Raw genomic sequence first — 57,671 nt, 5'->3', positions numbered from 1 at the left:
TCAGATAAGCCTTCAAGTAAGGCCTTAAAATACAGCATGGTGCCACCCACCAAAATTGGTGTTTTACCACGCGCATGAATATCATCAATCAGACGGCAAGCATCTTCGACAAAGTTTGCTGCAGAATAGACTTCGAGCGGGCTAATAATATCAATCAGATGATGCGGATAGCGCTCTAATTCCTCTTTAGAAGGTTTCGCTGTACCAATGTCCATTTCCCGATAAACTAGCGCAGAATCGACAGAAATCAGCTCAAAATGACCTTGCTCGTATAGTTCACATGCCAAAGCAGTTTTACCGCTTGCAGTTGGTCCCATTAAATTGATGACCGGCAGTTGATTGGACATGTAAGGCTACTCTCCTCGAGCGAAAAGTTTATCAAGTTGAGACAATGGAAATGCTCGCCAGGTTGGACGACCATGATTACATTGGCTCGCAAATTCAGTTTGTTCCATCTGGCGCAGCAAAGCGTTCATTTCTGACAGACTCAACATGCGATGCGCACGTACCGCACCATGACAGGCCATGCCCGCAAGAATCTGATCCCGTTTCTGCATTAACCCTTGCCCCTGATCATTCGGATCCAGATCATTCAGTAATTCAGGGATCAAGGCATCAAAATCAGCTTTATGCAAAATGGCCGGTACACCCCGTACAATGACCTGTTCATCACCATACTGGTCAATTTCCAGACCTAAACGAGCAAGTTGATCTTTAAGCTCGTCAACACGCATGGCTTGCATACGACTAATGCTCACCACTTTAGGAATCAGCAATTGCTGGGATATCCAGAATTCCGGTTTATCCCAAGCCATTTTCATCTGTTGCAGCAGAATACGCTCATGCGCCGCATGCATATCTACGATGATTAAGCCTTCGGTATTTTGCGCTAGTATATAAATACCATGCAGCTGGGCGATCGCAATCCCCAAAGGATGCTCATCCACTTTACTGTGTAAATGTGACTGCAATGCATCCGATGCTGAAGTATTGGTTTCCGGTTCAGTTTCTCTTAAAGGCGCGAGATAACTTTTCAAGGCATTATTCAGCTGCTGTGAACCCGAATATGACTTATTATAATCCTGCGCATAATGCACAGTTTGTGGACCTGATGACTCGAAATCCGTTAACACATCAGAAGCTTCTTCTTCATGCTGACGATACGGAGATGTGACTGGAATAACCGGTTGAGTGGCTACGGACTGATGCAGGCTAAACTGCTCTTGATAGCGCGGCTGAGGTGTTATCGCAACAGCTTCAGACTCAGGTTTCATCGCCTCAGCCAGATCAGCGCTCGCAGTCTGGAATTGTGCTAGGGTTTCCTTGGCATAATGTCGTACAAATTCATGTACTTCACGCTGGTTCAGAAAACGAATTTCATGTTTGGTTGGATGCACATTGACATCGATGCTTTCTGGATCGATTTCCAGAAACAGTAAATAAGCGGCATGCTGATGGCCATGCAGGATACCATCATAAGCCATACGCAAAGCGTGCGAAATAGTCTTATCTTTAACGATCCGGCCATTCACATAGACATACTGCAAATCGGCTTGAGCCCGTGCATCCGAAGGATGTCCGAGCCAGCCTGATAAACGCATATTGATACTGTCTGCATCAATCCAGTAAGCATTTTCAGTAAACTGACGGCCAAGTAATTGTTGCACACGTTGAAAACGCAAAGCTCCACTATCTGCAACCGGCAAATTCAGCTTGATCGTTTGGTTATGTTCCAATACAAAGCGAATATCAAAATGCGTTAAAGCCATACGGCGAACAATTTCTTCGATATGTCCAAATTCAGTGCCGGGCTTTTTCAGGAATTTGCGCCGCGCCGGGACATTGAAGAATAAATCCTGCACCCGGATCTGAGTTCCTTTGGATGCTGCGACCGGTTGAATATCCTGATGATCAAAAGCCGTACCGTTCACTTCGACCTGATAGCCAATGCCATCTTCATTCTGGCTACTGGTTAAAGTCAGGCGTGACACTGCAGCAATCGAGGCCAACGCCTCACCACGAAAGCCCAAACTGGTAATCGCATGCAGCTCTTCAGCCGTTTGAATCTTACTGGTCGCGTGACGCATCACGGCTAGTGGCAAATCCTCATAATGAATGCCTCGGCCATTATCAATGATTTCAATCAGCGTACTGCCGCCCTGTTCCACCCGGATGATCAGCTCGGTCGCACCTGCATCAATCGAGTTTTCCAGCAACTCCTTGACCACAGATGCAGGACGTTCAATCACCTCACCTGCGGCAATCTGGTTCGCCAGCGCAGGATCAAGTGCACGGATACGGCGTATGCTTAAATCATCAACCATTTGGGAATTCACGCTCCAAAGCTTGCTGTAATGCCAGATTAGAAGAAATCAGACTTGCAGTACGGGTCAGCTCATCTTCTGATTTTAAAATTTCAATAATTAAATCGGCTTGCGGGATTTCATCACCCCCCTTAGAAGGCCATTCAAATAGAAATAGCGCATTGGGAGTTTCTAAATAATCCCGGATTCCCATCAATTCAAGTTCATAAGGGTCATTGAGACGATATAAATCAAAATGAAAGATATCCTGACCATTCACCTGATACGGTTCCACCAGCGTATAAGTCGGACTTTTTACTGAGCCTTTATGACCGAGTTGTTGTAAGTAATAACGCGTCAGCGTGGTTTTCCCCGCACCCAAGTCACCAATCAGATATATAACGCCCGAAGAAAAATTATTTGCCAGAACTTTGGCCAGATTTTGGGTGTCATCTTCATGTTTTAAAGTGAAATTAAATGAATAGGGCATATTACTCACGACATGATGAAAAAGAATAATTATGATAGCATCGCAACGCTTTAAAAGCCTATTCACCTCTGTGAGAAACTGTATTTTTTCACAGCATCCGTTCCAAACAAGAGATAGATCCACGTTGTGATGACTTCGACTGTTGAATTTAGCCCACCCATGCTGAATGGGGTTACGGCAAGTAAAGTATTCCTGCAAGCGACAGCTGATTCACCCAAGACAGTCTATGCCTATCTGTGCGCGCAATTTCCCCATATTGAGTCGAGCGAATGGCAATCCCGTTTCGATAATGGTCTGGTTTATGATGCTCAGGGCAAAGCCTTAACCATCGAAAGTTCTTTTCAAGCGAATACTCATTGTTTTTATTATCGTTTTTTGGCACACGAAGTGCATGTTCCTTTTCAGCATCATATTCTGTTTGAAAATGAGCATCTGCTGGTGGTGGATAAACCGCATTTTCTAACCATGAGTCCTACTGGACAATATGTACAGGAAACCTTGCTGGTACGCCTAAAACAGCAAACTGGAAATGAACATCTTACTCCGATTCATCGATTGGATCGTGAAACGGCAGGTGTGGTGCTGATTTCAAAATGTGTGCAATCGCGTGGCGTTTATCAGCAAATGTTTGCGACTCGGCAGGTACAGAAAACCTATCATGCGATTGCGGCTTATCGTGATGATTTAAGTTTTCCGCTCATCACAAAGTTGAAAATGGAGAAAGGCCAGCCCTTTTATACCATGCAGGTGGTAGAAGGAGAACCTAATAGCGAAACCGAAATTCAATTGCTGCAACATGATCAGCAATGGGGCAAATATGAGCTAAAACCACATACAGGAAAGCAGCATCAGTTAAGGGTACACTTAAGTCATTTGGGGATTCCGATCCAGAATGATCCTTTTTATCCGCAGGTTTCCCATAAGGCGGATGATGATTTTTCTGCACCGTTACAGCTACTGGCCAAACACATTCAGTTTACGGATCCAGTTACCCAAAAGCAGATGCAATTTAGCTCTAAACTTGAATTGACACTGTAAATCTCTTGTCATTACAGATTATTTTCTAAAAACGGCAACTTGAGGATTGAAATCCCGAAGTTATCGATTAGAATAAGGCGAAAAGTTAAGTAATTTAAAGCTTTGAAAATATTATGAGAAAAACTGAAGTTTATCAAATTCGCCTGGATTCCCAAGAAAAGAAACAGGCATTTGCAGTATTTAAACAATTGGGGATTACGCCGGCTCAGGCAGTTCGTCTTTTTTTTAAACAGGTGGTTCTAACCAAATCAATCCCCTTCTCGATTGAAAATCAGAATATCAACCTGGAACAGTTGATCAAGTTACGCAAGCAGAAACAGAGTGAACTAAAGTCAGAACAAACTTCAAGTCCAAGTACTACAGCGATTCCAGCAGATCATCAGGAAATGAATCTGGATGATGATCATTTTGATTTATTTGAAGAACTGAATGCTATTTTAGGTGAAAGCGACAAAATTTAACATTGTTGCATTTACGAACAATTCTTAAGTTTCTCTCCTTTCAAACTTCGCTATGCTTGATGTTAATGATAAATAATAAAATTAACATGGAGTAAGCCGATGATCGTGCGACGTGCCCAGTCAGAAGATCTACCTAACCTGGCCGTTTTATTTGATGAGTACCGTCAATTTTATGGTACTTCTTCCAATCTGGATTTATCTTACGAATTTTTGAAACAGCGTTTTGAAGATGGTCAAACTGTCATTTTTATCAACACCAAGGATGATATTTTTACCGGATTTATTCTGCTGTATTTAAGATTTTCCTCAGTCGCATGTTCTACCTATTATGTGCTGGACGATGTCTATATTAGCCCGCCTTATCGCCGGCATGGTGCAGCCAAGCAACTGATTGATACTGCTATTTTATTTGCCCGACATGAAAATGCGCTTCGAATCAGCCTGGAAACGCAAAAAACCAATTATCAGTCACATAAACTTTATGAGTCACTTGGATTTATTCAGGACAATGAATTCGTGACTTTCCATTGTTTCCTGAAATAGATCCCAGACTTTATTCGGTACGGAATTTTGCCTGTGCCAGTTGTTCTGCGTCCAGATAGGTCCATTCCCCTATTGCCAGTTCATTCAAGGCCAACGCACCAATCTGGGCACGATGCAGCTGTTCCACTTTATTGCCAACAGCTGCCAGCATACGTTTCACCTGATGATAAACCCCTTGATGAATCGTCATTTGCAGACGATTGTCATCCAGACGAACAATATCTGTAGCAGCAAAGGTGCCTTTTTCATTTCTCAATTCCACACCCTGTTCAAGCTGTTGAATCTGTTCATCTGTCACGGGATCGGCAGTAGTCATCTGATAAACTTTCGCCACATGTTTTTTGGGATGCGTCAATGCTTGTAGAAACTGACCATCATCGGTCAGCAATAACAGTCCAGTTGTATCTTGATCGAGACGACCTACACATTGAATTCCACGGTTTAACAAGGTGTCATCAAACAGATCAAATACACTGAAATGATGGGTAGCCTGATGTGAACACTCATAATCTTGAGGCTTATTGAGCGCAATATATACTTTTTCCCGATAGCGATATTCATGACCATAGACGCTAAAGGTCAGATCTTGCAGATTCAGCTTATGCTTGGGGTTATCGATGAGTTCGCCCTGAATCGAAACAGCACCATTTTTAATCAGTTGCTGACAATGTTTTCGTGAGCCGAAACCTTGTGATTGCAACATTTTTTCCAATAGCATCTGTCTGAACCTGTTTATACGAACGATAGGCGCATTCTATACTGAAAACTAGCCAGATTCATTTCTTGTAGAGCATTCTCCCTTTAAATGGCTAAAAAGCCTATAATCCTGTGACTTTTCATTTTTTTATCTCCTCATGTCCCAACTTGATTTGAATCTGCTTGTTCTTCTAGTTCTACTGGCTTGCGGTATTTTTAGTCATAATACTGCTGTGACTATTGCTGCGGCCGTGTTGATCGTATTAAAAATCACGCCTCTCAATGAACTCTTACCTTATGTACAGCAACATGGCCTAAATATCGGGATCATTATTTTAACCATTGGCGTATTGGCTCCGATTGCTAGCGGGAAAATTCCCGGTGAAAGTATTCTTAAATCTTTCCTAAGCTGGAAATCTTTACTAGCAATTGCAATCGGTCTATTTGTTGCCTGGCTTGGTGGACGTGGGGTGAAACTGATGTCGAGTCAGCCTGATGTCGTTGCAGGTCTATTAATTGGTACAGTCGCAGGTGTCGCGGTACTTCGTGGTGTCCCTGTCGGGCCATTAATTGCAGCCGGGATTTTATCGTTATTGATTGGAACGCAATAAGCCTTTAACCATGATTGTGCAATATTCTTAAAAATTAATATTCTAAAATTATGAACTGCAAAGTATTAAATCACATGATCAGCGACATGGATGTCGCTCGTTGGATTGAGGTACAGGATGTACCTTCAATCCAACAAAAGATTTTTGTTACTTTTGATCTTTCAAAAGTAAAAGCTCACGTTAAATACTAAAATTTAAAAACCCAAATTTTATTCCACAAACAGCAAAGCCAAACGCACCTGATCATAACCCATACGCGGACTGGTCAGTTCCACGATCGGACGTAATTTAATACTGCCATCATCATTAAAATGATCTGAGTTTTGACGTTTGGTTAGACGTTTATAAATCTTGCGGACTTGCTCAACGACTTCTTCACCCGGATGAGCCACTGAGATATCCAGCCCTTGCTCCTTATGCAAACGCCCCAGATGGTTAATGATAGTGGCAGGTGTCAAGCCACGTTCAGTGGCAATATCGGAAATCTCATAACCTTCTTCAAACAATTCACGGGTTTCATCCAAGGTTGCAGTCGCGTAGTTTTGCTTACCACCATTTTTGGCAATTTTCTTCTCATTGCGCTGGATCTCGACTTCGTTCAAAGTGCCACCACAATGACGGATAAAGGCCTTATGCTGTACAGTCAAATCTACATTTTCAAAATTCGCTTCTGCTTCATCTGACAGTTCCTGAAAACGGCGATCAGCCTTAATGGCAAGACCATCCAGTTCCAGAGCCTGTTCATTAAAGCCTTTCAAGCGTAGACCATTTAAACTTTTTAAACGCGAAAGTGCTACATAACCTTGACCTTTTTCAAAAGTATGGCTTAGATCAATTTCAGCAGCTTCTAGTGTCATGCCTTGAGACTTATGAATGGTAATCGCCCAAGCCAGACGTAGTGGAATCTGCTGGAAACTGGCAATGGTTTTGCCTGCTTCATTATCCACTGACCAGGTTTCAGGTTCTACAATCAGGGTAGTTCCGTCTGTCAGTTTGACCTTTGGCAAAACGCCATGCTCATCATCATCTTCAAAGCCGATCACTTCACCCAGACTGCCGTTGATATAGCCCATATCAAAGTTATTTTTCACGAACATGACCTTGGCATGTTTTTTCAGGGTTAAGGCTTCGGGTGCACGGACTGAAGACTTTAAGGTTTCTATCAGTTTTTCATTGCCATCACATTGCGCATCAAACTGGCGTGGATCCTGATCAATTTCATTCAGATGCTTAAAGTTAATGCTGTCGACATCCATATTGTGGGTATAGAGACGTGTATAGGTATCGCCAATATTCTGCTGACGTGTGGCCTGTAGTGCTGAACGATGTTCAGGTGAAATGGCCTGCGCACGAATGGCATTCAGAATATCATTCAGGTAGTCATTACCCTGACGATGCTGCTCGGTCAGATAACAAACCCGAAACTTGGCTTCAACCCAGGCATCCGACATAAAGCAGAATTTATCGCGGTTACGTTCATCATTTTTTCCAACGGGCGGCAACTGGAAAAAGTCCCCTGCGACAATGACCTGAATCCCACCGAAAGCTTCATCACTTTCCTTGAAATATTTCAGTACCTGATTGACCAGATTGAGCTGCTTGGCATGCAGCATAGAAATTTCATCAATGATCAGGACTTGAGCATTTTCCAAGTGTTCTTTCAGGTATTTGCGCTCTTTCATCCGCTTCAGGTCTTCTTCAGACAAAAAGTCTTTGATCCCAATTCCTGCCCAGGTATGTATGGTCATGCCATTCATATGCGTTGCTGCAATACCAGTCGATGCAGTAATCGCGACCGACACCTTACGGGCTTTCAGATAATTGATATATTGATTGAGCGTATAAGTTTTCCCTGCACCCGCAGAACCGGTTAAAAAGACATTTTCCCCTGCTTTTAAGAGCTTAAGTGCAGTTTCCTGTTTCATAAAAGAGATACCGTAAAAGAACGGCTATAGCCTAACGATTTTTGCCGGAAAAGTTAAGCTTCACGGATAGAAAAGCACTGAATCCGGTCAAGCCTGCAGGTTTAACCAGTTAATAAAATGCTGGGCAATATTGATATATTCAACTTCCGCTTTTTGATTATTTGGATACTCAAGCTGGTCAAAGATGACTTGGTCATTCTGCAACTGACAGCCTAAAATCAGAGGTAATTTGATTGCAGGATGTGACATGCGAAAAGCCACATATTCACCTTCGACTATACGCTGTGCATAACTTGCAGCCAGACAGTTCCGGAATATTCTGGCCTCTTCAATAATCCGCTCTAGTGTTTTCAACTCCTCAAAACGCCAATTAAAATACAGTAGAAAATGTGCCTGTGTCAGCGGCCTCCAGCTGGCTAAAGCAAAGTCTTTTTTGAGCTTGGCAATAATTTCCTGCTTCTGAATCTGCTCATGCCAGGCAACTGCCTGCATAAATAAACTGGTCCAGCTTAAATTCTTAGGCACTTCTGTTTGAGTAGAAAAATACTCCGGCAGATAATCGCGGATATAACCGTCAAAACAGGATTCCCGCACATGCCGGGCGTGTAAATAAAAACGCTTCCTGAACTCTACAAATGGAATCTGGTTACGTTGTAGCACGTTATAAAAAATTACGGTCTTGCTGAGTTTGAGGCCGAATATAAGCCAACACATCCTCAGGCAAATCACAGGTAATCTTATACAGATGCTGCATATAAGCTTGCATCACTCGGCTTAAGTTGGCATAGACCCTTTTAGTTATCTGATCATCCATTGCCACTACATCCCGCAATAATCCGATCCATTCATCCAGATATAAAATCGATGGACTAATCGCAATACGATGATCCTCAATAGCCTGACGCGTCCCTTTGAGAACAACTGTTCGATTCAGCTCATGCTCAAACCAGCAATGCTGAAGAGCATATTGATGAACATCATCAATAAACAGACGTGCTGCGATATATTGAAAATATTGCAAGGTAGCTAAAACAATCTGCGGATGAACATGATGCGTATCGATAAAGCTTAAAGCTGTTGCCGCCACCCGCACACTGCTATGTTGAATATTGCTGCTCAGCCAATCCAAAATTTCCGCAGGCTGTTTAAATAACCAGTTCACTACCCGATGACAGTCAAATAAAGGAAGTTTGGCGACTTTTTTCTGCCATAAATAAGGATTATTTTCCAGAAAATTGCGTTTGGATAGCAGATCACTCCGATGCCAGCTATCACGATTCATCAGCCGTACAAAGCCCAGTAGATGACTTTGCTCTTCGGCATGCCGATACAGCAAACGGATATCGTCAATATGGTCATTCAGCTCATGCAAATTGAACCGGTTTTCAAAGGATAAGGAGATAATCCGGAAAGTCGCTGGGTGCAGAAACTCGGGCGCACTGAAACAGAATGCATCCAGACTGTCCATCACTGACTGAATCGATAGAAACTCATCTGACTGCAAATGTTGCAAGGAAAAGATTTGCTGTAGCTGTTTTAAGACATGCGCAGGAATCTCATGCCCACTTTGAAGACAATTACTGATACAAGGCTGAGTATAAACTTCAGCCTTAATCATAAAGGAGTCGATGATTTCAGCCTGCACAGGCGACATCTGCTTTAAGCAATTAGCAACTCGTTCAGGCGCATTAACCCATATATAGACTTGATCAATAATAAGTTGACGGAGCTGTTTGGCTTTATCACGTAAAAACAGGGAATGCTGGGGCTTTAAATCGCCAGTCAGAAAGTAAATATCCTGAAAAAAAAACTCTTCCAAAGCCTCTGCTTTAGCCAACCTGGAATCAATCTGCATTTCTGCTAAGGCATGGGGACTTTCCAGATTTAAATCTTGAGGTGTATATAGCTGTATATTTAATAAGCCATTAAGCAGATCAATTCGATGCTCATCCTGATGAATCCTGAACAAATTCTGGGCATTCACATGACCAATAAGCGCCATTTGATCCAGATACAGCTGATTTAACTCAGGAAAAATACTGAGGCATTGTTCAGCGAGCTGTCTGAATGGCAGTAACAAACACTCCTGTTCCATATTTCCCCCTTCGTTTTAACCCTATTGAGTTACAGACCTACTGAATTTCAATCCTTTAAAATCGCTTTTTCCTTTCTATTACAGAAATTGAAGCATGGTGATTTTTTAGACGATTCGATCTCAATGTAAAGCAAAGCAGGAATGATGAAAAGACCTAGACTTCATCTTGCCGACGTCTGTCAGCCAACAGTTCTAGCCCCTGATAGATCTTGTGTTGTAAATACTCACGAAAATCAATCAGATCATTCTCGTGCTGCACATGATGAATTGGCTGCCGCGGCATAAACTGAAAATAAAAAGGCAAGCGTTTGGGAAACAGATTTTTAGGTAAGGAAGGAATCACGTCACCATGACGTAATAATTTATTGAGTTGGGGAATTTTTAATAATTTTTGAAAATACTTATGTTGAATGATCTTATTGGCATCAAATCCAATCTCATAGATTTCATCACCGCCGAGTGCAGCAAAAGGGACTATATCGTATTGAAACTCTTGAGCCAGCTTAAGGAAGCCATAACGCTCTTTCCAAATCAGCTGATACTGCTCACCTTCCCGTTTCAGCACTTCACGGCCACCCCCCGGAAAGACCAGAATCGAGTAGCCTTGCTGCATGGCCGAGCGGACATAGTCCTGTATGCCATCAATAGCACCAAATTTCTTCACTGCTTCACGCCATAGCGGCACATAAAAATGGCTATGATCAGCAATACTGACCACAGCCACTTGATGTTGGTTGTACAGGTAATCAATCAACATTGGCGCATCAAAGATGCCATACATAGAATGATTACCGACATACATTGCAGGTCGACTGGCATCAATATTTTCAGCCCCTAAAAAAGTAGGCGTGAAATACAGTTTGGATAAGGCACTTAAGCGCCTGATCCATGCTGCGTCATGCTTGACCTGCAAAATATACTCCCGGCTTACGCCACGCGTTTTTGTACCAGGATTGAACCCACTGAATAGCCTGCACCAAATGAACACAGTACGCCATATTCGCCGTCTTCAACTTCATTTGCAGTACGATGTAAGGCAATGATGACACCTGCTGAAGAAGTATTGGCAAACTCATTCAGAATGATGGGTACCAGACCTGGTTTGGCATTTTCTTTACCCACTACCAGTTTTAGAATCAGTTCATTCATGCTGGCATTGGCTTGGTGCAACCAGAAGCGTTTTACATCTGTAGGTGCAATATGATTTTTCTCAAGTTGAGCAGTAATCATTTTTGCAACCAGTGGACACACTTCTTTAAATACTTTACGACCATCCTGACGGAAACGTTTGTCGTCGATATCCGCATTTTCAGACGTATTCAGGAAGCCGAAGTTATTACGGATATTGTTTGAGAACTGGGTAAATAATGATGTATCCAGAATCTCGAAACCGGTTTTAGTTTCAGTATCTTCAATGATCGATGCAGTTGCGACATCACCAAAAATAAAGTGACAGTCACGTGAACGGAAATCGGTATGTGCAGAGGTAATTTCGACATTTACCAGCAATACACGACGTGCACCTGCTTTGATGGCATCGGCAGCCTGTTTTAAACCAAAAGTTGCTGCTGAACATGCGACGTTCATGTCATACGCATAACCTTGAATACCCAGAGCAGTCTGGATTTCAATCGCAACCGCAGGATAAGCACGTTGCAGATTTGAACATGACAGGATCACAACATCGATATCTTCAGCAGTGACACCAGCATTTTCCATCGCCTGTTTTGCTGCGATCACGCCCCATTCTGCCTGAAGGGAAATTTCATCATCTGAACGTTCACGTAGATTTGGACGTAAACGTTTTGGATCGAGGATGCCAGTTTTTTCTGACACATAACGGCGTTGTACGCCTGACGCTTTTTCAATAAATTCTGCGCTAGAACCACGACGCGCATCTAATTCGCCTGCAGCGATTTTATCTGCATTTTCGTGATTATACAGTTCCACATAAGCATTTAAACTTTCAACTAACTCTTCATTGGTAATGACATCTTCCGGATGGAACAAGCCAGTACCCGTAATACGGATGCCCATGTAAAACTCCTTCTCAAAATGACCTATATCTTAACTGATTCCAAGACGTTCCCATACTTTTTGCAGGCGAGTTGGAGAAATGGGTGTTTTCGTTTTCATCGGTTGAGAAAACAATGAGATCCTTAACTCCTCAACCATAAAATACAATTCTTTAAGGCGAGCGTCATTTTTAAACTTAAATAATTTTTCCATCCACGGATCAATTTGGTCAATGGCGGAATCATCCCTCTGTAGGTTATTTGGCAAGCGCTCTAAACGCAAGATCAGGGCTTTCAAATAACGTGGAAATTCTGACCATACGTCGGAAGGTTTCCGATAAACGAAGTCAGAAAGACTCATCAAATCAAGCTGATCCTCAATATCATCAATATTTTTTCCAAATATAGATGGGTCTAAAACCAGTAATTTACGACGAATTTCCTGCCACTGGATATAAATATCCGTGATTTCTTTCAGTGCAGTCTGGCCATGAGTCAGGAAAGATTTTTTTACATCCTCTACCAACTTTTGGAACTCTTGCATATTGACAGGCAGCTCATTAATTGACAGGTAGAGTGTGGCATAAACTAACATTTGCTCCAGTTGGGCCTTATCGCCAAGCGGTGAATATGCCAGTGCCAGCGGTTTGGAAATCTGTTTTTTCAGCTGACGCACCAGATCTCCGAGCTGCATATGCACCAGCCGAATGATCCCTTCACGATGCTGTTTGACGGCTTCAGCCTGATCATTAAAGGTCTGAATCACGACACCAGATTCATCTTTCTGTTCCAGTGCAGCAAAGTCTTTGGTAGGAACCAGTGCCTGATATTGCTTAACGACTACACCCGTCACTTTCTGCGATGCTTCAAAGACAAAGTTTTCCGGGAAGGTTTTAAATTCACCTTTTAACTGTTTCACCGGGCTATGAGTTTCAGTACGGCAACGGGCTTTTAGCTCGGCCAGATCACGGCCTTGTTCAATCACGTGACCTTTTTCATCTATCACCTTGATCAAAGGCAAGAGATATTGCTCAACCCGATCCAGACTAAAATCTTTTTCTGTAATCTGCTCGCCACGCAACTGGAAAGCCAGAAAACTGAAAATATGCTCACGTAAATTTACCGCATCAATACGGGCTGCTAGCTTTTTCGCAGTATCTGGAATCGGCACCAGACTACGGCGTTTATCTTTAGGCAAAGTCTTTAATAAAGCTTCGATCAGTTCCAGACGCCAGCCTGGAACCCCCCATGACCAGATATTTTCATCGACCTGCGGCAAAGCCTGCAGCGGGATTTTAACCGTTGCACCATCTTCATCATGACTTGGGTCAAAACGGTAACTGGTCGCCAGACGCAATTCACCATTACGTAAATAATCCGGAAACTGTTGTGTGGTTGGACGATCATTCAGCCACAGCGCATCATCATCAATAAACAGATAACGTGGATCATGTGGCTCTACCGTGGCACGCCAGTCTTCAAAACTACGGCGACTCGCCACTTCTGGCGGCACTTTGGAGGCATAAAACTGGTAAATGGTTTCTTCATCCACGACCAAGTCACGACGGCGTAGCTTGTCTTCTACCCGTTCCACTTCTTCCAGTTTCAGCAAATTATGCTTCAGGAATGGGGGATTAATACCGAGATTTCCAGTGGTCAGTGCATCACGCAGGAAGATTTCATGCGCAGCAGGCTGATCCACTTTCTCATAATTGACCGGACGCTTCGGCTCGATGATCAGGCCGAATAACGAAATCTGATCATAGGCATTGACTACACCCGCTTTTTTCGACCAGTGCGGCTCAAAATAGTGATGTTTCAGCAAGTCACGCGCAGCTAGCAGAATCCATTCCGGCTCAATTTTCGCTAGAGTCCGTAAATACACCTGCGAGGTTTCAACCATTTCAAAAGCCATCACCCATGGGGTATTGGTTTTGTGCAGCGTTGATGCCGGGAAAATTCGTGCTTTCTGCTGACGAACTGCCATAAACACATTACGTTCATCAGTCTTGTTGGCAATAAAAGACAGTAAGCCAGTCAATAAAGCGCGATGCAGATTTTCATAACTGGCTTTCTTTTCATTAAAGGACAGTTTTAAGCCTTTAGCCAGATCCACCAGCTGCTCATGAGTTTTCTTCCATTCACGCAGACGTAACCAGCTCAGGAAATGATTCCGTGCAAAAGTACGACGTTTGTTTTCGCTCATACTTTCACAGTTATTATGCAGGGTATCCCAGAGCTTGATATAAAACAGGAAATCTGAATCTGCTTCACGGAACAAGGCATGTTTCTGATCAGCCTGCATCTGCTTATCCGCAGGACGTTCACGTGGGTCTTGTACTGCCAGCGCCGCGACAATCACCAAAGCTTCATTCAGTGCACCAAAATGGGCACCGCCAAGAATCATTCGCGCCAGACGTGGATCAATTGGCATTTTTGCCATTTGCTGACCGATCTTGGTTAATCCCCCTTGTGTTCCCCCTTTATTAAAGGGGGAAGAAGTTCCCGACTGCTTTTCGTCGGCAACTTTAGGGAGATTTTTCTCTGTCATTGCCCCAAGCTCAATCAAGAGCTTGCGACCATCATTGACCAGGCGGTGATCTGGTGGCTCAATGAAATCAAAATCTTCCAGTGAACCTAGGCCCAGACTTTGCATCTGTAAAATAACGGATGCCAGATTGGTCCGTTTAATCTCAGGTTCGGTAAATTCAGGACGACTTAAAAAGTCCTCTTCACTGTACAGACGAACACAGACGCCTGGCGCAATACGGCCACAACGGCCTTTACGCTGATTGGCAGCAGCTTGAGAAACCGCTTCGATCGGTAAACGCTGCACCCGTGAACGATAGTTATAACGGGAAATACGGGCAAAACCGCTATCAATCACATAACGAATATTCGGAACAGTTAATGCTGTTTCTGCTACGTTGGTGGCGATAATAATCCGTCGACCGCCGCCCGATGGATTAAAGATTTTTTGCTGTTCAGCCAGTGCCAGACGCGCATACAAAGGAAGTACTTCAGTATGGCGTGGACCATGCTTGATCAAGGTTTCCTGCAGTTCACGAATTTCCTGTTCGGTACTGGCAAAAATCAGGATATCAGCATGTTCCGGATGACCTTTTTCCTGTGCATCCTGAAAACATTCTTCTACTGCTGCAACCACTGCGCGTGGCAGATTTTCTTCAAAATCATCAAATTCGTCGTCATCACTGCCGACAATGCTCATTTCAGAAATTGGACGATAACGCACTTCTACCGGATAGCTACGTCCTTCCACTTCATAGATCGGCGCACCATTGAAGTAGTTACTAAAACGGTTTACGTCCAGCGTTGCCGAGGTAATGATCACTTTTAAATCTTTACGACGCGGCAACAGCTGCTTGAGATAACCCATGATGAAATCGATATTCAGCGAGCGTTCATGGGCTTCATCAATAATGATGGTGTCGTATTTGGTCAGGAACCGGTCATTGGCCAACTCTGCCAATAAAATACCATCCGTCATCAAACGGACGATCGAATCCTGTGAGCCCTGTTCATTAAAACGGACTTTAAAGGAAATTGATTCACCCAGTTTCTCGCCAACTTCTTCTGCAATACGCTGTGAGACGCTACGCGCAGCTAGACGACGTGGCTGGGTATGGCCAATCAGACCAGTCAGGCCTCGACCTGCCAGCATGGCGATTTGTGGTAATTGCGTAGTTTTACCGGAACCGGTTTCACCAGCCACAATAATGACCTGATGTTGCTGGATCGCTTCAATCAGCTTGTCTGCATACTGGGTAACAGGCAGATCCTGATTCAGCTTGATATTGGGAATGCGTTCGATACGCTGCATGACTTTGGCATGCGATTTTTCAAATAATTCTTGATATTGCTTTTGGTTGGCATCTTTACCTTTTTGGAGTCGATTTAAACGATGACGGTCACGCGCCATAACGAGCTGATCTACATTTAAAGGACTCTGCACTGAGAAAACACCTGATATAAAAAAAGACAATAGGCAGCTATTTTACGCTGTATTGCCCCTAAGCGAAAGAACGGCCATTTTGAATATTTTTATAATTTTTTAATTTTTGCCCTTGAATTTTACTGCTTGCGGCATCATGTCTGAAGAGGCATTAAATCGGGGTGAGTCTTGTCATGATGTATTCACCATTCTACGGTTGAATCATTTATATCAAGAGCAATGCTGTTTGTGCTGATGGTGTTTTATTTTTAGCTTAATTCGGTTTTTCCGATGTATGTTATGTAAAAATACTGTTTCAGCAAGAAAAATAATTTCTGTACCCTATCGGAAATTAAATACAAACCTCAATCATGGAGACAATGATGAGCTTAATTAATACTGAAGTTAAACCGTTCAAAACAACTGCGTTCCAAAATGGTAAATTCATCGAAGTAACAGAAGCTGACCTTAAAGGTAAATGGTCTGTAGTATTCTTCTACCCAGCTGACTTCACTTTCGTTTGCCCAACTGAACTTGGCGACCTTGCTGACAACTACGAAGAATTCAAAAAATTAGGCGTTGAAATCTACTCAGTTTCTACTGACACTCACTTCACTCACAAAGCTTGGCACGATTCTTCTGAAGAAATCAAAAAAATCCAATACGTAATGGTTGGCGATCCTACTTGGACTCTTGCTAAAAACTTCGACGTACTAATCGAAGCTGACGGCCTTGCTGACCGTGGTACTTTCGTGATCGATCCAGAAGGTAAAATCCAAATCGTTGAAATCAACGCTGGCGGTATCGGTCGTGATGCTCAAGAACTTCTTCGTAAAGTTAAAGCAGCTCAATACGTACACGCTCACCCAGGCGAAGTTTGCCCAGCTAAATGGAAAGAAGGCGACGCAACTCTTGCTCCTTCAATCGACCTAGTTGGTAAAATCTAATCTGCATTAGATTGAACTGATTCAAAAAAACCACGCTTTTAGCGTGGTTTTTTATTTGAACGTTTATTTGATTGCTCTATTGGCCAAACGTTTTATTTTCCCTTTTCTTGTATCTAAAGCCATCCTATTAAATCTTTATTTTTCACTTTAAAGATCATATAAAAATCAGGCATGCATATTGCATCCTCTTCATAACAATCCCCTACTTATGCTTACAATTCAGTTATACATCTTCAATGTCAGTTGGCATAAGTTCAAGACATAAGATAATAATATTCAGTGGAGGAAAACGTATGCAAAAACTGCTAACCGTGATCTCATGGGCTTATAGTCCTTCTAGCCGCCACCTGAAAATCATTTATAGCAATGGCGATATAGAACTCTACCATCCTGTTCCCGAATTTGTTTATGACAACCTGTTAAGACGACAAGATAAAATGGCCTTTGTACAGAAATATCTTGAATACAACTTACATTTCGACCGGGTTTGCCTGTTTTAATTTAACTAATTTCTGCTTAACGATAAGTCACCATGAGTAAGCCAGCTCCAATCGGCAACGTACTCATGATAAAACCTGAATCCTGCTGGATGAGCTGAATAAATTCTTCTACTTCCGCAGCATGTGAAATCACATTATCCACCAGTAATACTCCACCTTTTGGCTTGAGTAATCGGGCCAAATGGGTCCAATAATCCACATAAGCATCACGTTCTGCATCTAACAATATAAAATCAAATACGTCCTGCTCAGCGTGCAGATAATGCAAGGCATCTGTCACTTTAAAATCAATCAAATCCTTCAAGCCTAGCTGACTTGCATACTGCTCGGCCTGCGCAACTCTTTCTGCATCTATTTCTAATGTTGTAATCGTCGCTTGAGTCTGCCGGGCGGCTTCGGCCAGCCATAAAGTGGAATAACCCGTAGAGGTACCGATTTCCAGAATACGTTTGGATTGCTGGACACGAATGAGTAATGATAAAAATCGGCCTGATTCAGGCTCAATATTTCGATAACGTTGCAGACGTTCAGTTTGTTGAAGATCATGCGCATGAAAGGTCTTATACAGTTCCTGCATAAAACTTTCAAAATGTTGTAATTGATTCATTGCTCTTCTCTGAGGTGATCTAAATAATTTTTTTATGGATTGATTAAAGTGCCTGAACCAATTTAAAGCGTTCTACTTCACGATCATCACTGGTACTAATACTTTCCGTAAACATGGATAGCGGTCGAACCCAAATCGAATAGTCACCATAAAGGCATTGATAAACCACCAGCTTTTCCTCCGTTTCACTATGCGTTGCCACATGCAGAACCTGATAAAGCTTGCCCTTATAATGTTGATAAATACCGCGTTGTAATTCCATCGTTCAACTCTCAAATGCAGAATTCCAATCTTAACTGAAAAAGACCAATCACACTTTAAACTACTTGAAAATTCATGCTAAGCACTCATATATAAGCTTGAAATTAATCATGAATTTTTCAATACATTTGCAAAACCGATCAAATTTATAAAAACAAACTGTTTTATCTATTTATCGATTTAGCTTAGTATCTACTTATCGAATGAATTCTTACTCCTTTGGAGACGTTAGCAATGTTAGATCAAAATACTTCAGCTCAATTAAAAACACTACTTGAACGTTTGGAAGGCCCGATTGAATTAGTGGCAACTCTGGATGGCTCTGACAAATCAGCTAAAATCAAAGAATTGGTTGAGGAAATCGCCCAGCTTTCTGATCTAGTGACTGCCCGTTTTGACGGTACCAACAAACGTGCACCAAGCTTTGGTGTGGCAAAAGCCGGTGAACAGCCTCGTGTGTTCTTTGCAGGCTTGCCGATGGGTCATGAGTTTACTTCCCTGATTCTGGCATTGTTACAAACTTCAGGCTATGCACCAAAAGTCTCTGCCGAAGTTCTGGAATCAATTAAAGGTTTGGGGATCAAATCTGACTTTGATGTATTCGTATCACTCAGCTGTCATAACTGTCCGGATGTCGTTCAGGCATTGAACCTGATTGCCATCTATAACCCGGGTACAACAGCCACCATGATTGATGGGGCTTTCTTCCAGGACGAAGTGGAAGAACGCAAAATCATGGCCGTACCAATGGTGTTTCAGGACAATGAACATATCGGTCAGGGTCGTATGACACTGGAAGAAATCATTGCCAAACTGGATACCAATGCTGCAGCCAAAGATGCTGAAAAACTCAATGCCAAAGATGCATTTGATGTCTTGGTAATTGGTGGTGGACCTGCAGGGAATACTGCAGCGATCTATGCAGCACGTAAAGGTATTAAAACTGGCATCGTGGCTGAACGCATGGGCGGTCAGGTCATGGATACCATGGACATTGAAAACTACACATCAGTGCAAAAAACCCAAGGTCCGAAATTTGCCGCTGAAATGGAAGCACACGTGCGTGAATACGGCGTTGACATCATGAACCTGCAACGTGTGTCTGACATCAAAGGCGCAGATAGCACAGCGAATGGTCTGGTAGAAGTGACTTTAGAAAATGGTGCGAAACTTGAATCTAAAACAGTCATTCTGTCTACCGGTGCACGCTGGAGAGAGATGAATGTTCCAGGTGAACAGGAATACAAAACTCGTGGTGTAGCGTATTGCCCACACTGTGATGGTCCACTGTTCAAAGGCAAACGTGTTGCAGTGATCGGTGGTGGTAACTCGGGTGTAGAAGCTGCAATTGACCTTGCAGGTATCGTTGAGCATGTAACGCTGGTTGAGTTTGATACCAAACTACGTGCGGATCAGGTGTTGCAGGACAAACTGAACAGTTTGCCAAACACCACTGTGATCAAAAATGCGCTTTCTACCGAAGTGATCGGTGACGGTTCACAAGTCACAGCGTTGAAATACAAAGACCGTGCAACTGATGAAGAGCACACTGTTGAGTTGGCTGGGATCTTCGTTCAGATCGGTTTGTTGCCAAATACCGACTTCCTGAAAGGAACTGATGTTGAGCTAACCAACCGTGGTGAGATTGTGATTAACGAACGCAATGAAACCAATGTGAAAGGTGTGTTTGCTGCAGGTGACTGTACCACTGTTCCTTACAAACAGATCATCATCGCGACTGGTGAAGGTGCCAAAGCATCATTATCTGCCTTTGATTACATCATTCGTTCTGGTCAGTAATCCTTAAAATCCATGAATTAAAAAAGCCCGCACAATGCGGGCTTTTTACTATCTCAAAGCTGATTTATTCCTGTAAGAGTTGAGCTGCCAGTTTTTCAATATTTCCCATTTCAGGATGTACAGCAGCGACATTGGCTAAAATCGTCACTGCCTTTTTCTTGTTTAAATCAATCATCAAAATAGCAGAATGCCCTGCGGTATTTCCCCCATGCCAGATGATTTTGGTGCCATTTTCCTGTTCTCGCACAAACCAGCCCAATCCCAATTGGTAGCTACCTGCTTGTTCTGTGGTTGCTTGCTGAGTTAATTGTACTGCCGCATTTTTTGCATCGAGTTGAGCTTGTGCAAATCTGGTTAAATCTGAAGCTGTAGAGAGTACACCGCCCGCAGGTAAAAAGGTATCAAATGCCCAGGTGGTGATTTCTTTTCCTTGGGCATCAAATGCAGACACAAGTTGCTTAGCTGCTTGATCAGGCGAGGTATAGCTATGTTTCATCCCATACTTTTTAAAGACATATTCATTGAGTAACTCAGCAAAATCCTTATTTTGCGATTGACTCAAACTCTGTCCCAATAAAGCCACAGCCAAATTAGAATAATGTGGCACTTTTCCACTGTTATTTGCATGTTCAAGCTCTAAGGAATTTTTTAAATATTCTTCCAGTTTAGCTGCATCATATTCCTTATATGGATCAGTATCATCATCTACTTCCAAATTACTCGGTAGTCGTGGCAGTCCAGACGTATGATTGGCTAAATCCTGAAAGCGAACCTGGATATTGTCCTTGAATGGAAAGGCATAATAAGGATTAATCTTGTCATCCAGTTTAATTTTATTTTGTGTCACCAGTTCAGCCAATATGGTTGATGTCATCACTTTGGTCAGAGAACCAATTGCAAAGATTTTATCCTGATTGGCCTTGGCCTGGATTTTGTCCTTATGCTTCTGTACTCCATAGTAATGGGGTTTGTCCTGATCTAATACCGCTATCGCTACTTGAGTTTGTTCTGGAAAAGTACGAGTAACCTGATAAATTTTCTCTGCAATCGCTTTTGGATAGCCTTGAATAGCATTGACTGTCTTATTATTTGCTGCGGTAGATTCGATATAGGGCGTAAATAAAAGGCCGGAAATCTGTTGATCATTATTCAAACTCATGCTGAGTTTCAGACGATCTTTTTCAAAGTTGGCCTTATAGACTGCAGTCTCTTTGCCTTTAGACTCTATATACTCAAGACTTTGTATTTTGCCGAGTTGCTGCTGCAAGTCTTTAGAGACTTTTTCAAACATATTTAAAGGAATTGCCTTTTTCGCTTCAGGTGAAAACTTTTCAAAAATTGCTGTATAATTTTGCGCATTAAAATCCTGCTGAAACTGGGCAATAACTTCCTTTTCAATATCCGATTGGGCATAAAGACTGCTTATACAAAGCAAGGATGATAAAAACAGTGATATTTTCTTCATGAGATCAGTATTGTTCCTTAAGTTTATAGGGCACTTTCATAAAAATTATTGAAATTAAACATTTTTATAGACTTAATACAGTGCAACGAATAGTTAAAAAATAAGCAAAATATATTCCATATCATTCTATTTTGTAGGGCAGATCAATTCATCCAAGTTTTTGCCCTGTCTATTTGCCATTTTATACTTGTTTTTCTTAAGCTCCACTCGAACTGGTTCAAAAATTGCTTATGAATTGATAGATAGCATAGTTAATTATTTCAGAGAATTTTATTGAAATAATGTAACGATGTTATGTACTTAGCCAATTATTATTTGTTTTCCTCACTGAGACTTGGGTAACTTTTTGTTATATGACTTGTCAGCGTCTAATTTCATCATTAACATGAAATGCAGACCTGAAATACCTGAAATAAAAGTCCGTGAAAGATAACAAAAAAAATATCAAAAATGTAATGGAGCTTAGCAATGTACTATCAATATCACTGTGCGTGCTGCGATAAAGTTGTGGAAGCTGGCCAAAAAGAATGTCATGCCTGTGGCTCACATAATATTCGCAGCCCTTATGGTTTTTGGATTTTATGTCTGGTGGCCTGTCTGGTTACTGCAATCGCATTCAAGGTAATGCATGTCTATATCCAGTCACAGCAACAAGAAGCGCCAGCTCAATCATCTTTATTTGATGTGCTGCAACAAGATAATAAACGTCCGCGCTAATTTTTTTATCCTCAAGCAAGACCTGACTTGGATCAGGTCTTTTTTATGCGATTTTAACTTGAATATGAAACGCTGCCAGAATAGAAAATTTGAATTACAATAAGTCATCTTGCAGTGAGAGATGAAAATGGTTCAGTTAATTAAAAAAGGCGGCTTACGTGAGCGTGCCAATCGCAGTCGCAGTTATCAGGGTTCGGAAAATACTGAGGCCACCCTTAAACCGAATCGTTATCAGTCTCCAGTGCAGAAACAGGATCATCCAGTTTCTGATGCTTCCGCTGCACAGCAGCTTTCTACCGAAAACTCCTCTATTACCCCATCGAATTAAGATTTTTAGTTCATTAGAACCAACGCGTCATACCATAACCAGACTGCAAAAATCAGGAATAACCCGCCTGAAATCATATCGATATAACTTCCTGATCGCTGGTAAGCCTCTTTAATTTTGGGATGGGAAATTAATAGCATCAGTAAAGTAAAAGTAATAAAGGTTTGCAGCGGAATAATCACTGCCAGTTGCGCTTTTAAATAATCAGAAGCTGATGAGCTCAGTGCAAGTGAAAATACGCTACTGAAATAGATCAGGGTTTTAGGATTCGACAGATTAGTCAATAAACCCTGCATAAAGTAACTTTTTGGTGTTTCTACCGTATTTAAATCATCTTGAGCTTGATGCCTGTTCTGAAAACCTTGCCATCCACCTTTTAGCATGGCCCAGCCCATTTTGGCCAAAAATAGCCCACCGATGACCATCAATACCTGTTGAATCCAGGGAAACTGGTCGATCAATACGGTAAAGCCTGCTAGCGTCAATACCACCCAAACCACGATCCCCGCTGAAATTCCGGCAATTACCTTTAGGGCATTCATACGTGTCGTAGAAGCTGCACTTGTTGCGATAAGTAAGATGTCAGGACCGGGACTTAATTGAGCTACAAAATGTAGAAAACAGATGGTAAAAAGCAAAGACATTTAAAAAAGATCAAATGGTAAAAAAACTATTATAACTTTTGTTTAATGAAATTAGAAAGTTCCAATAAAAAAGCCGAATCATGAGATTCGGCTTGAAGCATTTATATTGAAAGCGTGATTTTATTTCTTGTTCACATCTTTCATTTCAATTTTCTTGGCTTCTGGGGTCACTTCACGGGCTTCACCATCAATAATGGTCGAATCACCATGCCCCCCCTGCTGGTTCTGCATATCCTGCATTTGACGCATCATTTCAGCAAACGGGTTTTGATCTGCACCGCCACCGACATCGCCCATCATGCCACCTATCATTTTTTCCATCATGGCTTGCTGACGTTTCATCATCATTTTCATCATGGCTGCCTGGAAAGCACGTTGTACAGGTGGAATCAGCATTAATACCGCAAGCACATCACTAATCAAACCAGGAATCAGCAGGAAAAAGCCGGCTAAGATTTTAGGCAAATTATTTGATAATGCTGGATCTGCACTCATCTGTCCCATCTGCATTTGCTGCATTTGTGGCATTACACCGGCCGAATATTTCCGGATCAGGTTCATACCGATAAAGAAGGCCGCTACGAACCAGAAAAATACGTACCACATGCTCCCGACAAGGTCACCCACGCCAATCCATACAAATACTTCGAGGACTAAGCCGGCCAGGATAATAAGAAATAATTTCATGAAAATTAATCTAATCTCAGTAAAATAAATATTAGGATGCTGTAATCAACTGCTTCATCAGGATCAAGCTTTTTTGATACGCTTATGTAACAATATGGGCATTATTTTATTTTTAAAGTGCAGGCATGTCATTAATTATTGGGATTGATCCCGGTTCGCGTCTAACAGGTTACGGTATCATCCAGAAAGAAGGTTCAAAACTCACTTTTGTTGATGCAGGAACGATTAGAACTGAAACAGCGGAAATGCCTGAACGTTTAAAACGAATCTTTGCTGGTGTCGAACGGATTGTCAAATTTTACGGCCCGACCGAGGCTGCGGTGGAACAGGTGTTTATGGCACAAAATCCGGATTCTGCTCTCAAACTGGGTCAGGCTCGTGGTGCGGCAGTCGCAGCCTTGGTGAATCTGGATCTGAAAGTTGCCGAATATACGGCACGGCAGATCAAACAGTCTGTTGTGGGCTATGGCGCTGCAGACAAAGAACAGGTTCAGATGATGGTTATGCGTATTCTGAACCTGACAATCAAACCGCAACAAGATGCTGCCGATGCACTTGCTGCTGCGATTTGTCATGCTCATGCTTCAGGCAGCATGAGTAAAATGGCCGTATTGAATGCCTTAGGCGGTATGGCACGCGGACGCAGCCGGGTCAGCACCCGTCGTCGTTAGTCTTTAGTTAATACTTTAAAATCCTGAAAATCAGCGTCCTGAAGAGTCAATTTCTGCTGATGAATTGCAGTGACTTCTGCACGTTGTGGTCCAGTTCTGCTGAGCTGGATCATTTCCCGAACAATCGCTTCCTTCCCCACAATGATAGCCTCAACTTCGCCTGTTTCCAGATTACGCACAAAACCCTTTAAACCTAATTGAATTGCTTGTTGTTCAAACCAGCGACGGTAGCCCACGCCCTGCACTTTGCCCTGAATGATCAAATGAATGGCCTGCATTTTTATTGTCCTTAGTGGTTCACAACCTGGTAAATGGCATGTTTCATATCTTGTGCCTGCAAGCCGCGTTCACCTTTTTTCGCCAATACATCACCGGCAAGTGCGTGCAAAGTTACGATTTCATGTAAATGGGTGGCATCTTTAAATTGGGCTTTCAAACTTGCGATCATGCCAGCAAGTACATCTCCCATTCCTCCGGTTCCCATACCGGCATTGCCTGCGGTACAGATGAAAAGAGCATCTTCTAAAATCAGGCTACCTGAACCTTTGAGCACCCATTGTCCCTGATATTTTTGCTGGAGCTGTTGAATTGCCTGAATACGATCTGCTTCGACTTCTGATGCTTTCATTTCTAACAAAGTAGCCGCTTCACCCGGATGTGGTGTTGCATAAGTATGGGCATTCAACTTTTGTGGTGATTTTGCCAGAAACCACAAGGCGTCTGCATCGAGAACTGTCTCCAGTTCTGATTGCTGAATCAGGTCAAACCAGTATTTATATTGCTGTTCAGCCCAAGTATCTCGTCCTAACCCCATACCAAAACAGACAGCATCCACATGACGAACTAAAGCTTGGCGTTGCTCAGCATCTAGCGCATTAATATCACGCAGCATGATATTCGGAGCACGTGACAAAATGGCAGTATGATGTTTGGCATCACAAACCACAGTGACCTTACCTGCACCGGCAGCAAAGGCTGCCTCAGCTGCCATAATGACCGCACCGCCCATATCGGCATGCCCCCCAATTACGAGCACATGCCCATAACTGCCCTTATGTCCAAAAGCTTCACGTTTAGGCAGATGAATTTGAGTCGAGGAAATTTGAGCTATCGGCACAAGTTCAGCATCGGGAGGAATAACCGAGATGACCTCTACCTTGCCGGCATATTCTTTGCCTCGTCCGGTAAATAGTCCCGCCTTTAAACCTAAAACAGTAAAACTATGATCTGCCTTAATGGCAACCGGCAAAGACTGTCCGGTATTGGCATGCAGTCCGCTTGGAATATCCACTGCAATTTTAAGACCTTGCTGGGCATTAATGCTTTGAATAATCTGTTGCCAATTTTCATTCAGATCACGGTTCAAGCCGATCCCAAATAAGGCATCAATATAGACATCATATTGTTTCTGAAAATTAAAACCTGAATAAGTGGGTATACCGATTTGCTGAGTTTCCCGGATTGCTTGAGCCAGATCCTGTGATGGATTGGGTTCTGCTGCATAAATATCTATTTCAAAACCGGCCTGTTTTAAATATTTACCTATCAGATAACCATCACCGGCATTATTACCCTGACCGCAACACACAGCGATTCGGGTCAATTGCTGTTGTTCCAACAAAGGGATGAGTCGCTGCGCAATCGACCATGCTACCTGTTGCATCAAACCATAAGAACTATTTTGCTTGCCAAACCAGCGCTGCTCCCATGCTTGTATATTGCGGCTATGATAAACTTGCTGCTGCATTTCTTATTTCCTGTTTCTGGTTTATGACAACACCCGATTCCCAAGCGCAAATCCAAGTTTATCAACAAGATCCCCATGAACTGAAAGCGTGGATCAAAGCGCAGGCACGAGAACTGGGTTTTTCTGATTGTGTCATTGCCCAACCGGATGCTCAAGCAGAATTAGTCCGCTTGCAGGAATATTTAGACCGCGGCTATCACGGTGATATGAAGTTTTTGGAAGAAAATCTGGAAAAACGTGCCGATCCCACACTGCTTATTCCCAATACCAAATCCGTGATCTGTGTACGAATGGATTATCTGGTCGATCTTCCAGAACCGCGTCTAGTGCCCTATGCACCAAATTCTGCGATTATTGCCCGTTATGCCCGTGGTCGTGACTATCATAAGACCATGCGCGGGCGCCTAAAAATGCTGGCTTCTAAAATTCGGGAAAAAGTCGGTGAATTTGAATCCCGCCCCTTTGCAGACTCTGCTCCTGTATTTGAAAAATCCCTGGCCGAAAGTGCGGGCATGGGCTGGACCGGTAAACATACTTTATTAATCCATAAAAAATCCGGGTCTTTCTTTGTTTTAGGTGAGCTGTTTAGCTCACTGGAACTGCCCTTTGATGAGCCTGCAAGCAAACATTGTGGTTCATGCACAGCCTGTATTGATATTTGTCCGACACAGGCTATTGTTGAACCGTATATGCTGGATGCACGTCGCTGTATTGCTTATTTAACCATTGAGTATAAAGGGATCATTCCAGAGGAGTTACGTCGAGGGATTGGTAACCGGGTCTTCGGTTGCGATGATTGTCAGTTGATTTGTCCGTGGAACAGCTTTGCTCAAAAAACTAATATTGAAGATTTTCACCCCCGACATGGACTGGATCAAGTGAGTTTACTGGATCTCTGGCAATGGGATGAAGCTACATTTTTAAGCTCAACTGAAGGCAGTCCATTACGCCGTACCGGCTATCAGAGCTTTATGCGCAATATTGCGATCGGCTTGGGTAATGCGCCTTTTGATCCACAGATTGTCCAGGCATTACAAGCTCAGCAGAATCAACATGATGAGATTGTACAAGTTCATATTGACTGGGCCATACAGGAACAACTGGCAAAATCCCGGTAATTTTCAATTTTTACTTCGGTTCACATTTTCTCGTCAAAGCCTTACACAGTTACTGTGCAAGCTATGGCATAAAGGAAAAAGAATAGAAATAAAGCCGGAGGTGGATATGCAAAAGTCATCTGATACACAACATCAAAATCAGGAACAGCTTGAAGAGTTGCAACATCAACACCAGAAGCAGCAACAACAGCAACAGCAGCAGTCACAACATGGCCCGCTTGGCTCTCCAAAAAATAACCAGCACGAACAAGATGAACGTGTATTAAACAAGCAACATCGTAGTGATTTACAAAACCAGAATATTCACGGAAATCATCGTGAATAAACTCCGATCAAGAGTTCAACTACAAAGCTCACCTTGTGTGGGTTTTGTTTTTTCTATAAGGTCATATTTTGCTAATGAAGATGGCGATACTTTTACTTAAGATGGAGCCTGATAAATAAATATGAACAAGGATGGACAGATGAACAGTATTGATCCGATACGTAATGATTGGTCTCGTGCAGAAATTGAGGCCCTGTATCAACAACCTTTAATGGATTTGCTCTTTCAGGCTCAACAGGTTCATCGTCAATATTTTGATGCCAATGCCGTTCAGGTCAGTACCCTGCTCTCTATTAAAACCGGTAAATGCCCAGAAGATTGCAAATACTGTTCTCAGTCCGCACATTATGACTCCAAACTCGAAGCGGAAAAACGAATCGCAGTAGAAAAAGTAATTCAGGAAGCAAAAGAAGCTCTTGCCTCTGGCAGTTCACGTTTCTGTATGGGAGCAGCATGGCGTAATCCGCATGAACGTGATATGCCTTATGTACTGGACATGGTACGTGAAGTCAAAGCACTGGGACTCGAAACCTGTATGACTTTAGGCATGCTGAATGCCTCACAGGCAGAACGCCTGAAAGATGCAGGACTGGATTATTACAATCACAATCTGGATACGTCACGTGAATACTATTCACATATTATCAGTACCCGCAGTTTTGATGACCGATTGGATACACTGGATCATGTGCGTCAAGCGGGTTTAAAAGTGTGTAGTGGTGGCATTGTCGGCTTAGGTGAAAGTCGTAATGACCGGATCGGTTTATTGTTTGAGCTTTCTACCCTTCCAATTCATCCGGAATCTGTGCCTATCAATATGCTGGTGCCAATCGAAGGCACACCGATGGCAGATGTTGAAAAACTGGATGTGATTGAATGGATTCGAACTATTGCAGTGGCCCGCATTCTGATGCCAAAAAGTTATATTCGTCTTTCGGCAGGCCGTGAATCACTGACTGACTCAGATCAGGCATTGGCATTTATGGCAGGCGCCAACTCAATTTTCTCAGGCGAAAAACTTCTAACGACTCCAAATACAGCCAAAGGTCGTGACCAACAGCTCTTTGAAAAATTGGGACTGGTAGCAGAACAACCAAAGCCAAGCATCCGCGCATTGGCGACTGATGCAATGGCAAGTTAATTGAAATAATTCAAGATGCTGAAAAGTTATGCGCAGTAATTAAAATGCCATAACTGGCATTGAGATAATCACCGATCCGGATCTGGTCTGTTCCATTGGCATGATGTACGACCAGTTCCTGCGTCAGTGCATCAAAACTAAAAGAGTCATAACAGTCCTGATGCAGGCTTAACCAGTGTAAAGTGTCAGCCAGATTTTCATCTACAATATAGGTTTTGGCATGGAAATCTTTGCTCATTTAAGCCTTCTCATCATGTGGTACTGGTAATGATTTTAATGGATATGAGTTTAGATTAAATATAATGGATATAAAAAAGTGAGCATATCGCTCACTTTTTCTTGCAGTATTTTTTAATCTCTTTGGGTACCACATTTGCGGCATTCCCAATCTGCCCCAATTTCCTCCATTTGCTGGTATTCATAAATGTGCAAGCAGAATAGTTTTTTCAGTAGTTGAAGCATTATAAAACTCCCGTTTCATCATTTTTAAAATACGCTTCTTTAGGCACCCTTCCTGAGTGTCGATTTGTTGTTCTGGATAAAAACCACCTCTAACTTATAACCAGAATTTTTCAAAATGTAAAACCTATTTCATTCATTTTTTCAACTTTCCGATAAAGTTAAATTTCAATTGATTCATGCTTTTAATTAGCATCTGTGATCTATATCTCAAATACCACTTATTAAAGATTCTCTACTATAAAAAAAGCGAACCGAAGTTCGCTTTTTTGCTTTTATTTAGAAGAAACCAGCTGGCTTGGTTGAATAACTCACCAACAGGTTTTTGGTCTGCTGGTAATGATCCAGCATCATCTTGTGGTTTTCACGACCGATCCCAGATTTCTTGTAACCACCAAAGGCTGCATGGGCCGGATAGATATGATAGCAGTTGGTCCAGACACGACCCGCTTCAATGGCACGGCCAGCGCGATACGAGGTATGTGCCGAACGTGACCAGACACCAGCACCTAGGCCATAAATCGTATCGTTGGCAATCTTGATGGCATCATCAAAATCTTTAAAGGTGGTTACTGCCAGTACCGGCCCAAAAATTTCTTCCTGGAAGGTACGCATATTATTGGTGCCTTTAAAGATGGTCGGTTCAATGTAGAAGCCTTGCCCGACTTCCTGACGTACACCGCCACCAACAAGCACTTCTGCACCTTCGCCGCGACCTGTTGCAATACACCCCAGAATCTTGTCCTGCTGTTCCTGCGATGCCTGCGCACCAATCATGGTTTCAGTATCGAGTGGATGACCAGTTTTAATACGTTTAACCCGATCGATTGCCAGTTCCAGGAACTGATCAGCAATACTTTCCTGGACCAAAGCACGTGATGGACAGGTACAGATTTCCCCTTGGTTCAAGGCAAACATGGTGAAACCTTCCAGTGCTTTTTCCAGATAATCATCCTGCTGCGCCATGACATCTTCAAAGAAAATATTTGGTGATTTACCACCAAGTTCCAGTGTCACCGAAATAATATTTTCAGTGGCATATTGCATGATTTGCTGACCTACAGCAGTCGAACCAGTGAAGGCAATTTTGGCAATACGCGGATTCACAGCCAGTGGACGGCCGACTTCAACACCATAGCCATTCACGATGTTTAATACACCTTCAGGTAACAGGTCCTGAATCAGTTCAGCCAGTACCAGAATACTGACCGGGGTCTGCTCTGCCGGTTTCAGAACGATACAATTGCCTGCGGCCAAAGCCGGTGCCAATTTCCATGCTGCCATCAAGATCGGGAAGTTCCATGGAATGATCTGACCAACCACACCTAAAGGCTCATGGAAATGGTAGGCAATGGTATCTTCATCAATCTCAGAAATGCCGCCTTCTTGCGCACGGATACAGCCGGCGAAATAGCGGAAGTGATCAATCGCTAAAGGAATATCAGCAGCCAGGGTTTCACGGATTGGCTTGCCATTGTCCCAGGTTTCAGCCACCGCCAGCAGTTCCAGATTGGCTTCGAGACGATCAGCAATTTTGAGCAGAATGTTAGAGCGAGTCGTTGGAGATGATTTATTCCATTGTGCTTTAGCTTTATGCGCAGCATCCAGCGCCAGTTCAATATCTTCCACGCTAGAACGTGGCACTTTGGTAAACAGCTTGCCATCTACAGGAGAAATATTATCAAAGTATTCGCCTTTGACTGGCGGCACCCATTGCCCACCAATAAAGTTGTCATACTGGGCTTTGAAATGAACTTTTGAGCCAGGCTGGTTCGGATCGATATAACGCATATGTATTTCCTTTGCTTATTTTAATCTTTAAAAATGCTGCATCTACAGCTTTGGTATAAGGTACATCCGTACTCTATTTAGTTAACATACGCGTTATAAGGTTGGAGAAAGGTTGGCACTCAACCGATTTACATTTCTTTTGATTCCTCATAAAAACAATAATAATTACATTTGGATGTAAATCATGAATTATTGTGAGAATAAGGAATGATGACAGAACAGAGCTTGATACAACAAAGGCAAAAAATTGATCAGCTTCGTCAAAGCAGCAGTTTATCGCCTTCACATGCAGCACAACTCGAACAGAGCATCGTTAGCTCCTGGCAACGCTCTTCTTTAGCCGAGATTCCCAAAAATCGTCTGGCTGCCCCATTAACAGATATAAAACAAATCAGCACTTCTTCGGCTTTAAGTCATGCCTTGGAACATTGTGCTGAAAGTTTGAGGCATATTGCCGAACAGTCCTCTATGGTTTTGGCCGTTGGAGATATTGGCAGTACGGTACTATGGCGGGCCTCCTGCCCTGAATTGCGCACAATTGCTGATAATATTCACTTAGTTGAAGGCGGTCAGTGGCGTGAGGAACTGGTCGGGACCAATGCCCTTGCCCTGTCGATCAAAACCCAACAATCGAGCTGCGTGTTTTCCAGCGAACATTACATGCCTTCCGTGCAGGATCTAGTCTGTTATGCCTCCCCCATTATTGATCCTTATTCCAAACAGATTCTAGGGGTTATTGATCTGTCCACCCACTGGCAAAAACATAATAGCTTAGGGCTATTAGCAGCCGAACGTTGTGCATCCATCATTCAATCTGCTTTACTGGAATCGCAAAAACAGCGTTTATATATTCGTGCCTTTTCTGTCCCGCAGGTCATTTTTAATGGTAAAACCCTGACCATAACCCCACGCCAGACTGAAATTCTCGCTATTCTGGCTTTATTCCCACAAGGTTTAAGTCTGGATCACTTGCATCAGGCACTTTATGGCGAACGTAAAGTCAGCATGGGTACGCTAAAAGCTGAAATGTCACAGTTACGAGATATTCTGGGCGGTATGCTTGGTTCGCGCCCTTATCGATTGCTGGCGCATGTTGAAGCAGACTTCCTGCAAACCGAACAGTCTTTAGATGCAGGTTATATCGATTCAGCCTTAAAACTTTATACTGGAGTTTTTCTGGCAAAAACTGAAAGCCCATTTTTATGTGCATGGCGGGATTGTCTGGAATCACGTCTCAGTGATGCTATTTTCAAAGCCAATGAAACTGATGTGCTGCTGAAACATGTAGCACGTTTTCCTGAAGCAATTGATGCGGTTGAACGTCTGATTGAACTGATGCCAAAAGGTCATCCAGCACATCAAACCCTGCTTAAATTTCAGGATATTTAAAAATCAGATCATTTCTTGTTTGGCTTCTTGTTAGCAAGATAATTACGGCTATCTTCCATTGAGAAGATTCCAACTTATAAAAATATAAAAAGCATTTAACTAGGGTGTGTTGACACTTTTAGCTTAAAAAAATAGCGAAGTAGTAAAATCAAATCGCCAAACCCAATTTTACTATTCGCTATGCCTCGTACCATGCTGACAGATCAACACTGGCAAAAGTTGAAAGTTATTCTGCGTAATTTATCCATTCACCACAACTCAAATTTACGCAATTTTATTGAAGCTATTCTCTATAGAATTAGGACAGGTTGTCCATGGCGAGATATTCCTTCTTGTTTTGGTCATTCAAACTCTATTTTCAAACGTTTTAATCGTTGGTCAAGCAGCGGTAAGTTACTTAGATTATTCAAATTACTAGCCTCATGCCCCGATATGGAGTGGATTTTTATTGATGGCTCTCATGTACGTGCTCATCAACATTCTGCCGGCATAGCGAATCAATCTATTTCTAAAAGTGCAGGAGGAAACTCCTCAAAAATACATTTGATTGTTGATGTACATGGCAATCCTATTGATTTCATGATTACCGATGGAACCACACATGATGTTAAAGTTGCACCTGATTTAATATCAACATTAGATTTAAAAGAGACAAAAGTGGTATGTGCAGATAAAGGCTATGATTCAGAACCACTGCGTGAACAGATCAGGAAAACAGGGACTAAAGCGAATATACCAAAGAAAACGAATAGCCAATCGAACAATGACCATATGGACTGGTATTTATATAAAATCAGGCACTTAGTTGAAAATATGTTTTGTAGATTAAAGCAATTTAGAGGAATAGCTACTCGATATGACAAGCTCAAAAGAAATTATCAAAGTTCTGTTGCCTTAGCCTGTATATTTTTATGGCTACCGTTATAGGGTTAATTATGAACAGTAAGTGTCAACAGACCCTACTTTAGAATTATAATTTTTTATTATAACATTTTATTGATTTAGCTCATGCTACGAATAAGCTTTTAGCAATACTCTGCTCATTCCAGTATTTTATTATTATCGAGTTCATTCAGTTAATTTTAATAAGCTATACCCTGATGAATTAACTGCCCAAATATATTTTTTGAAAGCAAAAATTTAGGCAAAAAAAAAGAGCAACGCCTGCTCTATATCCTTATCAAGGGTGTAAGGATCAGCCAAGAATATCGCATGGGGATACATTTATCTTGGCGCACTTCACTAAGAAGTGCGAACAGGGTTGCATAAAATGTAAGTCTGCCGAGTGGAGAGAATCGACTTACATAGAGGCTTACAGCGCCGCTTTAAAAATCTCTACGACTTGTGCATGGCTAGCCTTACGCGGGTTGGTCAGCATACAGGCATCCTTTTGCGCATTTTCTGCCATAATGGCAAGGTCTTCCTCTTTAACCCCTAAGCCTTTCAGACCAGATGGAATTCCAATTGAAGCTGAAAGCTGGCGAATGGCATCAATCGCTGCATAAGCTGCTTCAGTCACAGTTAATCCTTCAGTATTTACACCCATCAACTGGGCAATTTTTGCATAGCGATCCGGACAGGCAATCAGGTTAAATTCGCATACGTGCGGTAGCAAAATCGCATTACATACACCATGTGGCAGGTTATAGAAACCACCCAGCTGGTGTGCCATCGCATGCACATATCCGAGTGATGCATTGTTGAATGCCATGCCTGCCAGATACTGTGCATAGCTCATAGCATCACGTGCTTCAATATTTTCACCATTTGCTACTGCCTGACTCAGCCATTCACTGATCATGGTAATGGCCTTTTCTGCACAGGCATCCGTAATCGGATTGGCTGCCGTAGAAACATACGCTTCTACCGCATGGGTTAAGGCATCCATACCAGTCGCGGCAGTTAAGCCCGCTGGCTTGGCAATCATCAATTTAGGATCATCGATCGCGATCAATGGTGTACAACGCCAATCCACAATTGCCATTTTGACATGGGTATCGGTATTGGTAATGATACAGAAGCGTGTCATTTCCGACGCTGTACCCGCTGTGGTATTGACTGCAATAAGCGGTGTCATAGGCACAGTACTTTTATCAATACCTTCATAGTCGCGGATATGACCACCACCGGCAGTCACCAGGCCAATACCTTTGGCACAGTCATGTGAAGAACCGCCACCGAGTGATACAATAAAATCGCAGCCGTTGTCATTGTAGACTTGTACGCCATTATGAACGTTAATATCTGTTGGGTTTGGTTCTGCACCTGGGAAGATATGGCTGTCAACACCAGCCTCTTTTAAATAATTTGCGATGGTATCTGCGACACCAAATTTGTATAAGCCTTCATCGGTCACAATCAGAGCTTTCTTGGCACCTAAATTTTGTGCTTTAACGCCAATTTCTTTGGCACAGCCTGGACCGAAAAGTGAAACACAAGGGATATAAAAACCGTTTGTTTGATCTGCAATATTCTTAAAAGCCATGGTTCGATTCCTTCTACCATTCATCTTATTATCGGTGACCCTCACCGTGATTTAAGTATTCAATGAACGATAAAAGAATCCCACCTACTAAAAGCCTACCTTATGATAAGAGATTGAAATTTTAGTTATTTTTGAAGATAGATAGTGCTTAAATGAATTCAAAAAATAAAAAAGCACCTAAGAGTATTGCTCCTAGATGCTTGATGTATTTGGTGGGCCCAGACAGACAACAACAATCCATTAACCTATTGTTTTTAATCAATTAATTATTCATAGAAAAATTCAGGATACAAAGCAGGATACACGATTTAAGTGTTGTTTTTTTGATCATTTAAACTTTTTACTCCCCCACTCCGCAGTAAATCTTTATTGAACTTTTACAATACAAAGTTTAGAAGTGAAAGATGATCCTACATCAATATAATGGCAATTATCAATTTGAGTATATTCTTTTACAATCGTATGACCTAAATAGACTGCATCGATATTATCTACAATATCATATTGATTGGAGTAATTACGTATTCGCCCCCTACCCCAGAGTGCGTTTGAATATGATGATGTGATTCCTGGTATTTTATAGTCACCTTTACAAATATCTTGCTTAAAGATATTCCAGTCATGGATATCAATGTCGGCATGAATAATGCCGATTTTTTTACTTTCTAGTTGGACTTCTATAACTAAAGGTAATTCTTTAAAGTGATTGATAATTTCTAGCTGCTTTTGCTGGGGCAACTTATAAAACCATTCTCCACCATTACGCAGATGTATATCTCTAATTTTAGAGTCATACTGTCCTTTTATACACATTTCTTCGTGATTGCCGCGTACAGTTAAAAACCATTTTTGATCAAGTAATGAAATACATTCTAAATTTTCATTACCTCTATCGATAAGATCACCTGTACAGATCAAGAGATCATTTTCAAAATCAAAATTCTTTAGATAAAGCTCATGCATAAAAAGACTATAAGATCCGTGGAGATCTCCCACGATAAAACACGATTTAAATTTTTTATTACTAATCTTTAGAACACTCATTTTTTAGTATCTATCTTAAAATAATTCGCTAATTCAGTAACCGCTATTAATAGTCACAGCTATTTGAATTTACTATTTTTTTAAATCTAATTTTTCAGGACATAAATAAAAGTACATAATTTAAGCAAGCATTTATTAATCATTAGAAACATTTTGCAATGTCCCCCTACTTTTAGTAACACACCTTATAATAAAAGAGTTAGTAAAGTGGCCTACAAATTTTCGGTAAAGGTATCTTCCGCAGAGGATAATGAATTCTATCACTTAATAAATTCCCATTAGGATATTAAACTAATAGGCATAAGTCATACCTACTCGCTTTATTTCCTATGATTGACTTTATCAAATAATTTGACAAGCTTTTCTATTTCCTCATCATTAGGATTATTAACCCAATCGACATAATAACGCTTCATCTGCTTATCAAAAATCCAAATATCTACAGAGTCAGGTTGTTTCTTATTATCTTCTAAAACAGTTCGATAATAAGACTGTTTTATATGATAAACGCTAATTTTAGTACCATTTACCTCGGAAAATTTTACAAATGTTCCTTGAGATAAATAAAGAGCCTTTTTTAATGGTTGAATCAATTTTCCTAATCTTTTTGATTCAACTGCACTTGCAAATTCTTCCAGCAAATAAACCGAATCTTTTTTATCAACCCAGCTTCTTCGATACAAAGGAGATTTTAAACCAATAAGGAAGGCAGCATAATTTAAAACTTTCAATCCTATATTAGGACTTTGATCATTGAAACTTTTTAATATATTCAAATCATCTGACATGATCAACAAAGTTGCAGCGCGTAAAAATACAGACCCACCTTCATCTGTTAATTTATCTAAATTCAGTGCTTGAGTAGAATTAATGATTGAATTCATATATCTAAACCAAACCATTTCATCTGATGGTGGTGCTTCTTCTGCCCATAAATCAAGCCATTTATTTTTAATATTTTCCAATAATGAAGCTGAGCTTAATTTTCCATTTTCTAAAATTGTTTGAATGATCGCTAATGTTAAATAATTTTTTTGATAAGTACTTCCTGACAGATCCAAAATTAATTCAATTAATGATCTGATAGAGTTTTCATCTCTCTGAAAAAAATGATCAAATGTTGTTAAATCATAACCTTTCCAACGTGCAACGTGCAATAAATTCAATAATCCTGAAACAATATGACTTTGATAATTCTCAGTATTCTGTAACTGAATCATCGTCATTTTTTTTTCTTGTTTTGCAAAGGACTCAAACAAAGCCGGATTCACAAGACTCTTAATACTCTCTGTATCAAATTCAGCAATTGCACGAAATTTAAAATCATCCATTTCCTGCTGAGATCTAAAAACCAAATGGTGAATATCAGAAAGGTTTAGGTTACCCTTTTTAATTTTTGTCTCAGAGGCAATAAGTACTGGAAAATTTTTCTCATGGCCACTTAATGCCATTACCTCATTTGGACCAATACTTCCGTTAAACTGATAAGGTATTTGTTTTGGTCCCATTGCCACTTTTATATTTAAAGGCGTATTTTTAAAATTGAAATTTATCGAGGACAAAATTAATAAAATATCTTCACGATTCGTCGGGAAGTAATATAAAGAATTACTCATGAGTGTCCCCTTTGTACCACCAAGCACCTTTTGCCTGAGAAAATTTAAATCCTAATGGTTCTAATTTATTACTTAAATTCTTACCAGTATAAACCCAATAACATCCACCTTTATTTCTCAGATCTACATAATCCAACTTATATCGAGATACTAAATCCATTACTTTATCATTCCAATCCCATCTATCTTCATAATCTTGTATAGGATACTGTTTAGACCAATTTACTCTCTTTAATACAGACTCATCTGGTAAAATGTTAATTTGTGATTTCTCAATATTAAAATTATTGTAATTAATGATTTTAACAATATCACGAGCCCTTGACGAAGCAACAAACATTGTCATTTTATCCAAATGACTTGATTGATCATTTAGATTCATATCTGAAGGATTAATTAAGAATACAGCATCAAACTCTAGTCCTTTACAACTCTGCACATTTAATAAGGTCAACGTGTTTGTCTCATCAAAAATGAGTTTTTCAGCAGGATTTTCTAGAGAAGTTTTACTAGAATATGTTTGCAATTTATATTGTTTTACTAGTTGATCATTTAAAATTTTACATAAATCCACCCTGGCAGGTTCTCTAAAACAGAATACACCAACTTCCTTTCCTGGATGGTTTCTCAACCAAACATTCAAATAATCTATAAACTCATTTACTGAGTTATAATGAATTAATTCAGGTTTTTCCGTCTTTCTAGTTGGAAGCACAGGAATAGTACCTACTTTAGCAAAAAAACTTTTTGCTAAAACTGCAACCTCATAGGAATTACGGAAATTATCAATTAATTTATAGTGATGGTCTTCAGTAATGTCCAATATTGTTGCGATTTCTTCTAACGTAGAATTCCAATCTGTTAGTTTTTGATTTTCATCTGCTAATACCAAACATTTTAATGGAAACTTAGATGCAACAACATCACCAATAAAACTCAAACATGTTAAAAAGTTATAAAATGATGGAGGGAAGTCCTGCCCTTCATCAATAATTAAATACCCAAAACTAAATACCTCAGGTTTGAATGCATCTTTATCCTTCTTTAAATAATCCTCTAAATAATTATTTAATTCCTCCCATCTTATAAAACGATTATTTTTAGCAACAAATTGGTTTATTTCGAATTGATTATTAAGCATGGGCCTTAAAATTTTTTTAATCCAGTGAGCAAAGAACTGGTTAATAGTAATAATTGTATAGGCAGGTTTAGTCTGTCCTTGTGTATAGCGTTTTAAAACGCGGCTAAACATAGCTAATCGTGTTGGTACACCGCGTTTTGCCATTTCCTCAGCTCGTAAACCGGCTATCAATGTTTTACCACAGCCAGGAGGTCCACTAACCAATACATTTGTATTGATTGGTGCATACAAATAAACCTCTCGTTGTAAATCTGTCAGCTCATCCAAAGCTGGTAATTTCACAATTCCACTCCAAGATATTTTAATAATCCATAATGAGAAAAGATGAGCGAACGATCTAATTCAGTATTGATATTCATACAGCTAGTTTCAGGTAAAAGTGTGCAATTATGACAAGCAGCATGGTTAAATCCCCCTAGTCCTTGTCCGGATGTTTCACTACACACAGGATCTGCTGAACACCATTGCCCCTTTTCTAATGCATTAACAACTATTGCGTTAAACAAAACATTTTCGCCCTGCGCAACCAATCCCCCTAAAGATCCTTCCGAATCCGAATCCGTAGTGTAAATCAGGATACCTACAAATTCTCTTTTAGTATCATAGTATATTTTTTCCCTGAGTGAGCTAGATGAGTAACCACTTTCAAAGGCTAGTTGTCGGATTAGAAGATGACTTATTGTATGAATCAAAATATAGATAGGATCTATTTCTGGTAAAAAGTAGAGCTCTTGCTCTTGACGTTTAGCTTCCAGTTTTATAAACCGATCCATCTCTGTTTTAGGAAGTTGTGAAGCCCATGCTTTTAAACACTCCAGATTAAATTGTAGTAATATTCCCTCCCCAAATACTTCTGAGACAGGCAACCAATCCTGTTTTTTAGCAAGATCTGGCGGTACAATTCTTTGAGTATCCGAAGGTTTGACTCTCTGAAATCCGGTAAATGCTCTAACTTCACGAATTTTATGTAATAAAAGAGTATTTGTTATTATCTTTTCCAGCCATATATGTCCCTTTATATTTCCTTTTTCAGCATAGAAGTGTTCAGTTCTCGCCCCCCCTTTAAGTAAACAATTTTTAAAAGTTTCTATTTCATCCTCTTGCAGAGTTAATTGAATTTTTACAATATCTTCAACTTCTTTACTCTCTGGCTCAGTTGATGAATTATTATCACTTAAATATTTAATCACTAATGATTTATCGATCTTTTCCTTTTTTGCAATTTCTTCAATCTTTTGCTCTAACCACGGCGCATTTTTCGAACTTTCAAATAGTTTTTTTGTTCGTGAAAAAGTATTATTTTTTTCTAATCGTTCTCGAATTTCATCTGTAATCTGTTGATAATCTCCAACAGAAGATGCAGATGGGATATCAAAAGCAGAAATAACTTTTGGATAATAAATATTAGTAGCACCTTTTTGCAAAATTCTTAAAGGATAATTGCACCGTTCACTACTCGGATTATAAATCCACGGGTGATGGCTATAGCAGAATAAAAACTTTTCAGTTACATATGGATTTGTTAAGTCTTTCAAATCACGGTAACTTTTACATGCATCACAAAAAATAGTTAAATGTGCTAAACCTGCACCCTTTTTGTCAGCATAGAATTTGAGCCTATTATCAGCTCTACACTCTCTGTTAGCGTTTGTACCAGAATGTGCCCACAACCTCCAATCAATATCGGTAACATGACCAGCCTCACATGCACCAACAAACCTCATTGGCACCATTTTTCCATTACAAGAAGGATGTATACATGTTGGTTGCAGAATATTCCCGTTATCATCTTCTCTTTCATATTCTGATTTCCATCGAACAATCGATCTACATTTTTCGCAAAACATAGACTTGGGAAATCGAGAAACTAAAAGTGTCGCACCATCATCAATAAATCTAAATAATTTTTTTCCTACTGCTTGTTCCATTCGTGGCAATTTTACTGAGACAAACTTTTGTATCCTTTCATGATTTTCTTGTGAAGGAGAATTCCATTGTTCAATACCAGGAATTAAAAAAGATTCGTGAGCAATATCTACTATAGCACCTACCCCAGAAATCGCTGTAAGATTGCTTGCTCTTATTTCTCGTTTCATACATTAACACCATTAATTTTCTTTTTAACTTTCAAACCTATAGGGATATCAACATTTCGAAGTGAAGTAAGAGTTTCTATTCCATCCCCTGTTTTTTTAAAATATTTAATTAGAGATTGATGCGATTTGCTATTCGATGAGCTAAACATTACTGTACGGTTTGACTTTCTTTTAAGTGATTGCCAATGATCGATAAAACGTAGCAAATATTCGACAATAACTACTCTATCAGCACCAGCACGCTCCATACGTTCAGCCAAACGGTCTTTCAAAGTTTGAATATGATTCTCATATTGATCTATATCATCCGCATGATCATTCTCATATATATAATCAGAAGACATACGAATAAAACTAAGGAAAGCCCCATGTAATGCCCTATCTAGAGCTGGCTCGGCAAAAGGTGTAATACTTGTAGGTTCAACATATCGATAAAAACCCTGATGAAATGATCTAAAAATTTCATAATGAGAACGATCACGAGGCTTTGAAGGGCTATAGAGCGTAAAAACAACACCTGGCAATCCCTCTTGCTGCCTACCTACACGACTAGATGCCTGAATATATTCAGATACCATCTTCGGCTGACCATTTATCATCATTAAACCTAAACGGGGAACGTCGACACCTACTGATAGCATATTAGTACATGCAACATAATCAAGAGCTTCTTGGGAGTCACTATCTTTCGTACGCTTCAATTCCTCTAACATTTCTGGAATCTGACTATCTTTAAGATTCGAGGACAATTCTCTAATATTCTCTGATTTAAGCTTCCTCGTTCCTCCCATTTGTTTCAAACGTGCTGGTATATCGTCTAGGATTAATGTCATCGACTTGCCTAATTCGCGTTTACTATTATGATAAGCAATTAAAGTCCACCATGTATCAGGCTGCTCCTCACATTCGGCCGAAGCAGCTAACAGCCCAGTTGTAGCTACTACATTGGCAAAAGTAGGGCTGTGTCCCTGACTTAAAGCACCTAAATACAATCTGCCCATCTTGGAGCTTTGAGATTTTGAAAAAAACGAGTCATCAGCTGATAAACCAGCAGGTGGGAAAATACTACATTGTCGACCGTACAATTTTTTGATTTGGTCAGCTGCCTTTCTAATTGTCGCACTAGCACAGATATACTTTGCCGGCTTACCTCTTGTACTAATGATACAATCTAGAGCTGCTTCATAACTACCATTAACCGTACCAAGCGGACCTGAAATTAGATGTAGTTCATCTTGTATAATCAAGGAAGGTGGCTGTATATTTTGTCCGTTCCCGAAAAAACATCTCGCTTCAGGCTTCCATGCTAACATTGCAAATTTATCAACGGTTCCTAACAGCATGGTTGGAGGTTTTTTATATAAACTCTCATCTACATAACGTATAGGTAAACCACCATGGAAAGCACACAAAGTATTTGGACAAAATAATTCCACTTCTTCTGTCTTATCATTCCATCGTGCGCCCATATCATCACCACCAATTTTTTTATGGGTAGGAATAATCGCTGTACCACAACATGGACATGCTTTTAAGGGAATTTTATTATTATTTACTACTCCGTCAGTATTAATTATTGCTTGCAGATCTTCTAACGCGCCGTCTTGGCCTTTATTGCTATTAGGTGTAGCAGATATACCTACCCACAAACCTAAAGAATATTCTTCAGTATCCTTTATTAATCCTACTCTACGCATTGATTCAAGCGCACAAATTAAACTACCTGCACGCTCAAACTGCTGAATTGTAAGTAATCGAAGTGTATAACGCTTGATAATAGCGGTACCTTGCACCTTTTCTACAATTCGTCTCCGAAGCATTTCAAATGCTGCGACAGCTAAATAAGCCTCTGTTTTACCACCACCTGTAGCAAACCAAATTAAATCTACTATGTCACGATCTTCATCCTGAGAACTCCATAATCCGTTCAGGGACATAAGGAAGAAAAAGATTTGGAAAGGTCTCCATACCGGTATTTCAAGCTTCTCTTGGTCTAATTGATTTAAACGTGCTTCATTTAAAATTTTTTGAAGCTGTGGGTCTTTATTATTTTTGAATTTATTTCTAAGCATACTTAGTAGCATGGCATAATTAGCCAATCTAAAAACTTTCATTGCTTCAGAAGAATTTTCTAATAGTTTGATACCTCTTTCTGCACGATGAATAGCATTATGAATAGCTAATAAAATATCTTTTTTTATTGCAATATATTTTGTTTCAACTGATTGGGATTCCTGTTCTTCTGCCCAATTTTTATATATTTGAATGAAAGCTTTAAATCCTGGTAAAGGATCATATTGAGGATTACTCAAATTTACTAATTTAAATGTTTCTTTAATTTGAACATCTAATTCCTCTATTTCTGTAGTAACAGGAGGCACTTCAACCAATGGTAGAAATGATGTACGAACATAATTAACCGTTCCACTCAATGTTTTAGGCCAATAAGCACTACATCCATGTCCAAGTGCAAAAGTCGGAACATGACTATATTGCAGCTCCAGCATTAGCATTTCGGGATCAGTTATAGAAAAGAAATTTGACTGATATTTAATAACCCCATATGCGGGCGTACATTTTAGCTCTACTTGCGTAAGTATGTCGGAAACTACAATACTTTTTTCAGTTTCGTTCCTATTCACCAAGCTTATTGTTAAAATTTTATAGTCAGTATACTTTCTTATTTTTATAAATATTTCTGCATGATCTTCTAATACAGTAATGGGTTTAATTACATCATTATCTTCCAAATAAATAGTTACTTTTTCTGGGCATCCATTATGAAAAGGGTGCCTTCTCCACCCCTTATTCCCTTCTATATCTCTATCTTCTACATATTTAGCAGCTTTGACTTCTATTTCAACTGAATTACATTCGGAAGCTACAGCAAAACTCAAACCCACACTAGATGGTAATTTTTGAAACAACAAATCCATTTGTTGTTCTTCATCAACATTATCCTCACAATTCCCAACTTCAATACTATTGTTATCTATAGAGTCATTAATATCATTTACATTACTATCTTTAGGAAATAAGAAACCACTAAGATATTGCTTATGTGGTGGTTCATAAATAAATTCTTTTCTTTCATCTGTTGGGCCTATAATTTTTTCCTCAATTTTTCGTAAAAATCCGTTTCTAATTTTTTTTAAATCTTCAAAGTTATTCTGCATATTATCCTCATCAATTAATCACATAAATTACAATTTAAATAATAGGTTATTCATACATTCTTCGTGACAGAGTACCATTAAATTGATTCTCGCCCTAGTCATTCCAATATAAATATCAGACAAATACTGAGCACTTAGCTCAGATCTATTATTAATAATTAGTATTACATGATCAGCTTCTAATCCACGAAAATTAGCAACTGAACTATAAGTTAAATAGCTTTCATTACATTTATTCAAAGAAATAAATTTAAAAATATTATATTTTTTATTTATTAAGCTATTAATCAAATTTTTAATAAAATAATCCATTTGTTGATATAAAATAACCACCTTATGCTCTGAAACTATTTCATCATACAAGTTCTCTATAAATCGAATTATTTTTTCATTTAATTCATTTTCATCCTCAAATGTATCAATATCTACTTTATTACCAATACCTTTTACTTTCGCCACATCTAAAGTTGTGTTAATTAAACCTTCAACAGCATTTACCATATAATCAGTATTTCTTACATTCGTTTGTAGATTGACTATTAATGCATTCTCATAATACCAATTTATTAATTCTGGGGATGGCGGATGCTTCAAATACTGATAATTCTTATCCATAAATATTCTAATTCGTCCACTTTTAAATCTATCCAAATATGGCTTTAAAAGCTCAAAACAATAGAAATCCTGTCCCTCATCTATTAATAATACATTTGCTTCCACAGGAATAAAATTTGTAGTTACTGGAATTTCCCATTCAGCCAACTTCTCCTCAAGGCATTCTTTTAAAATCTTATGCTTTGTCAAGACAACTGGTTTATTTCCTTTTATTTTCTCTTTTAATGCTGTACTTATAAGTAATTCAGTTTTTCCAGTTCCAGCCCCCCCAAAAACAACAATCATTTTATTGGAATCTAAAACTCCAAAATATTGCTTTTGTTCTTCTGTATACTCATTTATTTGCTCAAGAATAAACTGGTTTGATAACCGTCTAGTCATAGCAATATCGAATCTAGGTAAAAGATATTCACGTATTTTTTCAATTTCTAAGTTATTTAAATTTTTCTTTTTTATAATTATATTATTCAACCAGTTACTAAATAACTTTAAATCTTTACATGTTTCTTTATCCGCAACAATATTTTCTGGAAAATACATTGAATGATAATTAACAACTGAAAAAGGAAACACTATTCCATAATGAACTTTAATTTTCTTGCCCAAACCTTCAAAGATCATATGTTCTAATGCAAGAACAGCAGACTGTACCTGTTCTAATGGGCTTTCATATGTCGTATAACTAGATTTTGAATCACTATATTTCCAAACTCCATCATTACAAGATACATACCCCCCTTTCACCTCTAAAGCGATAATATGGTTTGGATAAAAAATTAAAAAATCAATTTCTCCCCATCTCTTTTTGGGATGTTGAGGAAGATTAACCGAATGAATCACAATTCCATCGTGATCTAATAAAGCAAGTAACTCCCGAACATACGCTTCTCCTTGGAAACATCGTCTTAATTGATGTTTTGGATAAATTTCCATTTTAAAATTTCTTTTTTCCTTAGTGGGTTTACCTTAATGATTTCAAATATAGAGAGTTTTCTACAACACAATAGTATGATTGATTATCAATTGTGATGATACTCAACAAGAATTTTTTATAAAAACTCATATTTATAAAGTATTAAACAATATAGTTAGCGAAGAAATGGCTAAAGTTACCAAGGAGCAAGCCCTCATTTCTTCATCAATGAATCATCTGATGATTCTAGGTATACATCTATATTAAATTTAACTCACGCGTTCCAAATTAGTAAAAAAAGCCTCAAGAGTATGAGGCGTTTAATTTAATAATCATGCAATGATACTTTTTCATACGACTGAATTTTTTTAAATTCTTCCCCATGTTCTTCAAGCAGTCTATCTAATACAAAACATTGTCTTGAAGATAAATCCTTAACCTTTAATCCTGCCGCTTTTAAAATACCTTTTTCCTTAAATCCAACATGATGTTCCTTTTCTAGATACTGTAAAAACTCTCTCCAGAAATATTTATCTATAGAATTTATTTTGTTCTGGATAGATATAGCATCAGCTATTTTTTGTTTCTGATTCGCTTCATCATTAATTAATTCAGATTTCTCTTTATCAATTAATTCCTTAATAAACTCTGGGGTAATAGATATATCCAGCTTTTCTGACTCAGCTATAATCGTGCCCCAACAAGCATCTTTCTTAGCCCATTCTGAAGTATTGTTTGTTGTACGAGCTTGGTTTGGGCTAGTCAGAATATTATTTATCTCCCTAGTTAGTTCAACTAGAACTTTTTCGAAGTTAGCTGAGAGACACTGCTCCTTCCACATTCTTAAATAATCAATTTTTTTATTATTTTTCTTTAAAAAATAAGATAGGTATGCAAGGGTATAAATTACAATATTAGCTCTATAGCCATTTGTATACCATTCTTGAGCTGATACCAGCTTTTCAGTTTGTTTAAAAATTATGGCTCGAGCCACAATCTTTTTAAAGTAATAGTCATTTACCTTCCCTTCTGCCTCCATTTTTTTCCAGTTTTTAGAAATAAACTCGGAAAATTTTGCAAAGTTTTTTTGTGCTCCCATATTCACCCATTTAGGTTCAGGGTTATCCCATATCATCATATATTTTGCTAAGTCTGTTTTAGTAAAAAGTTGAGCTTTGGGATACTTGATTTTTAGTAAATTACGGTTTCCACTTGCCAACATTTCATTATATTGACCACGTGAACGCTCATAGAACCATCCTGAATCTCTCAAAACTGTTTTTGTTGGTGGTGACCATAGTTTTCTCGATAACTCTTCGATCTTAATATGATATGGATGATTAGCAGAAAGATCTGATACATTCACCTTATTTTGAGTATTGGCATATTCAGAAATTTTGGGAATTACTTTCTCACTCTGGCAGTCAGAAACTATAGTTAGCTTCATTTGAACAAAAATCTTTGAAAGATCAGCTTTATCTTTTATTTTTGCTTTGGCCAAGGATGCTGTAGTTTGTCCACCATTTACTATCTGTAAATCAACTATTCGTGAAATACAGCTTTGTCCTTCTTTATGGATAATTTCTACATCAGATGCAGTAGCTGTAATACCATTATTATAAGAAAAGAAATATTCCGGCTCATGTAAGATGGTATTTCTTATTCCTTTATTAACCCCCCCCTTGGCTTGTAAAAAACTACGTACATTTTGCTCTAATAATCTTGCACCATAATCATTATATAAATCAGCAAGAATATCACCTGGACAAATTACCAAATATGATGGTAAAGCCGTATCACCTAAATGCGCATGTAAACAATCTAATGGGGATTCATACTTTTCAACAAAATCAATTTCTAAAGCCTCACGACTTGAATTAGATGATCTTAATTTTTCAAGGCGACTAATATCCCATAAATGGTATTTAATATTAATACCTTCAAACTCTTCTCTTTTTATTTCTTTGAAAGATGCCGAAATTTGACGCTCACTCAAAAAGAAAAGATTCACTTCCTCTATATTATCTTTATATACATCAATATATTCAGAAAGCCTATATACTTCTGTTGATGGATCAAGTTTTTCATAAAACTCATTGCTATATGATTCCTTGAAGAACTTGAGCAAACGCTTAAACCATAAACTAGCTTCAGTCTGAGTTAATGTTTCTAAATCCAAGCGTTGATCATAATCAGTTACAACAAGGTTCAATGTTATAGCATCAGTATTATCATTAGTATCAATATTGAATCCATGTATATAAGCTCCTTTAGAACCTACATGATTCGTATTTTCACATAACTGAAAATCAGGTAAATCTCCAATTTCTATTAGCTCATGTATATATTCACTAATGAAAGCTTCGATACTATAAATATTAAATGCTGCTGCTGAGACGGTGATGTCTTTTTTTAATATATTAAAAAAATCTGTAGATAAACTCATAATGCATTACCTACATCTGTAAATAAACTTTCATACTTATAGCTATCAATGATATTTAGATCCAAATCATAAGTAATATTAAGTATGCCAAATGGAATTAGACTTGAATTAAGTTTTGGGAAACCATCTTTGACTTCATAATTATTAATTAATCGGACTACGTAATTATAATTGTCATAATAACTATCAGGAATATAGTTACATTCAATTAATTTGTGCTCAAAAATATCACGCTCATGAAAGTCCAGTTTAGCCGTAATTCTCTGGAATAGAGTATTTAGATTGTCTTCTTCTCTAAGATTCTCTGGTGATTTAATCACTGCATATACACGCAAGAATAAACGTGACACTGTACTATCAAGCTGGCTTAGAGAAGAAATACGGACATGGCGTTTATCAGTACCACTTATTGACTTAACCTCAATGGCCAGATCCTTGTACAAAAAATCATGATGAAGTCGCTGTGGCCCATACCATCCTTGAAGAATTTTTTCATAATCATGAGGAAACTGGTCAAGCAACTGGTCAAGCAAATACATTTCTGCTAACAGGCCACGGATCTGCTCTTCTGTTAATTTTCCTTCTCTGCTCGAAGACAAAAACTTTTTCCAGATTTTAAGTTTGGCTAAAACCCCTCTTACAAGATCCTTTTCATTTTTACAATGTTTTAATCCTTGCATCACAAACCAGATAAATTGATCAAAGTAATCCAGTAGCTCATCATCTTTGAGCTTCAGCAATAAGGTATATGTACTTTTTCCGCTCTCTAAATGTCGATAATCTAGATGAATTGCTCTTAAATCTACTCTATGTTTTAAAAATAACTTACGTAAATCTTCCGAATGCTGGATAAGAACACAAAAAGCACCGTTATTATCTCTAGCAATAAAAATATCACCACATAATTCTTCTGCAATACGGCGTGTCGTAAAAGAATTTTCTGCTGATATCGATAATTCATCCCATGCGAAATTTCTGTTCATTATGCTACCTCAAACTCTGTATCAGCAGCTAAAAACGAACGTTCAGTATCACAATATATTCTATTTCCATAAATTTGAATCTGTTTTTCAGAATCTCCAAATGGAAAACTTAAACTTAAGCCAGGGATTCCTTTAATATTTTCCCCCTTTTCTCTTTTCCATACTCCTTCTTTCACTTGATCTGAAATATGTGCTACTAACTCTACCAAATAACAAATTAAAAGAGGCTTTTTCCGTATCGCTCTAAATTCTTTAGCTTTCGTTGCTTTAGCTTCAATAATTTGTTCCTTCTTAATTCCTATTTTTTCATCCGTAGGCGAACCTAAACGACTTTTATTTAAGACATAATTATCGCAATCACCTTCATAAATTGACCGTTCAATTGGCTCTATATCCTCGAACTCTATTAATATTTTGTCTTCAATCTCCTTACTTCTGAACAAAATATCCATTTGTGGGTATTTAAATTGAATCTCAGCAAGATATCGTGTACATGCCTCCATAATTTCTTGATTTGCAGGTACCTTATCACTTCTACCAAATACATATTCACTCAAAAACTCAATGACATAGGGGGTATCAATATTAGAATAGAAACTACCTGTTGAATAAGTTTGAGGACTATATTCATTTTTTAGTTTTTTCCAAAATCTCTCTAGAAGATTATAATTTTGAGTATGAACCTGCATGTGATTACTAAAACTAGTTTGCTCTTTCTGCTCACCACTAAAGCTTCTTTTCAAATAACTACTCTGAGCACTATACATTTTATTACGTGCTGTAATTGTTAGCCCTTCATCACTTGCCCTAACATATAATCCAAAATCTCTCGGAGTTTTCTTAAGCTGATTCATTTCAGCAATTTGTCTTCGAACATCATCTGCGGCCTGTGTAATATGCTCGTACCAAGAGAAAGCTTCTTCAGTCATGTAAATACGACATAAATCTTCGTATTGAGGACGATAACCAAACCAACGGCCCATCTGAAGCAAGGTGTCATACATTTGGGTGCTACGATAGAAATAGCTTACAGTTAACCCTTCAATGGTTAGTCCACGTGATAAGCTAAATCCTCCAATTGCAATAACCATCAGACCACGTTTTCCATAACTTGAATAATCTAATGTATCTTGTGATTTACTGTTCACCACACAAGTTTTAAAAACATAATCTTTCTCAGAACTATCAAAAATTGATCTAAGCTGTTTAGCAATCTGTTCCCAATTTATCAATTCTTCATCTAAGTCCACTGACTCTGCATAAAGCTTATTAAATATATAATGAAGTAATGTAATATTTTCATGCTCTAAAGCTGTTGGCATTGCAGAATAAGCGAGAATTTCATTCCTAATCTCATCAATGTAATCAAGTACCTTATCTTTTATCTGATTCTGTACATTCACAAAAGTAGAAACATTAATAAGCATTGAACAATGTTCATTAGAATCATTTCGAATGTTGCGGATACATTTAGCTATTAAAAATGATGCTATGGCTTCTTTAAGAGATACTGGTAAATCTTTTAATATAAAAGTTCTTCTATGTCCCAATGGAATATATTTTTCTATTTCTAGTGAATTTAAGGTGACATGAACATATCGATATTCAGGTTCAAGAAATATTTTTCTGGCACCAAAATAGTTTGTGGGTGCCTCTAAATTATAGATAAAGTCTTTTGGAAATAAGTCTTCAGCACAGTCCCCATAAGAATCAGGATCAATAAAAATATTTGCAAATGGTGTTGCTGTATAACCAACATAACATGCTTGGTTAAAAGACTTTAGAATTGTTCTTATATAATTGTTTGTCTTAGTTGGATCAAGATCCAAATCTGGATTATTTGTATTAATTGAAGCATTATCCGCTTCATCATCAATCATTAATAAGGGTACATTATTAATGATTCCATTGGCTTTCAAACCATTCATATTAAAGTTGACAAGCCATTCATACAGGTTTTTTAGAGTAGTAACATTTTTCTTTATTACTAAAATAACTGGTTTAGTAAATCCTCCTATTTCAGTAGCTACGCTGGTTGCAAGTGTTTTATTAAAGTCCTGCTCCACTGTAGTAAAAGAAACTGGATAAGGAAATTGTCCAGCAAATTCTGCTCCCACACCAATCGGAGTTTTGTTACTATCTCTTGCGCTAATCCTTCCAATAAACCCTTCATCAATACGCTGCTGTGTTTGGGATCTAAGGTTATTATGTATCCCGGCGATAACAATAATGAATTTATAGCCGGCATCAGCAGCTTTTGTGATTAGTGATAAATAGTTGCTTGTCTTTCCTGATTGTACATCACCAATTACCAGACCTCTTCGCTGAAAGGATTTGTCTTTTTCTTTAGGATCACTTAAAAGACTTAAAATGGATTCATTAACTCGTGAAATAGAATTTACGACGCCAGGTGGCATTCCCCTTTTACGTAAATAATTTTCGTATGCAGTAGCATAAATTTTTTCATCATTCTGGATACGGTTGATCCAATCTTTATCATGTTCAGCTTCCTCACTAACAACTGAAGTACCTAACTCCATCCTACAATTAACTTTGGATTCAACATAGCGAACTATACTCTCTACACTACCCTCATAATCTAAAAAATCGGCTGTTTTCCTGACAATATCCTCAATAAAATTAATTTCATAAGGCCCCTCATTTTTAGTACATTTAATAATCGATGTTTGTGCTACATCATATTGTTTTGAATTAAGCATAGTATGCTTCCAACCACTCTTCTAAATTATTACTGTATTTTTCAAATAAACCGCATGCTAAAGCAGCCTGTTTGAAACTATGTTTTTCCATTTGTTTCGCGTCCATGAAATCTGCAAAAGCAATAAATTTTTCTTGCATCTTCTCGATTTCATAATTCTCATGTAATGAGATTTGCTTAGGAGTAGAAGTCATGTCTGCATAAATACTTTGAACTGGCAAGCTACTTTCCACAATTTCCAGTAAAGTATTAAAATTATTTCGCTGTTCCTCTGAAAGTGAGGCCTTAAATTTTTGATAAATGGGAAAATTCTTGTTAATTCTATAACTAATAAACTCCCCAGAAAATCTACTCCAAGGTACTTCATTTGTTTCTAACGCTTTATTAATTCTTCGAGATGACAATCGAACACTAGCTTCCGATATTCTGCCGATAACCTGTTTAAGCCTTTCCAGAACTGCAAGTGGTGGTGTAGCTTTAGATTTTTTAATATCAATAGCCCAAAGATCATCAATCTTTTTATCAAAGTTAATCTGTACACGGGCATATTTAGTTGCTTCCGATTTTGGAATTAATCTAAACCAGTCTCCCCACACCATAAGACGATGATTACGATAAACATAAGCACCCTGATTATTCAAAAAATCACTTCTTTTCTTGAAAATCTCATAATCACTTCTATCCATTTTAGAAAAATGGGGAAGAATAAATGCCTGAATCGTAACAATAGAATCATTAACAATAATTTTTTCTTGTGCTTGAGTTTGGGTAAAACTGTTTTGAGAACAAAATGGATCAAAAGGTTGAAGTTCTATGTTATTTAACAATATGGATATTTTTTCCCCCGAAGCTTTGCCTTCTAGGAATTTATGAAAAACCAGCTCCAGATGTTCTCTTAATTTACCGAGCAACCCGGCAACTTGGCGTGTGGAAAAAATATCTTTGTAACCTGATAGAACCCTATCAAGGTTCTCCCACATGACAATTGTTCCATGTGCTTTTATTTTATCTAGATATACCTTATCCAGATTGATATCTTGTGGATCCAAAATCTCTAGCAACCATTGATCCTGTTCCACCACATAATCTAAATCCCATCTTGCAGCAGCAATATTGCCATCTTTTGAAGAGATTACTGTTAAACGGCGCGCTTGAGAAAATGATGCGGTTTTAAGTCCCAATCCAAATCGCCCTAAATCCTCCTCCGATCTTGAAACAATAGGACTTTTCGTAGCGAACCTTAGAGCATTGTATAACTCTTCATCATACATTCCTGTTCCATTATCAATAATCAAAAAACGAGGAGTAGGATTTTCCAAAAAGATTAGTTCTATCTTATCTGATGAAGCAGCAATACTGTTATCAATAATATCTGCGACTGCTGTATCGAGTGTGTACCCTATATCACGCATAGATTGCAAAATTGAAGCTGCGCTTGGTTGAAGTAATCTGGTATCACTCATTTGTATTATAAAATTCGGAAATTTACTATTTATTCAAATATAGCAATAATTTAATTTTAAAGGCTAGGGTTCATGTGTTTATTCAATTAAAAATTCCAAATAACTTTGAATAACCCATCTATTAACTAGATACGTAAGCCCCCGTAAATACAATGAATTGACATAAGTGGTTAACTACAGAACACTCATTGGAAACCCTCTAAAAATATTTGAAAATTCATATTTTGCAGATGTTTGCTGATTAAAACCCCTTTAAAGTTTTTTAAGTCTTGTGTGATTGACAGGACCTGGTATTATGCATGTGTTTTTTAAGTTATCAGGCTACTATGAAAGATAATGATATTTTAGTAATTGATCTATTCTCAGGCCCAGGCGGACTCGGGGAAGGATTCGCCTCTTACATAGACGATAATAATAAGTATCCTTTTAAAATAGGCATGTCTGTTGAAAAAGATCCACACGCACATTTGACGCTAACAACCCGAGCTTTTTACAGACTTGCAAAGCAAGAAGGCTGTCTAGATGGTTACTACCAATATTTAAGGGGCAAACTTTCTAGAGCCGAACTTTTTGAATCATATAAAGAAATTTATGAATTAGCTTCCAAGGAAACGTTAGAGGGGCCTGCTGAATTAGGTAAAGATAACGACCACATTCATGCCAGAGTAAAAGAGCTAACAGAAAATCATAAAGGACCTAAAATTTTAATTGGAGGTCCACCATGTCAAGCCTATAGTTTAGCTGGCCGTTCCCGAAATGCGGGTAATAAAAACTATGTACCTAAAGATGACCACCGTCACTTTCTTTACAAAGAATATTTAAAGGTTTTATCAATAGCTAAGCCTGATGTTTTTGTTATGGAAAACGTGAGAGGTATTCTTACTGCGAAAGTTGAGAATCAACTCATATTTCCCCAAATTCTTAATGACCTGCAAAATCCATCCAAGATCCTCGGATCAGAAGCTTGCCCTTCATATCAAATATATTCCCTTGTGGAAAAAGCTGATAAATCAAGCAATGTCAGTCCTGACAGCCTGAACTATCTGATTCGATCGGAAGAATTCGGAATTCCCCAAGCTAGGCATCGTGTTATTCTAATTGGAGTAAGGGAAGATATTAAACAGATCCCTGATATTTTGGATAAGACAACTTATGATAAAGTCACAGTAGAACAGGCAATAGGTGATTTACCAAAACTACGAAGCGGGCTATCAAAACAGGCTGATTCTTATTACTCTTGGCAGCAAGTTGTTTCAAGAAATGCTGAGAAGCTAAGCAAAATAGATAATATCGGTGTCGATGTTAAACAAAAAGATCTGCAACCACACAAAAATTTAGAAAGAAAAGAGATAATTCACAAACATAAATCATCCAACAAGTTGCCTGATCACTTACAGAAATGGATTCTTGATCCTGCACTTGAACTAGTACTCAATCATGAGACACGTGGACATATGGAGTCAGATCTGCTCAGATACAGTTTCTGTGCTTTACATGGTCAGCAAAAAAAAGTTTCCCCTAAAGCTGACAGTTTTCCGATTGAACTAGCACCACAACACCAAAACTGGAATTCAGGATCTTACAATGACCGTTTTCGAGTTCAGGTTGCTGAAAAGGAAGCTACAACAATAACAAGCCATATTTCAAAGGATGGGCATTATTTCATTCATTACGATCCAAAGCAGTGTAGAAGCCTTACTGTAAGAGAAGCCGCCAGATTACAAACCTTCCCGGACAATTATATATTTGAAGGAAATCGTACTAATCAGTATACGCAGGTCGGAAATGCTGTTCCTCCCTTTCTAGCACATCAAATCAGTGAAATTGTGTTTTCCTTGTTAAAAAAACATTATCATAATTTTTAAAAATTAAAGTTCGATGTTCAGTAATAATTAAGTGATCATCGGACTTTTTTTGTGACCACAAGTCCTAAAAGTAAACTTAAGCTATTTCAATAAAAGATCTTTCACTTGGTAACCATTCAGAAATAAGATCAATTACCGTATCTGGATCTTTGGTTGCTCCTCTAATACTACATTCCCATATAACAGCGACTTTCCAGTTATTCTCTAATAACAAATTTATTGATTTACTGTCATTCGCTTGGTTCCGCATTATTTTTTCCTGCCAGAATTCAGTTCTGGTAGCTGGTAATTTAAAAAGACGGCAATCCTTATGACCATGCCAAAAACATCCATTTACAAAAATAACAGCCTTATATTTAGGTAAAACGATATCTGGTTTACCAGGCAGATCCTTTACATGAAGACGAAAACGAAATCCTTTTTTATGTAGTAACTTGCGGATGAGTATCTCAGGTTTTGTATTCCGGCCTTTTATACCCGCCATCATGCGACTTCGGGTAGAAACATCAACGATATCTACCATGCTTTATACTCAGCTATTTTGCTTTAACACTTTTGTCAGTTGATTAAATTCTTCTTAAACATGAATCAAATCTGTTTCATTAAAACAAATTTGGTCTTTAAATATAGTTAGGTTTTATGAATAACTGTGATATATGTGTATATCTTTACCGCCTGCCCACATCAAATACTCATTCTCTATCGCCTGTTTATATGCCCACTCAGCAACCCGATGTGAGCGCTGAATATCGGTTAAAAAACCTAATTGAGAAATTTCTCTCACTATAGTTTGATCATGTTTATAGTTCCTTTCCTGCCATTGATCCAGAAAACTGTGTGACGCCAGATAATTACTTTTTAGTGAATTGCACTTCTCATCTGCTAAAACGAAATTGTGCCCTGTATCGGCAGGATATAGAGACCAAGGAATGAAATGATCCACCGCATATCTGGTTTTCTTAAGGCTTCTTCCACAATAAAAACACTGGCATTGCTGGATCTCAGTCAGAAACTCTGCCACCTGTTTTAATTGATTACGATTAGGTGAAAACATGAAGTCATCCAAGTCAGGCAGACCATCTAATATAACGAGGTTTTGCCTGTTCAGTCTCACAAAATCAATCCATCGCTTTTGACATAGCTCTTCAATAATTTCACTGAATTGCCTCAAGCAATACATTACCTTGGGAAAAAGTTTTAGATATTGTCTGGAATCATCCAGATTATAAAGAAACTCAACAGTCTGACCTTTTAAATTCTGCAAATATACAACGGGCATCTGCTTAACTGTTACTGCAATAGAACACTTGAGACGATTCCAATAAATCTGGTCTTTTCTTAAAGCTGCAAGGGTTTTAAATCTTTGTTGTGCCTGCTGGATCTCGGTAATAATTTTTGCCTGTTTTCCAGTACTTTGCTTGATTATAAAGGGTTCATATTGGTTAAACTGAAATGGCAGAGACTGTTTCCAGTAAAGATCAATAAATTTTTCAGCAATATCCAGATAGTCCAGCTGCAAGGCTGCACCAGTATCCTCTCCTTTTTCAATTGCCAGTCGGGTAATACTTATGAGCAAGGCAAACTTATAGGTTGAAGTAAAAGTGCCGGATTGCAGGATCTGCTGAATATGTTTTAAGAATTTCAGCTGTTCTTGGGGTGTAGGAACCAGATTAGTCATCTTTCTTCCAAAGCAGATTTAGCCACATTTCAGGTCGGTCAGGTCTTCTATCTTCAGTAAGCCACAGGTTTAAAAGCTGGATACCTGATATATGATGCAATAGTTCTTTCGCCTGTTCTTCATCTAAGTCAGTAAATACCCTGCCATCTTTTTGACGGTCTGTACTTCCATACTTGAAAGACATATAACAGACTCCCCCATGACGTAAAGCTCTATAAATCTGTCTTACAACCTCTGGCAGCTTAGCACGTTCACAATGCAACAAAGAAGCGCATGCCCATATTGCGTCGTATATACCATCCTCATTCAAATCATAAAAACTTTGGTATCTGACAGGGATTCCTGTGAGCGCCGTAGCCTTTTCAACTAAAGCTTTTGAGTAATCTAATGCTTCAACCTGATAACCTTTATTCTTGAATGCCAAGGTATCCCGCCCTGAACCACAACCAAGATCAAGGATATGTCCATACTCTGGAATATTCTCTAAAAAAGGATGGTATAAACTCTCCATATCTACATCTAGAGTAGACTGAACAAATTGGTCTGCATGTCTATCGTAATAATCTAAAGTGGCCATTTAGGGCTTGTTGAGAATTAACAAAGGCTACTGATTAATTTATAATAGTACTATGGATAGATACATACTTACTGATGCCCAATGGGCAAAAATGGAACCTTTTTGCCTAGGTAAAGTGACCGATCGAG

At 39.1% G+C, this 57,671-nt stretch carries 47 protein-coding genes and 1 pseudogene (1 of these 48 running past the window's edge); 16 read left to right on the top strand and 32 right to left on the bottom strand.

Features of this window, described 5'->3' with window-relative positions; genetic code table 11:
* The 3 genes in view from miaA to tsaE are tightly spaced (at most 6 nt apart) and all read right to left on the bottom strand, a layout consistent with a single transcriptional unit that may run on beyond the window.
* Positions 1-347: the beginning of a tRNA (adenosine(37)-N6)-dimethylallyltransferase MiaA gene (gene miaA / locus FTV13_RS07055; protein ID WP_179992429.1), read on the bottom strand. Its footprint begins 598 nt before the window's first position; 347 of the gene's 945 nt are visible here — the first part of the coding sequence; it begins with the start codon at positions 345-347; its stop codon lies off the left edge, out of view.
* A gap of 6 nt (positions 348-353) precedes the next feature.
* A complete protein-coding gene (mutL, locus tag FTV13_RS07050) occupies positions 354-2,324 on the bottom strand; it encodes a DNA mismatch repair endonuclease MutL (RefSeq protein WP_179992428.1) in 1,971 nt (656 codons plus the stop codon).
* Complete coding sequence (tsaE, locus tag FTV13_RS07045; protein WP_179992427.1) at positions 2,317-2,793, bottom strand: tRNA (adenosine(37)-N6)-threonylcarbamoyltransferase complex ATPase subunit type 1 TsaE; 477 nt, start codon at positions 2,791-2,793, stop codon at positions 2,317-2,319. The genes mutL and tsaE overlap by 8 nt, the downstream gene beginning before the upstream one ends.
* A gap of 129 nt (positions 2,794-2,922) precedes the next feature.
* Here tsaE and FTV13_RS07040 point away from each other — a divergent pair, with 129 nt between their 5' ends.
* The 3 genes from FTV13_RS07040 (at position 2,923) to FTV13_RS07030 (ending at position 4,835) form a co-directional block, all read left to right on the top strand.
* Complete coding sequence (locus tag FTV13_RS07040) at positions 2,923-3,831, top strand: RluA family pseudouridine synthase (protein ID WP_179992470.1); 909 nt, start codon at positions 2,923-2,925, stop codon at positions 3,829-3,831.
* A gap of 113 nt (positions 3,832-3,944) precedes the next feature.
* Positions 3,945-4,292, top strand: coding sequence for a type II toxin-antitoxin system RelB/DinJ family antitoxin (locus tag FTV13_RS07035; RefSeq protein ID WP_179992426.1), 348 nt, complete (start codon positions 3,945-3,947; stop codon positions 4,290-4,292).
* Positions 4,293-4,391: 99 nt separating this feature from the next.
* Positions 4,392-4,835 carry a GNAT family N-acetyltransferase gene (locus tag FTV13_RS07030; protein WP_004784033.1) on the top strand — a complete coding sequence of 148 codons (444 nt, stop codon included), beginning with the start codon at positions 4,392-4,394 and terminating at the stop codon, positions 4,833-4,835.
* Positions 4,836-4,845: 10 nt separating this feature from the next.
* Here the strand turns inward: FTV13_RS07030 and FTV13_RS07025 are convergent, their stop codons facing one another.
* Entirely contained in the window at positions 4,846-5,553 is a 708-nt protein-coding gene (locus FTV13_RS07025) for a pseudouridine synthase (RefSeq protein WP_179992425.1), read from the bottom strand.
* A gap of 136 nt (positions 5,554-5,689) precedes the next feature.
* Here FTV13_RS07025 and FTV13_RS07020 point away from each other — a divergent pair, with 136 nt between their 5' ends.
* Positions 5,690-6,142, top strand: a complete 453-nt coding sequence (locus tag FTV13_RS07020) for a DUF441 domain-containing protein (RefSeq protein WP_179992424.1) — start codon at positions 5,690-5,692, stop codon at positions 6,140-6,142.
* 209 nt (positions 6,143-6,351) lie between these two features.
* On the opposite strand, the gene FTV13_RS07015 is transcribed toward FTV13_RS07020, so the two are convergent.
* The 5 genes and pseudogenes from FTV13_RS07015 to hrpA all read right to left on the bottom strand — a co-directional run bounded on the left by FTV13_RS07015 (position 6,352) and on the right by hrpA (position 16,150).
* A complete protein-coding gene (locus FTV13_RS07015; RefSeq protein WP_180011495.1) occupies positions 6,352-8,067 on the bottom strand; it encodes an AAA family ATPase in 1,716 nt (571 codons plus the stop codon).
* 87 nt (positions 8,068-8,154) lie between these two features.
* Positions 8,155-10,162: pseudogene (locus FTV13_RS07010) on the bottom strand (hypothetical protein).
* A gap of 154 nt (positions 10,163-10,316) precedes the next feature.
* Complete coding sequence (locus FTV13_RS07005; RefSeq protein ID WP_179992421.1) at positions 10,317-11,075, bottom strand: 1-acyl-sn-glycerol-3-phosphate acyltransferase; 759 nt, start codon at positions 11,073-11,075, stop codon at positions 10,317-10,319.
* Between the two features lie 14 nt (positions 11,076-11,089).
* Positions 11,090-12,199 carry a beta-ketoacyl-ACP synthase III gene (locus tag FTV13_RS07000; protein WP_004784039.1) on the bottom strand — a complete coding sequence of 370 codons (1,110 nt, stop codon included), beginning with the start codon at positions 12,197-12,199 and terminating at the stop codon, positions 11,090-11,092.
* 30 nt (positions 12,200-12,229) lie between these two features.
* Complete coding sequence (hrpA, locus tag FTV13_RS06995) at positions 12,230-16,150, bottom strand: ATP-dependent RNA helicase HrpA (protein ID WP_180011493.1); 3,921 nt, start codon at positions 16,148-16,150, stop codon at positions 12,230-12,232.
* Positions 16,151-16,512: 362 nt separating this feature from the next.
* Here hrpA and ahpC point away from each other — a divergent pair, with 362 nt between their 5' ends.
* On the top strand, positions 16,513-17,076 hold the full coding sequence (ahpC, locus tag FTV13_RS06990) for an alkyl hydroperoxide reductase subunit C (protein ID WP_004784041.1): 564 nt from the start codon (positions 16,513-16,515) through the stop codon (positions 17,074-17,076).
* Positions 17,077-17,369: 293 nt separating this feature from the next.
* On the top strand, positions 17,370-17,576 hold the full coding sequence (locus tag FTV13_RS06985; RefSeq protein WP_004784043.1) for a KTSC domain-containing protein: 207 nt from the start codon (positions 17,370-17,372) through the stop codon (positions 17,574-17,576).
* A 16-nt stretch (positions 17,577-17,592) separates the two neighbouring features.
* Here the strand turns inward: FTV13_RS06985 and FTV13_RS06980 are convergent, their stop codons facing one another.
* Both FTV13_RS06980 and FTV13_RS06975 read right to left on the bottom strand, forming a co-directional pair.
* Positions 17,593-18,183, bottom strand: coding sequence for an O-methyltransferase (locus FTV13_RS06980; RefSeq protein ID WP_180011491.1), 591 nt, complete (start codon positions 18,181-18,183; stop codon positions 17,593-17,595).
* A gap of 43 nt (positions 18,184-18,226) precedes the next feature.
* The gene (locus tag FTV13_RS06975) at positions 18,227-18,445 is read right to left on the bottom strand and encodes a DUF1653 domain-containing protein (protein ID WP_125279047.1); all 219 of its coding nucleotides are present in this window, start codon (positions 18,443-18,445) and stop codon (positions 18,227-18,229) included.
* Positions 18,446-18,678: 233 nt separating this feature from the next.
* Between FTV13_RS06975 and ahpF the strand changes: the two genes are divergently transcribed.
* Positions 18,679-20,244, top strand: a complete 1,566-nt coding sequence (gene ahpF, locus FTV13_RS06970; RefSeq protein ID WP_180011488.1) for an alkyl hydroperoxide reductase subunit F — start codon at positions 18,679-18,681, stop codon at positions 20,242-20,244.
* A 64-nt stretch (positions 20,245-20,308) separates the two neighbouring features.
* Here the strand turns inward: ahpF and FTV13_RS06965 are convergent, their stop codons facing one another.
* Positions 20,309-21,709, bottom strand: a complete 1,401-nt coding sequence (locus FTV13_RS06965; RefSeq protein ID WP_179993098.1) for a serine hydrolase — start codon at positions 21,707-21,709, stop codon at positions 20,309-20,311.
* A 468-nt stretch (positions 21,710-22,177) separates the two neighbouring features.
* Here FTV13_RS06965 and FTV13_RS06960 point away from each other — a divergent pair, with 468 nt between their 5' ends.
* Together FTV13_RS06960 and FTV13_RS06955 are read left to right on the top strand one after the other, a co-directional pair.
* Positions 22,178-22,426 (top strand): hypothetical protein, encoded by a 249-nt coding sequence (locus FTV13_RS06960; RefSeq protein WP_179993097.1) that lies wholly within the window; start codon positions 22,178-22,180, stop codon positions 22,424-22,426.
* 127 nt (positions 22,427-22,553) lie between these two features.
* Positions 22,554-22,754, top strand: coding sequence for a hypothetical protein (locus FTV13_RS06955; protein ID WP_179993096.1), 201 nt, complete (start codon positions 22,554-22,556; stop codon positions 22,752-22,754).
* 5 nt (positions 22,755-22,759) lie between these two features.
* On the opposite strand, the gene FTV13_RS06950 is transcribed toward FTV13_RS06955, so the two are convergent.
* A complete protein-coding gene (locus tag FTV13_RS06950; RefSeq protein ID WP_179993095.1) occupies positions 22,760-23,398 on the bottom strand; it encodes a LysE family transporter in 639 nt (212 codons plus the stop codon).
* A gap of 120 nt (positions 23,399-23,518) precedes the next feature.
* Positions 23,519-24,085, bottom strand: coding sequence for an FxsA family protein (locus tag FTV13_RS06945; RefSeq protein WP_179993094.1), 567 nt, complete (start codon positions 24,083-24,085; stop codon positions 23,519-23,521).
* Between the two features lie 125 nt (positions 24,086-24,210).
* Between FTV13_RS06945 and ruvC the strand changes: the two genes are divergently transcribed.
* Entirely contained in the window at positions 24,211-24,756 is a 546-nt protein-coding gene (ruvC, locus tag FTV13_RS06940; protein ID WP_004784062.1) for a crossover junction endodeoxyribonuclease RuvC, read from the top strand.
* On the opposite strand, the gene FTV13_RS06935 is transcribed toward ruvC, so the two are convergent.
* Together FTV13_RS06935 and FTV13_RS06930 are read right to left on the bottom strand one after the other, a co-directional pair.
* On the bottom strand, positions 24,753-25,034 hold the full coding sequence (locus FTV13_RS06935) for an acylphosphatase (protein ID WP_179993093.1): 282 nt from the start codon (positions 25,032-25,034) through the stop codon (positions 24,753-24,755). The genes ruvC and FTV13_RS06935 overlap by 4 nt on opposite strands.
* Before the next feature lie 11 nt (positions 25,035-25,045).
* Entirely contained in the window at positions 25,046-26,503 is a 1,458-nt protein-coding gene (locus FTV13_RS06930) for an NAD(P)H-hydrate dehydratase (RefSeq protein ID WP_179993092.1), read from the bottom strand.
* Positions 26,504-26,526: 23 nt separating this feature from the next.
* On the opposite strand from FTV13_RS06930, the gene queG reads away from it, so the two are divergent.
* From queG to bioB, 3 genes are all read left to right on the top strand, one after another.
* A complete protein-coding gene (gene queG / locus FTV13_RS06925) occupies positions 26,527-27,621 on the top strand; it encodes a tRNA epoxyqueuosine(34) reductase QueG (RefSeq protein ID WP_159124491.1) in 1,095 nt (364 codons plus the stop codon).
* Positions 27,622-27,727: 106 nt separating this feature from the next.
* Positions 27,728-27,946: a hypothetical protein gene (locus FTV13_RS06920; protein ID WP_005236211.1), complete on the top strand. Its 219-nt coding sequence runs from the start codon at positions 27,728-27,730 to the stop codon at positions 27,944-27,946.
* A 139-nt stretch (positions 27,947-28,085) separates the two neighbouring features.
* A complete protein-coding gene (bioB, locus tag FTV13_RS06915) occupies positions 28,086-29,087 on the top strand; it encodes a biotin synthase BioB (protein WP_179993091.1) in 1,002 nt (333 codons plus the stop codon).
* A gap of 10 nt (positions 29,088-29,097) precedes the next feature.
* On the opposite strand, the gene FTV13_RS06910 is transcribed toward bioB, so the two are convergent.
* Together FTV13_RS06910 and FTV13_RS06905 are read right to left on the bottom strand one after the other, a co-directional pair.
* On the bottom strand, positions 29,098-29,325 hold the full coding sequence (locus tag FTV13_RS06910) for a hypothetical protein (RefSeq protein ID WP_125279759.1): 228 nt from the start codon (positions 29,323-29,325) through the stop codon (positions 29,098-29,100).
* A gap of 500 nt (positions 29,326-29,825) precedes the next feature.
* On the bottom strand, positions 29,826-31,337 hold the full coding sequence (locus FTV13_RS06905; RefSeq protein WP_179993090.1) for an aldehyde dehydrogenase family protein: 1,512 nt from the start codon (positions 31,335-31,337) through the stop codon (positions 29,826-29,828).
* Positions 31,338-31,544: 207 nt separating this feature from the next.
* Between FTV13_RS06905 and FTV13_RS06900 the strand changes: the two genes are divergently transcribed.
* Together FTV13_RS06900 and FTV13_RS06895 are read left to right on the top strand one after the other, a co-directional pair.
* On the top strand, positions 31,545-32,726 hold the full coding sequence (locus tag FTV13_RS06900; RefSeq protein ID WP_166139384.1) for a helix-turn-helix domain-containing protein: 1,182 nt from the start codon (positions 31,545-31,547) through the stop codon (positions 32,724-32,726).
* Between the two features lie 180 nt (positions 32,727-32,906).
* Entirely contained in the window at positions 32,907-33,653 is a 747-nt protein-coding gene (locus tag FTV13_RS06895) for an IS5-like element ISAba31 family transposase (protein ID WP_179993089.1), read from the top strand.
* 385 nt (positions 33,654-34,038) lie between these two features.
* Here the strand turns inward: FTV13_RS06895 and FTV13_RS06890 are convergent, their stop codons facing one another.
* From FTV13_RS06890 to FTV13_RS06840, 11 genes are all read right to left on the bottom strand, one after another.
* Entirely contained in the window at positions 34,039-35,211 is a 1,173-nt protein-coding gene (locus FTV13_RS06890; RefSeq protein WP_159123263.1) for an iron-containing alcohol dehydrogenase, read from the bottom strand.
* A gap of 366 nt (positions 35,212-35,577) precedes the next feature.
* A complete protein-coding gene (locus FTV13_RS06885) occupies positions 35,578-36,255 on the bottom strand; it encodes a metallophosphoesterase (RefSeq protein WP_180011486.1) in 678 nt (225 codons plus the stop codon).
* Positions 36,256-36,575: 320 nt separating this feature from the next.
* A complete protein-coding gene (locus FTV13_RS06880) occupies positions 36,576-37,871 on the bottom strand; it encodes a hypothetical protein (protein ID WP_180011484.1) in 1,296 nt (431 codons plus the stop codon).
* Complete coding sequence (locus tag FTV13_RS06875; RefSeq protein WP_180011482.1) at positions 37,864-39,294, bottom strand: 3'-5' exonuclease; 1,431 nt, start codon at positions 39,292-39,294, stop codon at positions 37,864-37,866. The genes FTV13_RS06880 and FTV13_RS06875 overlap by 8 nt, the downstream gene beginning before the upstream one ends.
* A complete protein-coding gene (gene drmB / locus FTV13_RS06870) occupies positions 39,291-41,108 on the bottom strand; it encodes a DUF1998 domain-containing protein (protein ID WP_180011480.1) in 1,818 nt (605 codons plus the stop codon). The genes FTV13_RS06875 and drmB overlap by 4 nt, the downstream gene beginning before the upstream one ends.
* Positions 41,105-44,284, bottom strand: coding sequence for a helicase-related protein (locus FTV13_RS06865; protein ID WP_180011478.1), 3,180 nt, complete (start codon positions 44,282-44,284; stop codon positions 41,105-41,107). Before FTV13_RS06865 ends, drmB begins: the two co-directional genes overlap by 4 nt.
* A 27-nt stretch (positions 44,285-44,311) precedes the next feature.
* Positions 44,312-45,832, bottom strand: coding sequence for a nuclease-related domain-containing DEAD/DEAH box helicase (locus tag FTV13_RS06860; RefSeq protein ID WP_180011476.1), 1,521 nt, complete (start codon positions 45,830-45,832; stop codon positions 44,312-44,314).
* Positions 45,833-46,137: 305 nt separating this feature from the next.
* Positions 46,138-48,258, bottom strand: a complete 2,121-nt coding sequence (locus FTV13_RS06855) for an AIPR family protein (RefSeq protein ID WP_180011474.1) — start codon at positions 48,256-48,258, stop codon at positions 46,138-46,140.
* Positions 48,255-49,241 carry a PD-(D/E)XK motif protein gene (locus FTV13_RS06850; RefSeq protein ID WP_180011472.1) on the bottom strand — a complete coding sequence of 329 codons (987 nt, stop codon included), beginning with the start codon at positions 49,239-49,241 and terminating at the stop codon, positions 48,255-48,257. Before FTV13_RS06850 ends, FTV13_RS06855 begins: the two co-directional genes overlap by 4 nt.
* A complete protein-coding gene (locus tag FTV13_RS06845; protein ID WP_180011470.1) occupies positions 49,241-51,961 on the bottom strand; it encodes a Z1 domain-containing protein in 2,721 nt (906 codons plus the stop codon). Before FTV13_RS06845 ends, FTV13_RS06850 begins: the two co-directional genes overlap by 1 nt.
* Complete coding sequence (locus FTV13_RS06840) at positions 51,954-53,423, bottom strand: ATP-binding protein (protein WP_180011467.1); 1,470 nt, start codon at positions 53,421-53,423, stop codon at positions 51,954-51,956. Before FTV13_RS06840 ends, FTV13_RS06845 begins: the two co-directional genes overlap by 8 nt.
* 326 nt (positions 53,424-53,749) lie before the next feature.
* Here FTV13_RS06840 and FTV13_RS06835 point away from each other — a divergent pair, with 326 nt between their 5' ends.
* On the top strand, positions 53,750-55,288 hold the full coding sequence (locus tag FTV13_RS06835; RefSeq protein WP_180011465.1) for a DNA cytosine methyltransferase: 1,539 nt from the start codon (positions 53,750-53,752) through the stop codon (positions 55,286-55,288).
* Between the two features lie 76 nt (positions 55,289-55,364).
* Here the strand turns inward: FTV13_RS06835 and FTV13_RS06830 are convergent, their stop codons facing one another.
* The 3 genes from FTV13_RS06830 to FTV13_RS06820 form a co-directional block, all read right to left on the bottom strand.
* Complete coding sequence (locus FTV13_RS06830; protein ID WP_180011463.1) at positions 55,365-55,811, bottom strand: very short patch repair endonuclease; 447 nt, start codon at positions 55,809-55,811, stop codon at positions 55,365-55,367.
* Positions 55,812-55,925: 114 nt separating this feature from the next.
* Positions 55,926-56,966 carry an HNH endonuclease gene (locus FTV13_RS06825; protein ID WP_180011461.1) on the bottom strand — a complete coding sequence of 347 codons (1,041 nt, stop codon included), beginning with the start codon at positions 56,964-56,966 and terminating at the stop codon, positions 55,926-55,928.
* The gene (locus tag FTV13_RS06820) at positions 56,959-57,543 is read right to left on the bottom strand and encodes a class I SAM-dependent methyltransferase (protein WP_180011459.1); all 585 of its coding nucleotides are present in this window, start codon (positions 57,541-57,543) and stop codon (positions 56,959-56,961) included. The genes FTV13_RS06825 and FTV13_RS06820 overlap by 8 nt, the downstream gene beginning before the upstream one ends.
* Between the last annotated feature and the right edge of the window lie 128 nt (positions 57,544-57,671).

This window comes from Acinetobacter sp. YH12235, assembly GCF_013417705.1.
Classification (GTDB): domain Bacteria; phylum Pseudomonadota; class Gammaproteobacteria; order Pseudomonadales; family Moraxellaceae; genus Acinetobacter.
The sequence above is the reverse complement of the archived record's forward strand: the minus strand, read 5'-3'. Positions and strand labels throughout refer to the sequence as shown.

Excerpts from the sequence above, each read along its gene's own strand:
- mutL (WP_179992428.1), bottom strand. The coding sequence starts at position 2,324 with ATGGTTGATGATTTAAGCATACGCCGTATCCGTGCACTTGATCCTGCG.
- tsaE (WP_179992427.1), bottom strand. The coding sequence starts at position 2,793 with ATGCCCTATTCATTTAATTTCACTTTAAAACATGAAGATGACACCCAA.
- FTV13_RS07040 (WP_179992470.1), top strand. The coding sequence starts at position 2,923 with ATGACTTCGACTGTTGAATTTAGCCCACCCATGCTGAATGGGGTTACG.
- FTV13_RS07035 (WP_179992426.1), top strand. The coding sequence starts at position 3,945 with ATGAGAAAAACTGAAGTTTATCAAATTCGCCTGGATTCCCAAGAAAAG.
- FTV13_RS07030 (WP_004784033.1), top strand. The coding sequence starts at position 4,392 with ATGATCGTGCGACGTGCCCAGTCAGAAGATCTACCTAACCTGGCCGTT.
- FTV13_RS07025 (WP_179992425.1), bottom strand. The coding sequence starts at position 5,553 with ATGCTATTGGAAAAAATGTTGCAATCACAAGGTTTCGGCTCACGAAAA.
- FTV13_RS07020 (WP_179992424.1), top strand. The coding sequence starts at position 5,690 with ATGTCCCAACTTGATTTGAATCTGCTTGTTCTTCTAGTTCTACTGGCT.
- FTV13_RS07015 (WP_180011495.1), bottom strand. The coding sequence starts at position 8,067 with ATGAAACAGGAAACTGCACTTAAGCTCTTAAAAGCAGGGGAAAATGTC.
- FTV13_RS07000 (WP_004784039.1), bottom strand. The coding sequence starts at position 12,199 with ATGGGCATCCGTATTACGGGTACTGGCTTGTTCCATCCGGAAGATGTC.
- ahpC (WP_004784041.1), top strand. The coding sequence starts at position 16,513 with ATGAGCTTAATTAATACTGAAGTTAAACCGTTCAAAACAACTGCGTTC.
- FTV13_RS06985 (WP_004784043.1), top strand. The coding sequence starts at position 17,370 with ATGCAAAAACTGCTAACCGTGATCTCATGGGCTTATAGTCCTTCTAGC.
- FTV13_RS06980 (WP_180011491.1), bottom strand. The coding sequence starts at position 18,183 with ATGAATCAATTACAACATTTTGAAAGTTTTATGCAGGAACTGTATAAG.
- FTV13_RS06975 (WP_125279047.1), bottom strand. The coding sequence starts at position 18,445 with ATGGAATTACAACGCGGTATTTATCAACATTATAAGGGCAAGCTTTAT.
- ahpF (WP_180011488.1), top strand. The coding sequence starts at position 18,679 with ATGTTAGATCAAAATACTTCAGCTCAATTAAAAACACTACTTGAACGT.
- FTV13_RS06965 (WP_179993098.1), bottom strand. The coding sequence starts at position 21,709 with ATGAAGAAAATATCACTGTTTTTATCATCCTTGCTTTGTATAAGCAGT.
- FTV13_RS06960 (WP_179993097.1), top strand. The coding sequence starts at position 22,178 with ATGTACTATCAATATCACTGTGCGTGCTGCGATAAAGTTGTGGAAGCT.
- FTV13_RS06955 (WP_179993096.1), top strand. The coding sequence starts at position 22,554 with ATGGTTCAGTTAATTAAAAAAGGCGGCTTACGTGAGCGTGCCAATCGC.
- FTV13_RS06950 (WP_179993095.1), bottom strand. The coding sequence starts at position 23,398 with ATGTCTTTGCTTTTTACCATCTGTTTTCTACATTTTGTAGCTCAATTA.
- FTV13_RS06945 (WP_179993094.1), bottom strand. The coding sequence starts at position 24,085 with ATGAAATTATTTCTTATTATCCTGGCCGGCTTAGTCCTCGAAGTATTT.
- ruvC (WP_004784062.1), top strand. The coding sequence starts at position 24,211 with ATGTCATTAATTATTGGGATTGATCCCGGTTCGCGTCTAACAGGTTAC.
- FTV13_RS06935 (WP_179993093.1), bottom strand. The coding sequence starts at position 25,034 with ATGCAGGCCATTCATTTGATCATTCAGGGCAAAGTGCAGGGCGTGGGC.
- FTV13_RS06930 (WP_179993092.1), bottom strand. The coding sequence starts at position 26,503 with ATGCAGCAGCAAGTTTATCATAGCCGCAATATACAAGCATGGGAGCAG.
- queG (WP_159124491.1), top strand. The coding sequence starts at position 26,527 with ATGACAACACCCGATTCCCAAGCGCAAATCCAAGTTTATCAACAAGAT.
- FTV13_RS06920 (WP_005236211.1), top strand. The coding sequence starts at position 27,728 with ATGCAAAAGTCATCTGATACACAACATCAAAATCAGGAACAGCTTGAA.
- bioB (WP_179993091.1), top strand. The coding sequence starts at position 28,086 with ATGAACAGTATTGATCCGATACGTAATGATTGGTCTCGTGCAGAAATT.
- FTV13_RS06910 (WP_125279759.1), bottom strand. The coding sequence starts at position 29,325 with ATGAGCAAAGATTTCCATGCCAAAACCTATATTGTAGATGAAAATCTG.
- FTV13_RS06905 (WP_179993090.1), bottom strand. The coding sequence starts at position 31,337 with ATGCGTTATATCGATCCGAACCAGCCTGGCTCAAAAGTTCATTTCAAA.
- FTV13_RS06900 (WP_166139384.1), top strand. The coding sequence starts at position 31,545 with ATGATGACAGAACAGAGCTTGATACAACAAAGGCAAAAAATTGATCAG.
- FTV13_RS06895 (WP_179993089.1), top strand. The coding sequence starts at position 32,907 with ATGCCTCGTACCATGCTGACAGATCAACACTGGCAAAAGTTGAAAGTT.
- FTV13_RS06890 (WP_159123263.1), bottom strand. The coding sequence starts at position 35,211 with ATGGCTTTTAAGAATATTGCAGATCAAACAAACGGTTTTTATATCCCT.
- FTV13_RS06885 (WP_180011486.1), bottom strand. The coding sequence starts at position 36,255 with ATGAGTGTTCTAAAGATTAGTAATAAAAAATTTAAATCGTGTTTTATC.
- FTV13_RS06880 (WP_180011484.1), bottom strand. The coding sequence starts at position 37,871 with ATGAGTAATTCTTTATATTACTTCCCGACGAATCGTGAAGATATTTTA.
- drmB (WP_180011480.1), bottom strand. The coding sequence starts at position 41,108 with ATGAAACGAGAAATAAGAGCAAGCAATCTTACAGCGATTTCTGGGGTA.
- FTV13_RS06865 (WP_180011478.1), bottom strand. The coding sequence starts at position 44,284 with ATGCAGAATAACTTTGAAGATTTAAAAAAAATTAGAAACGGATTTTTA.
- FTV13_RS06860 (WP_180011476.1), bottom strand. The coding sequence starts at position 45,832 with ATGGAAATTTATCCAAAACATCAATTAAGACGATGTTTCCAAGGAGAA.
- FTV13_RS06855 (WP_180011474.1), bottom strand. The coding sequence starts at position 48,258 with ATGAGTTTATCTACAGATTTTTTTAATATATTAAAAAAAGACATCACC.
- FTV13_RS06850 (WP_180011472.1), bottom strand. The coding sequence starts at position 49,241 with ATGAACAGAAATTTCGCATGGGATGAATTATCGATATCAGCAGAAAAT.
- FTV13_RS06845 (WP_180011470.1), bottom strand. The coding sequence starts at position 51,961 with ATGCTTAATTCAAAACAATATGATGTAGCACAAACATCGATTATTAAA.
- FTV13_RS06840 (WP_180011467.1), bottom strand. The coding sequence starts at position 53,423 with ATGAGTGATACCAGATTACTTCAACCAAGCGCAGCTTCAATTTTGCAA.
- FTV13_RS06835 (WP_180011465.1), top strand. The coding sequence starts at position 53,750 with ATGAAAGATAATGATATTTTAGTAATTGATCTATTCTCAGGCCCAGGC.
- FTV13_RS06830 (WP_180011463.1), bottom strand. The coding sequence starts at position 55,811 with ATGGTAGATATCGTTGATGTTTCTACCCGAAGTCGCATGATGGCGGGT.
- FTV13_RS06825 (WP_180011461.1), bottom strand. The coding sequence starts at position 56,966 with ATGACTAATCTGGTTCCTACACCCCAAGAACAGCTGAAATTCTTAAAA.
- FTV13_RS06820 (WP_180011459.1), bottom strand. The coding sequence starts at position 57,543 with ATGGCCACTTTAGATTATTACGATAGACATGCAGACCAATTTGTTCAG.